At 41.6% G+C, this 56153-nt stretch carries 65 protein-coding genes and 1 pseudogene (2 of these 66 running past the window's edge); 7 read left to right on the forward strand and 59 right to left on the reverse strand.

The features are described 5' to 3' along the window. The 5 genes from PHAL_RS0107425 to pyrC all read right to left on the reverse strand — a co-directional run. A protein-coding gene (locus tag PHAL_RS0107425; RefSeq protein WP_016707786.1) for a MotA/TolQ/ExbB proton channel family protein crosses the window boundary here: on the reverse strand, window positions 1-139 show its 5' portion. Its footprint begins 386 nt before the window's first position; only the first 139 of its 525 coding nucleotides appear in the window; it begins with the start codon at window positions 137-139; its stop codon lies beyond the left edge, outside the window. Further along, window positions 139-1503, reverse strand: a complete 1365-nt coding sequence (locus tag PHAL_RS0107430; RefSeq protein ID WP_016707787.1) for a MotA/TolQ/ExbB proton channel family protein — start codon at window positions 1501-1503, stop codon at window positions 139-141. The genes PHAL_RS0107425 and PHAL_RS0107430 overlap by 1 nt, the downstream gene beginning before the upstream one ends. A gap of 6 nt (window positions 1504-1509) precedes the next feature. Beyond that, the gene (locus tag PHAL_RS0107435) at window positions 1510-2280 is read right to left on the reverse strand and encodes a DUF3450 domain-containing protein (RefSeq protein WP_016707788.1); all 771 of its coding nucleotides are present in this window, start codon (window positions 2278-2280) and stop codon (window positions 1510-1512) included. A 1158-nt stretch (window positions 2281-3438) separates the two neighbouring features. After that, window positions 3439-3648, reverse strand: coding sequence for a cold-shock protein (locus tag PHAL_RS0107440; protein WP_016707789.1), 210 nt, complete (start codon window positions 3646-3648; stop codon window positions 3439-3441). 312 nt (window positions 3649-3960) lie between these two features. After that, a complete protein-coding gene (gene pyrC / locus PHAL_RS0107445) occupies window positions 3961-5013 on the reverse strand; it encodes a dihydroorotase (protein ID WP_016707790.1) in 1053 nt (350 codons plus the stop codon). A 238-nt stretch (window positions 5014-5251) separates the two neighbouring features. Here pyrC and PHAL_RS0107450 point away from each other — a divergent pair, with 238 nt between their 5' ends. Beyond that, entirely contained in the window at window positions 5252-7621 is a 2370-nt protein-coding gene (locus PHAL_RS0107450; RefSeq protein ID WP_016707791.1) for a bifunctional diguanylate cyclase/phosphodiesterase, read from the forward strand. A 50-nt stretch (window positions 7622-7671) separates the two neighbouring features. Here PHAL_RS0107450 and PHAL_RS0107455 read toward each other — a convergent pair whose 3' ends face one another. Beyond that, entirely contained in the window at window positions 7672-9090 is a 1419-nt protein-coding gene (locus PHAL_RS0107455) for a YjiH family protein (RefSeq protein ID WP_016707792.1), read from the reverse strand. A gap of 66 nt (window positions 9091-9156) precedes the next feature. Then, window positions 9157-10218 (reverse strand): outer membrane protein assembly factor BamC, encoded by a 1062-nt coding sequence (bamC, locus tag PHAL_RS0107460; RefSeq protein ID WP_016707793.1) that lies wholly within the window; start codon window positions 10216-10218, stop codon window positions 9157-9159. Window positions 10219-10569: 351 nt separating this feature from the next. Between bamC and PHAL_RS0107465 the strand changes: the two genes are divergently transcribed. The 4 genes from PHAL_RS0107465 to PHAL_RS0107480 all read left to right on the forward strand — a co-directional run bounded on the left by PHAL_RS0107465 (window position 10570) and on the right by PHAL_RS0107480 (window position 14193). Further along, on the forward strand, window positions 10570-11103 hold the full coding sequence (locus tag PHAL_RS0107465) for a glycine cleavage system protein R (protein ID WP_016707794.1): 534 nt from the start codon (window positions 10570-10572) through the stop codon (window positions 11101-11103). A 10-nt stretch (window positions 11104-11113) separates the two neighbouring features. Then, entirely contained in the window at window positions 11114-11593 is a 480-nt protein-coding gene (gene bcp, locus PHAL_RS0107470; RefSeq protein WP_016707795.1) for a thioredoxin-dependent thiol peroxidase, read from the forward strand. 152 nt (window positions 11594-11745) lie between these two features. Beyond that, entirely contained in the window at window positions 11746-12132 is a 387-nt protein-coding gene (locus PHAL_RS23575; protein ID WP_138973936.1) for a hypothetical protein, read from the forward strand. An 87-nt stretch (window positions 12133-12219) separates the two neighbouring features. After that, a complete protein-coding gene (locus PHAL_RS0107480) occupies window positions 12220-14193 on the forward strand; it encodes a TonB-dependent receptor plug domain-containing protein (RefSeq protein WP_036980650.1) in 1974 nt (657 codons plus the stop codon). 181 nt (window positions 14194-14374) lie between these two features. Here PHAL_RS0107480 and PHAL_RS0107485 read toward each other — a convergent pair whose 3' ends face one another. Together PHAL_RS0107485 and queE are read right to left on the reverse strand one after the other, a co-directional pair. Next, a complete protein-coding gene (locus tag PHAL_RS0107485) occupies window positions 14375-15118 on the reverse strand; it encodes a class I SAM-dependent DNA methyltransferase (protein WP_016707798.1) in 744 nt (247 codons plus the stop codon). Window positions 15119-15279: 161 nt separating this feature from the next. After that, the gene (gene queE / locus PHAL_RS0107490) at window positions 15280-15945 is read right to left on the reverse strand and encodes a 7-carboxy-7-deazaguanine synthase QueE (protein WP_016707799.1); all 666 of its coding nucleotides are present in this window, start codon (window positions 15943-15945) and stop codon (window positions 15280-15282) included. A gap of 149 nt (window positions 15946-16094) precedes the next feature. Between queE and queC the strand changes: the two genes are divergently transcribed. Beyond that, the gene (queC, locus tag PHAL_RS0107495; protein WP_258165111.1) at window positions 16095-16775 is read left to right on the forward strand and encodes a 7-cyano-7-deazaguanine synthase QueC; all 681 of its coding nucleotides are present in this window, start codon (window positions 16095-16097) and stop codon (window positions 16773-16775) included. A gap of 59 nt (window positions 16776-16834) precedes the next feature. Here the strand turns inward: queC and PHAL_RS0107500 are convergent, their stop codons facing one another. Further along, complete coding sequence (locus tag PHAL_RS0107500; protein WP_016707801.1) at window positions 16835-17284, reverse strand: methyltransferase family protein; 450 nt, start codon at window positions 17282-17284, stop codon at window positions 16835-16837. Window positions 17285-17484: 200 nt separating this feature from the next. Here PHAL_RS0107500 and PHAL_RS0107505 point away from each other — a divergent pair, with 200 nt between their 5' ends. After that, entirely contained in the window at window positions 17485-17727 is a 243-nt protein-coding gene (locus PHAL_RS0107505; protein ID WP_016707802.1) for a hypothetical protein, read from the forward strand. 1 nt (window position 17728) lies between these two features. Here PHAL_RS0107505 and PHAL_RS0107510 read toward each other — a convergent pair whose 3' ends face one another. The 49 genes and pseudogenes from PHAL_RS0107510 to PHAL_RS0107750 form a co-directional block, all read right to left on the reverse strand. Next, window positions 17729-18424, reverse strand: a complete 696-nt coding sequence (locus tag PHAL_RS0107510; RefSeq protein WP_016707803.1) for a tRNA (adenine(22)-N(1))-methyltransferase — start codon at window positions 18422-18424, stop codon at window positions 17729-17731. 5 nt (window positions 18425-18429) lie between these two features. Beyond that, on the reverse strand, window positions 18430-19359 hold the full coding sequence (locus PHAL_RS0107515) for a class I SAM-dependent methyltransferase (RefSeq protein ID WP_016707804.1): 930 nt from the start codon (window positions 19357-19359) through the stop codon (window positions 18430-18432). Next, window positions 19352-21352, reverse strand: coding sequence for an excinuclease ABC subunit UvrB (uvrB, locus tag PHAL_RS0107520; protein ID WP_016707805.1), 2001 nt, complete (start codon window positions 21350-21352; stop codon window positions 19352-19354). Before uvrB ends, PHAL_RS0107515 begins: the two co-directional genes overlap by 8 nt. Continuing rightward, window positions 21349-22728: an MATE family efflux transporter gene (locus PHAL_RS0107525; protein WP_016707806.1), complete on the reverse strand. Its 1380-nt coding sequence runs from the start codon at window positions 22726-22728 to the stop codon at window positions 21349-21351. Before PHAL_RS0107525 ends, uvrB begins: the two co-directional genes overlap by 4 nt. Before the next feature lie 664 nt (window positions 22729-23392). After that, window positions 23393-23770, reverse strand: a complete 378-nt coding sequence (locus PHAL_RS0107530; RefSeq protein WP_232321839.1) for a hypothetical protein — start codon at window positions 23768-23770, stop codon at window positions 23393-23395. Then, on the reverse strand, window positions 23722-24294 hold the full coding sequence (locus PHAL_RS0107535; protein WP_016707808.1) for a hypothetical protein: 573 nt from the start codon (window positions 24292-24294) through the stop codon (window positions 23722-23724). Before PHAL_RS0107535 ends, PHAL_RS0107530 begins: the two co-directional genes overlap by 49 nt. Then, complete coding sequence (locus tag PHAL_RS24220) at window positions 24294-24470, reverse strand: hypothetical protein (RefSeq protein ID WP_016707809.1); 177 nt, start codon at window positions 24468-24470, stop codon at window positions 24294-24296. Before PHAL_RS24220 ends, PHAL_RS0107535 begins: the two co-directional genes overlap by 1 nt. A gap of 106 nt (window positions 24471-24576) precedes the next feature. Then, window positions 24577-24951: a hypothetical protein gene (locus tag PHAL_RS0107545; RefSeq protein ID WP_016707810.1), complete on the reverse strand. Its 375-nt coding sequence runs from the start codon at window positions 24949-24951 to the stop codon at window positions 24577-24579. Window positions 24952-24977: 26 nt separating this feature from the next. After that, window positions 24978-25202 (reverse strand): hypothetical protein, encoded by a 225-nt coding sequence (locus PHAL_RS0107550; protein WP_016707811.1) that lies wholly within the window; start codon window positions 25200-25202, stop codon window positions 24978-24980. Next, a complete protein-coding gene (locus tag PHAL_RS0107555; RefSeq protein WP_016707812.1) occupies window positions 25195-27030 on the reverse strand; it encodes a hypothetical protein in 1836 nt (611 codons plus the stop codon). The genes PHAL_RS0107550 and PHAL_RS0107555 overlap by 8 nt, the downstream gene beginning before the upstream one ends. Beyond that, window positions 27027-27344, reverse strand: a complete 318-nt coding sequence (locus PHAL_RS0107560) for a hypothetical protein (RefSeq protein ID WP_016707813.1) — start codon at window positions 27342-27344, stop codon at window positions 27027-27029. Before PHAL_RS0107560 ends, PHAL_RS0107555 begins: the two co-directional genes overlap by 4 nt. Then, window positions 27344-28309, reverse strand: a complete 966-nt coding sequence (locus tag PHAL_RS0107565) for a hypothetical protein (protein ID WP_016707814.1) — start codon at window positions 28307-28309, stop codon at window positions 27344-27346. The genes PHAL_RS0107560 and PHAL_RS0107565 overlap by 1 nt, the downstream gene beginning before the upstream one ends. Before the next feature lie 3 nt (window positions 28310-28312). After that, window positions 28313-30403 carry a hypothetical protein gene (locus PHAL_RS0107570; protein ID WP_016707815.1) on the reverse strand — a complete coding sequence of 697 codons (2091 nt, stop codon included), beginning with the start codon at window positions 30401-30403 and terminating at the stop codon, window positions 28313-28315. A gap of 10 nt (window positions 30404-30413) precedes the next feature. Further along, the gene (locus PHAL_RS0107575; protein WP_016707816.1) at window positions 30414-30776 is read right to left on the reverse strand and encodes a hypothetical protein; all 363 of its coding nucleotides are present in this window, start codon (window positions 30774-30776) and stop codon (window positions 30414-30416) included. Next, window positions 30773-34345 (reverse strand): tape measure protein, encoded by a 3573-nt coding sequence (locus tag PHAL_RS0107580; RefSeq protein ID WP_016707817.1) that lies wholly within the window; start codon window positions 34343-34345, stop codon window positions 30773-30775. Before PHAL_RS0107580 ends, PHAL_RS0107575 begins: the two co-directional genes overlap by 4 nt. A gap of 78 nt (window positions 34346-34423) precedes the next feature. Beyond that, window positions 34424-35173 carry a phage tail tube protein gene (locus PHAL_RS0107585; protein WP_016707818.1) on the reverse strand — a complete coding sequence of 250 codons (750 nt, stop codon included), beginning with the start codon at window positions 35171-35173 and terminating at the stop codon, window positions 34424-34426. A gap of 1 nt (window position 35174) precedes the next feature. Continuing rightward, window positions 35175-35594: a phage tail terminator protein gene (locus PHAL_RS0107590; protein ID WP_016707819.1), complete on the reverse strand. Its 420-nt coding sequence runs from the start codon at window positions 35592-35594 to the stop codon at window positions 35175-35177. Next, window positions 35594-36022: a gp436 family protein gene (locus tag PHAL_RS0107595; RefSeq protein WP_016707820.1), complete on the reverse strand. Its 429-nt coding sequence runs from the start codon at window positions 36020-36022 to the stop codon at window positions 35594-35596. Before PHAL_RS0107595 ends, PHAL_RS0107590 begins: the two co-directional genes overlap by 1 nt. Next, window positions 36023-36505 carry an HI1506-related protein gene (locus PHAL_RS0107600; protein WP_016707821.1) on the reverse strand — a complete coding sequence of 161 codons (483 nt, stop codon included), beginning with the start codon at window positions 36503-36505 and terminating at the stop codon, window positions 36023-36025. A gap of 74 nt (window positions 36506-36579) precedes the next feature. Continuing rightward, entirely contained in the window at window positions 36580-37488 is a 909-nt protein-coding gene (locus PHAL_RS0107605) for a Mu-like prophage major head subunit gpT family protein (RefSeq protein WP_016707822.1), read from the reverse strand. Next, complete coding sequence (locus PHAL_RS0107610; protein ID WP_016707823.1) at window positions 37488-38663, reverse strand: phage protease; 1176 nt, start codon at window positions 38661-38663, stop codon at window positions 37488-37490. Before PHAL_RS0107610 ends, PHAL_RS0107605 begins: the two co-directional genes overlap by 1 nt. Before the next feature lie 240 nt (window positions 38664-38903). Beyond that, window positions 38904-39686 carry a hypothetical protein gene (locus PHAL_RS0107615; RefSeq protein ID WP_016707824.1) on the reverse strand — a complete coding sequence of 261 codons (783 nt, stop codon included), beginning with the start codon at window positions 39684-39686 and terminating at the stop codon, window positions 38904-38906. 2 nt (window positions 39687-39688) lie between these two features. After that, window positions 39689-40918: a hypothetical protein gene (locus tag PHAL_RS0107620; RefSeq protein ID WP_016707825.1), complete on the reverse strand. Its 1230-nt coding sequence runs from the start codon at window positions 40916-40918 to the stop codon at window positions 39689-39691. A gap of 73 nt (window positions 40919-40991) precedes the next feature. Beyond that, a pseudogene (locus PHAL_RS24740) lies at window positions 40992-41443 on the reverse strand (phage virion morphogenesis protein). Beyond that, window positions 41443-41637 (reverse strand): hypothetical protein, encoded by a 195-nt coding sequence (locus tag PHAL_RS0107630; RefSeq protein ID WP_016707827.1) that lies wholly within the window; start codon window positions 41635-41637, stop codon window positions 41443-41445. The pseudogene PHAL_RS24740 and the gene PHAL_RS0107630 overlap by 1 nt, the downstream one beginning before the upstream one ends. After that, window positions 41634-43115 (reverse strand): phage minor head protein, encoded by a 1482-nt coding sequence (locus tag PHAL_RS0107635; protein WP_016707828.1) that lies wholly within the window; start codon window positions 43113-43115, stop codon window positions 41634-41636. The genes PHAL_RS0107630 and PHAL_RS0107635 overlap by 4 nt, the downstream gene beginning before the upstream one ends. Further along, window positions 43116-44681, reverse strand: a complete 1566-nt coding sequence (locus PHAL_RS0107640; RefSeq protein WP_016707829.1) for a DUF935 domain-containing protein — start codon at window positions 44679-44681, stop codon at window positions 43116-43118. After that, window positions 44678-44839 (reverse strand): hypothetical protein, encoded by a 162-nt coding sequence (locus tag PHAL_RS24365; protein WP_016707830.1) that lies wholly within the window; start codon window positions 44837-44839, stop codon window positions 44678-44680. The genes PHAL_RS0107640 and PHAL_RS24365 overlap by 4 nt, the downstream gene beginning before the upstream one ends. Continuing rightward, window positions 44839-46443, reverse strand: a complete 1605-nt coding sequence (locus tag PHAL_RS0107650) for a terminase large subunit domain-containing protein (protein ID WP_016707831.1) — start codon at window positions 46441-46443, stop codon at window positions 44839-44841. The genes PHAL_RS24365 and PHAL_RS0107650 overlap by 1 nt, the downstream gene beginning before the upstream one ends. Continuing rightward, window positions 46436-47032: a DUF3486 family protein gene (locus PHAL_RS0107655; protein WP_016707832.1), complete on the reverse strand. Its 597-nt coding sequence runs from the start codon at window positions 47030-47032 to the stop codon at window positions 46436-46438. The genes PHAL_RS0107650 and PHAL_RS0107655 overlap by 8 nt, the downstream gene beginning before the upstream one ends. A gap of 2 nt (window positions 47033-47034) precedes the next feature. Continuing rightward, window positions 47035-47334 carry a VpaChn25_0724 family phage protein gene (locus PHAL_RS0107660; RefSeq protein WP_016707833.1) on the reverse strand — a complete coding sequence of 100 codons (300 nt, stop codon included), beginning with the start codon at window positions 47332-47334 and terminating at the stop codon, window positions 47035-47037. Window positions 47335-47366: 32 nt separating this feature from the next. Beyond that, on the reverse strand, window positions 47367-47693 hold the full coding sequence (locus tag PHAL_RS0107665; RefSeq protein WP_016707834.1) for a DUF2730 family protein: 327 nt from the start codon (window positions 47691-47693) through the stop codon (window positions 47367-47369). 1 nt (window position 47694) lies between these two features. After that, window positions 47695-47916: a TraR/DksA family transcriptional regulator gene (locus PHAL_RS0107670; RefSeq protein WP_016707835.1), complete on the reverse strand. Its 222-nt coding sequence runs from the start codon at window positions 47914-47916 to the stop codon at window positions 47695-47697. Then, window positions 47913-48359, reverse strand: a complete 447-nt coding sequence (locus PHAL_RS0107675; RefSeq protein WP_016707836.1) for a 3TM-type holin — start codon at window positions 48357-48359, stop codon at window positions 47913-47915. Before PHAL_RS0107675 ends, PHAL_RS0107670 begins: the two co-directional genes overlap by 4 nt. Next, window positions 48349-48612, reverse strand: coding sequence for a hypothetical protein (locus PHAL_RS0107680; protein ID WP_016707837.1), 264 nt, complete (start codon window positions 48610-48612; stop codon window positions 48349-48351). Before PHAL_RS0107680 ends, PHAL_RS0107675 begins: the two co-directional genes overlap by 11 nt. Continuing rightward, window positions 48612-49199 (reverse strand): glycoside hydrolase family 108 protein, encoded by a 588-nt coding sequence (locus tag PHAL_RS0107685; protein ID WP_016707838.1) that lies wholly within the window; start codon window positions 49197-49199, stop codon window positions 48612-48614. Before PHAL_RS0107685 ends, PHAL_RS0107680 begins: the two co-directional genes overlap by 1 nt. 76 nt (window positions 49200-49275) lie before the next feature. Beyond that, a complete protein-coding gene (locus PHAL_RS0107690) occupies window positions 49276-49863 on the reverse strand; it encodes a hypothetical protein (RefSeq protein ID WP_138973937.1) in 588 nt (195 codons plus the stop codon). Window positions 49864-49918: 55 nt separating this feature from the next. Then, on the reverse strand, window positions 49919-50224 hold the full coding sequence (locus PHAL_RS0107695; RefSeq protein WP_016707840.1) for a hypothetical protein: 306 nt from the start codon (window positions 50222-50224) through the stop codon (window positions 49919-49921). Further along, the gene (locus PHAL_RS0107700; RefSeq protein WP_016707841.1) at window positions 50217-51587 is read right to left on the reverse strand and encodes a hypothetical protein; all 1371 of its coding nucleotides are present in this window, start codon (window positions 51585-51587) and stop codon (window positions 50217-50219) included. Before PHAL_RS0107700 ends, PHAL_RS0107695 begins: the two co-directional genes overlap by 8 nt. Window positions 51588-51668: 81 nt before the next feature. Further along, a complete protein-coding gene (locus PHAL_RS0107705) occupies window positions 51669-52094 on the reverse strand; it encodes a Mor transcription activator family protein (protein WP_016707842.1) in 426 nt (141 codons plus the stop codon). Beyond that, on the reverse strand, window positions 52087-52554 hold the full coding sequence (locus PHAL_RS0107710; protein ID WP_016707843.1) for a gp16 family protein: 468 nt from the start codon (window positions 52552-52554) through the stop codon (window positions 52087-52089). The genes PHAL_RS0107705 and PHAL_RS0107710 overlap by 8 nt, the downstream gene beginning before the upstream one ends. Further along, the gene (locus PHAL_RS0107715; protein WP_016707844.1) at window positions 52547-52738 is read right to left on the reverse strand and encodes a hypothetical protein; all 192 of its coding nucleotides are present in this window, start codon (window positions 52736-52738) and stop codon (window positions 52547-52549) included. Before PHAL_RS0107715 ends, PHAL_RS0107710 begins: the two co-directional genes overlap by 8 nt. An 88-nt stretch (window positions 52739-52826) precedes the next feature. Beyond that, the gene (locus PHAL_RS0107720; protein WP_016707845.1) at window positions 52827-53012 is read right to left on the reverse strand and encodes a hypothetical protein; all 186 of its coding nucleotides are present in this window, start codon (window positions 53010-53012) and stop codon (window positions 52827-52829) included. A gap of 12 nt (window positions 53013-53024) precedes the next feature. Continuing rightward, window positions 53025-53627, reverse strand: coding sequence for a DUF3164 family protein (locus PHAL_RS0107725; RefSeq protein ID WP_016707846.1), 603 nt, complete (start codon window positions 53625-53627; stop codon window positions 53025-53027). A gap of 6 nt (window positions 53628-53633) precedes the next feature. Beyond that, window positions 53634-53840, reverse strand: coding sequence for a hypothetical protein (locus PHAL_RS0107730; RefSeq protein WP_016707847.1), 207 nt, complete (start codon window positions 53838-53840; stop codon window positions 53634-53636). 2 nt (window positions 53841-53842) lie between these two features. Further along, on the reverse strand, window positions 53843-54172 hold the full coding sequence (locus PHAL_RS0107735) for a helix-turn-helix domain-containing protein (RefSeq protein WP_016707848.1): 330 nt from the start codon (window positions 54170-54172) through the stop codon (window positions 53843-53845). Next, window positions 54159-54761, reverse strand: coding sequence for a hypothetical protein (locus tag PHAL_RS0107740; RefSeq protein ID WP_016707849.1), 603 nt, complete (start codon window positions 54759-54761; stop codon window positions 54159-54161). The genes PHAL_RS0107735 and PHAL_RS0107740 overlap by 14 nt, the downstream gene beginning before the upstream one ends. Window positions 54762-54771: 10 nt before the next feature. After that, a complete protein-coding gene (locus tag PHAL_RS0107745) occupies window positions 54772-55479 on the reverse strand; it encodes an AAA family ATPase (RefSeq protein WP_016707850.1) in 708 nt (235 codons plus the stop codon). Between the two features lie 11 nt (window positions 55480-55490). Further along, window positions 55491-56153: the final stretch of a Mu transposase C-terminal domain-containing protein gene (locus tag PHAL_RS0107750; protein WP_016707851.1), read on the reverse strand. The gene runs 1548 nt beyond the window's last position; only the last 663 of its 2211 coding nucleotides appear in the window; the start codon falls outside the window, past its right edge — the gene reads right to left on this strand; its stop codon occupies window positions 55491-55493.

Consider the following 56153-nt stretch of genomic DNA (forward strand, 5'->3'; position numbering starts at 1 on the left):
ACTCAGCAAGTAAGAACCAATAGCGCTCAATCATTAAAACCCACATAAGAAAGAGTGCTATCGCGACCACGTATAAAACCTGGCCGCCTGTGCCAACAAAATCCCTGATAGATTCCCAGATCTCCATCAGGACTAGCATTAGGCTTTCTCCTTCTCCGCGTGAGTCGCAACGATACCCGCGCTTTGCTCATCAAGGATGTGTAATACCGACTTACTACGACCCGCAACAACAGCGTGAAGAAGAATAAGTGGTAATGCAGCAATTAGACCTAGCGCAGTAGTTACAAGTGCTAGAGAGATGTTACCTGCCATGATTTTCGGATCACCTGTACCGAACAATGTGATTGTTTGGAACGTTAAGATCATACCGATTACCGTACCTAATAGACCAAGTAACGGCGCGATTGCAGCAAGAATTTTAATGATATTGATACCAGCTTCAATGCGTGGCGTTTCACGAAGAATCGCTTCATCTAATTTAAGCTCAAGGTTTTCAACGTCTTGGTTCTTGTTATCATGGTACACTTTAAGAATACGACCCAGTGGGTTGTTTGTATTCGGTGTAGCAACATTTTTAAGTTGGCTCTTAATCTTACTTGTAGTAAGTGTAAGGTCAACAAAACGAACTGCTGTGATTAAGATACCTAAACCTAATAACGCAGTGATGATGTAACCAACTACGCCACCTTGGTGGAAGTATTCTTCAAGCGTCGCTTTTTGTGTATTGATACGTAAGATAGCACCACGTGTTGGATCCACGTATACACCTGCATAGTTATCAGCAGAAGTATTTGCTAACTCATCGATACCAGCAAGGATATAGCTATCAGGTTGCTTACCTAGCGGCTGAATTGATTTAGTTTCTGGTGAATAGATTAAGTAGCCGTCGTCTGTAACTAAGTTAAAGTTACCGATACGTGTTACTTTTTTCACTGATGGGTTACCGTCAAGACCAGCAACTTCAGTTTCAAATGTAGAAACTTTAGCAGACTCAGTCATTTCAGTTTGTAGTGAAATCCAAAGCTCTTCTAATTCACGTACTGTTGGAAGTTCTTTAGCAGCAGCTAATGAACGTAAGATTTCAGCACGGCCTGGCTTTTCAGCAGAAACAAGTGATGCTTCGATTGAACCGATTGCATCTTGTGCTGCACGACGTACAACACCAAACATCTCACCTAAAGTACCTTGTGCACTTTGAAGAGCTGCTTCTTTTTCAGCTAAGGTGTTTTCGTTTTGTGCATATTGCTTTGTTAAGCTATCACCACGTGCTTTTTCAGCAGCTAATTGGCTTTTCGCTTTGTTAAGTAACGCTTGCTTATCAGCACGATCTGCTAAAAACTCTTGCTCACGTTGCTTATTGATTTTGCCTTCAGAGATACGCTCTTGCTTTACTTGCTCAAGGATTTTATCTAAAGCATCTGTATTTGCATGTGCATTAAGCGCGGTACCTGCAGAAACAGATAGTACTGCTGCAACAGCAAAACCTTTAAATAGTTTCTTCATTATTGATTACTCCGCGCCAAAGATTGGTAGTTTAACAAGTTCTAATGTCGCTTGCTTACGCGCCATACGAATAACTTCTTTAACAGGTTTTAGGTATTCATCACCTAATTCTTTCCACTGCTTAGTGTTGTTATCCCATACCCATGCGTGCTTTAAGTCAAACGATTGAGCAACGTAAGTGATACGACCTAGTTGGCCGAAATCAACGTTGATGCTCTTACCATCAATCTCTAAAGTACCTTGTGATGCAGCAACTAAAGAGCTGTATGCTGCTTCAATTGTGTATGCTTCTAATACTTGACGGAACTTCTCTGAAGTCGTTACAGAAGAAGAAACCATTGTTTCACGTAATCTTTCAACACGCGCCAAACGATTGTCACTGTTAAACGGAACGTCCGCTTTGATGAATTGCTCAAGCGTATCGATCATGCGATACATCAAAGGCACAACGTTTTGTTTTGTGTTGTCGATCGTCGCGATTTGACGGTCAAACGATTCAATTTGTGCATTTTGGTCAGCGACCAAACGTGCAACGTGATCGTTGTATACTTTCAAAAGCTCAGATTCATCAACTACGCTACGGTACTCAGCTAATAGCTCTTGAGTTTGACCATATACGTTGTCAATTTTAGTTTGAGACTTAACCGCAGCCGTTTGAATTTGTAGACCTGCTTTTTGCACGTCATTCAAAGGATCTGCAATCACATTGCTGCTTGCAAATGCAAACGCGCCAACCAACGCAGTTGCTACAAGACTCTTTCTGATTTTAACAGACATAGTTCCCAACCAATTAAGTAATGTTACTTTTATAATTTAATTACCTCCCGAAGGAGACAACCCTGATATCTTTTAATAGATATCAACCCTCCAATAATGCTAAATGCAATGCACGCTGTCAACTTGATGTTTGGAATTAGCTGGAAATAAATTAATTCAATCACTGCAAACTAAAACACGAAAAACAAAGGATTAACATTATTGTAACAGCAGTAATTTCCCATATAGTGTAAAAGCCGCTAACTAAGGAGTGTTTTATCTACTTTAGTTAATTGCAAAACATTAATGTAACATTCTGTCTGTAATTTTTAGGCGCTAAAAAAAGTTAATAATATTTTTAAATAAGCGTAATCATTCAGTAAAAAAGCCTTTTTATGCAGAAGTTCATTCACACCTGTGTTTAAAAAAACTTCAAATCAGAACATCAACTAAAAAAGTGTACTGACATTTTTACATCCAAATCTGCGTGTATGCTTTTTTATGCTGATAATAATCGTAACGGGTGATATTTCTATGCTGCCACGATTTAGTTTTATGTAAAAAACCTCTCAATGAATAACCTTAACTATCCCCAATAAGCAAACAGGGTTAATACCAATCGACTTAAATATTTAACCATTCTAGCGGGCTAAATAAAGCGCTAACTGCGTTATAAATTTTTCATGTACGACTGCATGGATGCAGGAGGTAGAGCAATGCAGGAGCAATTGCCGAGAACAACTACATGTCAAAATTTATGCCTTGTTATCACGCCATTTATCTGTCGCTATAAATGGTCAGTAACTTAACACGATTGGTATAACTCGTTTATGAGGATGAACTTTTCCCACCTGATACATTTTCTGACTATATAAATACAAAAGGTCCATAACAACCAGATTGCTGCTTGCTTCATACTCAATACAGTGCTTAATTACGGGGATTTAAATGAAATAGCGGTTACGTAGAATAAGTATTTTAATGTAGAAGAAAGCAAAGGTAATAAGTAATAGTAGTCAGGGAGTTTTACGAGTAAAAGATTTTTATCTAACGAGATACAGAGCAATTTTGCATTGGTATCTATAAAAGTGAAGAGAGGAAATAGTATTAATAAAGGGGGAATTATGGTGAAACAGAGTCCTGTTTCACCAAGTTGAACCTAGGTTCACATAATTGAAATTATGCTACTTCTACATTCTCAGCTTCAGGGCCTTTTTGACCTTGCTTGATGCCGAAAGACACTTGTTGGCCTTCGCTTAGAGTGCGAAAACCTGAGCCTGTAATAGCGCTGAAATGTACGAATACGTCAGGACCATTTTCTTGTTCAATAAAACCAAAGCCTTTAGCTTCGTTGAAGAACTTAACTTTACCAGTAACCGTGTTTGACATACCAAATTTTCCTGTAAGTCAATAATTAAAATTCAGCCAGATTGGCTATATCCTCCCTGAGTGAGTGCCCAATAAATAGCTGGGATAAAGTACAGGAAGAAGTAATAACCATTAACCGGAAACCTTACACGCCGCACATAAACCAAAAATTCAATACGCAAATACTCAAAGCAAGTTAAGGTTAACACAATATAATTGTTTTAGCTCTATTAATTAAAAAATATTTTAATTGCCCTATTTCTATAGATAAAACAGGACTAAACGATTAATTATAAGGCTAAAATACCTGATACCGTGTTAATGATAAGCGGCTTATTTTACTTGCCAATCAATTACTGACTCAGCTTTAATTGGAACAACATGATCATTACCCAGCGGGTAGCTTGCAGGTACAGTCCATGGTTGCTTAACTAAAGTTACAGTATCTGTGTTTCTCGCAATACCATAAAAATCAGGACCAAAGTGACTTGCAAACCCTTCAAGTTTATCTAGCGCTCCTGCATCTTCAAATGCTTCAGCGTATAACTCAAGGGCAGCATGTGCCGTGTATGCACCTGCACAACCGCACGCAGCTTCTTTTTTATCTTTATAGTGTGGCGCCGAATCCGTGCCCAAGAAAAACTTGGCACTGCCACTGGTGGCCGCTTCTATTAGCGCTTGTTGATGCGTATTACGCTTTAAAATTGGTAAGCAATAATAATGTGGGCGAATGCCTCCCGCTAACATATGGTTACGGTTATACAGTAAATGGTGGGCTGTGATAGTTGCGGCCACATTAGCGGGTGCATTATTTACAAAATCAACGGCATCTTTAGTGGTGATATGCTCAAGTACAATCTTTAAGCTAGGGAAGTCTTTTACTACATCAACCAAGATCGTTTCTAAAAATACTTTTTCGCGGTCAAATATATCAATCGACGAATCGGTCACTTCCCCATGGATCAACAGTAACATCCCAACTTCTTGCATAGCGTTTAGTACTGGGTAAATATTCTTCATTGAAGTAACCCCAGAATCTGAGTTAGTTGTCGCACCTGCAGGGTAAACCTTTGCGGCAACAATTTTTCCGGTAGCATGCGCTTTTTTGATCTCTTCAGGAGAAGTATTGTCGGTTAAATAAAGTACCATCAAAGGCTCAAAATTACCTTGTGGTCCAGCTGCCATGATGCGTTCACGGTACGCAAGAGCCGTATCCGTACAGACTGCCGGAGGCACTAAATTAGGCATTATAATTGCTCGTCCCATGTAGCGACTAATATCACGTACTGTGTCTTTTAACTGATCACCATCACGTAAATGTACGTGCCAATCATCCGGACGAGTTAGGGTTAATGTAGCTGTATTTTGAATTTCTTGATTTGACATTACTTTGTTCCACGGCTGAATTTAGTCGATCATAGGCATATGCCCTAGCCGAGTAAAGATTTTATTCTGGTTTTTAATGATGCTCATTAACTATACATCACTCCATCAATAACTTGGCCTGCGCTTGTGTTTACAGCTAAGCACCTAAAATTTTTAATTTTTCTTTGTTTGTAAGTTAACAATCCGTTAATGTGGGACTATATTGATGACAAGTAAACGGTATATTCACGCGTGCCACATGCAAAGTAAAATAGACTTATCTTCAGCGCTTGAGGTTAAAACAGAGCAACTGAGTATTATTAATCAGTTTTCATCAAGCTTACTGCAACTAGATAAACTCGATGAACTGTTCGACTATGTCACTACAGAAGTCGTCAAACGTTTAGGCTTTGTCGATTGCGTTATTTATCTCGCCGATAAAAGTGGTACCGCCTTGCATGAAGTCGCATCTATGGGTGTATCACACGCTAACAGTGACTACACTATTGAACAAAAGACCATTGCTTTTAATCAAGGCATCACAGGTCATGTGGCTTCAACAGGTCGCGCTGTTATCATTGGTGATGTCAGTACCGACAGCCGATATATTGCAGACATGCGCCCTGCTATGTCTGAGCTGTGTGTTCCTTTGGTATATAAACAACAGGTTTTAGGGGTTATTGACTGCGAACATCCTGCGCGTAACTACTTTACCGACGCCCACCTAGAAATTTTAACTACCGTAGCGCATTTGCTCAGCGCAAAAATAAATCAGGTCAACACTGTAGAAAATTTACAGCAAACAGTTAGCCAACTAAATAGCGCGCAAAAGCTCGAAGGCACATTACTACAAATCGCTAATTTAACCTACCAAGCCAATGATTTAGATGCTTTTTTAGCATCCTTGCACACTATTATGACCAACTTACTGCGCGCCGATAACTTTTTGGTAGGCTTATATAATAAAAATCTCGATATCCTGGATATTGTTTACATTGTAGAAGAAGGTGTGCGCTCAAATGCCCATAAAAAGATTTCTAAAGAACAGCTAAAACATACAGCATCCTACTACCTATTAAACTCCGAACAATCACTACTATTGAATAAACAAGAATATCAGCAATATATCGCAGCTGGTCATTTTAAAATGGTCGGCAGACAATCCGAGTCTTGGCTTGGTGTGCCCTTTAAGGTAAGTGATTATATGAGTGGTGTTATTGTGGTCCAAAGTTATGATAAAACCCACCACTATAATGAGCATGACCGAGCTTTACTCACTTATGTAAGTCGTCAGATCAGTATGGCTATTGATCGACAATTGTCTCGCCAGGCACTTGAGCACCGTGCTTTACATGACGAGTTAACGGGTCTTGCAAACCGTTCTTTACTTATTGACCGTATTAAACATGGGATCTTACGACTTACCCGCACACCTAAAGGGACCTATCATGCTCTGTTGTATTTAGATTTTGACAGATTTAAAAGCATCAATGACTCGTTAGGTCATGAAGTGGGGGATCATTTTTTGATTGCTATTTGTAAATCAATTCAAGGGACTATTCGTAATACCGACACATTTGCGCGGCTCGGCGGTGATGAATTTGCCATTTTTATGGAAAACATCACTCATAAAAACCAAGTGAATGATGCCCTAAAGCGGATCAAAAAAGCACTGGCTGCCCCACTTAATATTGATGGTCACTTATTGCAAGCCTCTACCAGCATTGGCGTTGCATTTTGCGAAAGCGAAAACGATAAAGCCTACCAACTACTTCAGCACGCCGATGCCGCAATGTACGAAGCTAAATCAACAGGTCGTGGACAGGTAAAGTTTTTTAATAATACCATGCGTAAAAAGCTAAAAAGCCATGCAGACATAGAAAATGACTTGCAGCATGGTATTGAGCACAATGAATTTGAACTTTATTTTCAACCTATTTTTAGCATTCAACACTGTAAAGTGATAGGTTTTGAAGCTTTAGTACGTTGGCATCACCCAAGTAAAGGCTTTGTAGCCCCCAATGATTTTATTCCCATAGCTGAAAGTACTGGGCAAATCATAAATCTAGACCTTCATTTACTAGAGCTGGCAGCAAAGCAAATTGCAGCTTGGCAACAACAAGGTAAACGGTTTTTGCGGATCACGGTAAATGTCTCATCCAGGCACTTTGCAAGCGTTGACTTTATCTCGCAGATCCACGCTATTTATAATAAATACGCACTCGAGTTAGGATCTTTATGCTTGGAGATCACAGAGTCAGGGTTAATTGAAAATTTAGAGTTAGCTACCAAGATAATTGAAGGTTTAGCACCATTAAAAGTGAAATTATGCTTAGATGATTTTGGCACTGGCTATTCGTCACTCGGGTATTTGCACCAACTCCCCATTCATGTATTAAAAATCGATAAAAGTTTTATCGATCACCTAACCGATACAGCCACCCCACTCGTTGACGCTATTTTATCACTTGCAGCGTCACTAAAATTAGATGTTGTTGCCGAGGGAATTGAAACCCAAGAGCAGCTAAGCATCTTACAAAAAACTCAGTGTGATTTTGGTCAAGGTTTCTTAAAGGCCAAACCAATGCCCGCAGCACAAGCAATCTTACTAATTGATAAGCCACTGTAACGTTTGCATAAAAAAGCCCTGCATTGCAGGGCTTTCTCAGTAATATTACTTTACCCGACTAACCAATGCGCCATAAGTGCAATCACAGGAAGGGTGATCAAAGTTCTAAGAATGAATATTATAAACAACTCAAAAATATTCACCGGAATTTTACTTCCCAATAAGAGCGCACCAACTTCAGACATATAAATCAATTGGGTAACACTCATTGCAGCAATGATAAACCGAGTAACATCACTTTCAATGGTGCCTGCTGCTAAAATTGATGGAATAAACATATCGGCAAAACCTACCATAATAGTTTGCGCAGCGGCTTCAGCTTCAGGGATCTGTAATAACTCTAAAAATGGAATGAAAGGTTTACCTAGGTAAGCAAAAATTGGCGTATATTCAGCAATAACTAACGCAAACGTGCCCACCGCCATTACGATTGGTAACACCGCAAAAATCATGTCTAATGCGTTGTGAATACCTTCTTTCAATGTACCGGTAAAACCTGGTGAATGCTTTGCTTTATTAAGCGCGACATGTAAAGCATGGGTAAGAATATTTTTGTCATGAGGCACGCGCTCTTTATGCGGATCTGGCTGGCTGCCATCAATAAACACATCTTTTTTAAAGCTCAACGGCGGAATGCGCGGCACAATCAATGCAGCAGCAACGCCAGCCAAACACACAGTTAAATAAAACGGTGCAAATAGCTTCTCAAGCCCTACTTGCCCTAACACCACTAAACAGAAGGTAATCGAAACAGCAGAAAAAGTAGTTCCAATGATAGCCGCTTCACGCTGGGTGTAATGCTTTTCTTCATATTGGCGGGCAGTCATTAAAATACCCACACTGCCATCCCCCAACCATGATGTTGCGCAATCAACCGCACTTCGCCCAGGTACACCAAATAGTGGCCGCATTACTTTAGTCAACAATGTTCCCACTAATTCAAGTAAACCAAAATTCAGCAGTAAAGGCAGTAACAGACCCGCTAAAATAAACACTGAAAATAACACTGGCAGTAAATCTTTTAATACTAAGCCACCGGTACTTTCTGAAGTAATACCGGTAAAAATAGGCTGTAGCGGCGCAGGGAGTGCCGAGGTTATATCCGGGTTATTAAAACTTAAAACGGTCAGAATAATAAACGCCATACCAAATAGACGGATCACTAACCATAACCAGTGCACATCAAAAAGGTGTTTTAAAAGTGAGGATTTCATTAATGCCGCTGGTTTAAATAGTTTCATCACTAATGATAAACCCCCCGTGATACAAATAATCACAGTGAGTAATAAATCAATATAAGATGCAACAGCCGCCTTTACAGCTTTAGCCAGAACGGCAATGGGAATAGTCATCGCTCCATCCATTGGCACTGGAGTCATGAACAAGAATACACCGATCAGTGACGGAATGATAAAAGTTAACCATACCTTTAAGTCAAACTGCTCGGTAGAAGGAGTTAGATTAGACATTGTTTTCAACCTGTAGAAACCACAAAAAGAGCAAAAGCTCTTTTTGTGGTTTAATTTTATTTATTATTAAATTTTAATACCGCGTTGACGCAAAGCATTTTCTAATGCTTGTTGTAAATCATTCATCGTACCCGGCTCTAAGGTTGTTCCTTCATCATCCATCCACGTCAAGCTCGTCCCACCATCTTTGGTACGGCTCACCAAGATTTGATATTGGCCTTCTTCAATCGGTAGTTCTGCAAGTTCTTCGCCCCAAATTGAATCCCATACACTTGATTCTGGTTTGTTGTAATCAGCAGTGATCAAACCACGTTCTTGATCTATTTCAACGATTGTAAAAGATAGTCGCTCTAAAAATCCTGAGAAACGATCAAAAACAGCAAAGTAGTCTTGCTCAGTCACTAATGCCGCATTACCTTTATTGTCAAAGCCCATTTCTAGTGAAATGATGCCTTGTTGCTTACGCATTTCAACTTCAAGTTGACGATATCTATAATCGAATTCAGCCACAACTTGGTTTAGTGCACGCACTTCTAATTGCTGCTGTAAAATAGGCGTTAATGGCACATCTTTACTGTCATATTCAGCTAATTTAGCACTCAATGCGGCAGTACGTTGGTGCGACTTTTCCTCAATACTGAAGATAAAACGCTGCTGAGAAACTTCTGTTTCACTATCCCATAGCCAACCTTCTTCTGGCTGAATTATTGCGTACCAATCTGTTTCTATTGAGCCTAGTAATTTATCTTCTTTTATTGCTTTAGTTTGATGTTCTGTTAATACCGCCTGAACTGAATCCCAAATAAATTCATCTAAATCAGCAATACCATCATTTTTATCAAAATAAACACGTGCTTGTTTATCTCCTTCTTCAACCCAACTGCCTTTTGCAACAGTTAATACTTGCGCTGGAGGGCGATAGTTTGTTGAATCAGGATTATTATCATATTCTGCCACTTCCATTTTATAAATGGGATCTTGAGCTGGCTGCGCCAATTGTCCTGGCACTTTTACCGGCTCACCGGCACGGTAATTACGCTTATGATGTGCTTCGTCAGTGAACACACCACATCCTGACAAGCTAACCAATACGCTTACAGCAAGCGCTTTTGGGATCCAATACTGCACAGATAATTCTCCTTAGCATACCCTTAATTGTTTTAACAAATATATGAGTGGGTTATGCCGATTTGGTTCAGTGTAAAGTCAATATTAACTTTACGTATCTTGTTTTATGCAAAACCCGTTACTTTGGGATCCGGCTAAATAGCTATGTTAGCCAGCCAATATGCAAAATTTTAACTATGGTACTTTCCCATGCCGTTAAAAACAAGAAACACCGTGCTTTAATGACAGCTTAATTAACTCACTCTGTAGTTTAGTGGTTGTTTTGTGTTAAACTTCGCCGCCGTGTGGTAGTAATTGCCGGCTTAGTTCACTCTGACTGTTATTAAAAATATAACCTAGGTACTTGAATTCATGACTACTTTTTCAAATCATCAGATCGTTTTAACTGCCATTGGTGATGATCGCCCCGGCATTGTCAGTGAATTAACCCAATTAGTCAGTGACTGTCACTGCAATATTATTGATAGCCGTATTGCCATCTTAGGTAATGAGTTTACCTTTATCATGTTGTTATCGGGCGATATGTCAGCAATTAGCCGTATTGAGCACACCCTGCCTCTCAAAGGTATGGAACTCGGTTTACTGACTATGATGAAACGTACTGCCAGTCATACTCAAAGTGAATTTTGTGCAGGCTATACTCTTGAATATACAGGAATAGATACACCAGGCACGTTAAGTAAAGTCACCCGCTTTTTTGCCGACAAACATATCAGTATCTGTTCTTTAAAATCAGATACCTATGATGAAGATGCGCAAACAAAAATGCGCTGTGAACTAGAGTTTAATATTCCTGTTGAGGTTGACATAGACAGCTTTAAAGTCCAATTTGAAGACCTTTCACGTACTCTTAATGTCGATTATATTTTTCGACGCATTCGCTAAGGAGCAAAGCATGAACACTATTAATCCATTACAAGCTGGCGATAAAGCCCCCGCATTTAGTTTACAAAACCAAGATGGCGAAACCATTAGCCTTGAAGAGTTATTAAAAGAACAACAGGTATTAGTGTACTTTTATCCAAAAGCTTCTACACCAGGCTGCACAGTGCAAGCTGAAAACCTTCGCGATGAGAAAGACGTATTAGCACAGCTTAATACGCGTGTGGTTGGTATTAGCCCTGATCCTGTAAAAAAATTAAAGAACTTTGAAACTAAAAAAGAACTTAATTTTGATCTACTTTCTGACGAAGACCATGCCATTGCTGAAGCATTCGGTGTGTGGGGCTATAAAAAGTTTATGGGTAAAGAATACGACGGCATTCATCGTTTAAGTTTTCTAATCGGTCAAGACGGTACAATTAAGCACTTTTTCGACAAATTTAAAACCAAAGACCACCACCAAGTAGTGTTGGATTATTTAACGAAAGATTAAGCTGTAAAAAAGTTACAAAAGCGTTGCCAATGGGCAGCGCTTTTTTGTTAGTGCCGTTAAAAAGTATAGGGCTAATTATTAAGCGCTTATTGATGTTCACACTCACGTAAAAATTTAATACAATACAGCAACTTCTTTTTGATGAGATTTATATGCTTAAGCCATATACCAACATGTTGGCTGTGTTTTTGATTTTGTTTGGGTTTGCCGAACAATCAATGGCGTATAGTGTCTCTTCTCATTCTGATTTTTTCACTACTGCACACACACCTGCTGGATTGATGGTCGCCCCCCCACTTATTGACGTGCCACCCATTAAAGCAAGCGAAGCGCAAGAAACTGACGATTGCTGTGATGTAGAGTGTTGTGAAATAAACTGTATTTGCCCCGCAAATACCTGTATGCCCACGCTATATTTACCCACTGCTATTTGCTCAGCACAAGTTATTGTCCAAAATCATCCCTCTTTAAAGCTTAATGCTAAACACCCTATTTCAATCTCTGCATTTGTTTACCGGCCTCCCATTTTTATCTCATAAAGGGCTCCCCTTACGTACGCTATAGATCAAAAAGTAGTTAATTAATTTGCGCTTATGCGCTTCATTTTTAATAACTGTGAGATAAAAATGTTTTATAAATACTCTAAGTTAGCAGCGGCTATGCTGTTATTGCCGCAGTTTTCATTAGCAACTGAGCAACACCATGATCACGATGAACATGAACACAAATCAATTGAAAAAATTCAAGTAACCGCATCACGATTAGGCCGTATTGTAAGCGAATCGGCCACCCGTACAGAGATAATAAACGGCGAAGAAATACACGAAAAAGCGCTGATGCGCCCAGGTAATATCTCTATGCTAGTCGCTGAAACCGGGGGGGTACGAGTGCAAAACACCTCTCCAGCTTTAGGTAGCGCAAATATACGTTTGCAAAGCCTTTATGGCCGTTATACACAATTGTTAAGTGACGGCTTGCCTTTATATGGCGGCCAAACTGCATCGATAGGTTTACTGCAAATTCCCCCCACAGACCTTGCCAATGTTGAGATCATCAAAGGTTCAGCCTCTTCATTATATGGAGGCTCGGCGTTAGGTGGGGTGATCAATTTAATTTCTCGCACTCCAAGTGATGAGTTTGAAGGAGAGGTATTGCTAAATGCAACCTCAAAAGATGGCCAAGATATTACCGCTTATCTTGCCGCACCACTGTCAGACTCTTTCAGTGCTTCAGTAACCGCAGGGTTACATCATCAGTCAGAGCAAGATCTCGATGATGACGGCTGGCTGGATATGGCAAGTTATAATCGTGCAAGTGTAAGGCCTCGTTTATATTGGCAAGGTGAGCATGGTGCTAATTTATATATCACCGTTGGCGCGATGACAGAGCAACGCGATGGCGGTACCACTGATGGTGCTATCATGCCCGATGGCAACCCATTTGCACAAACTCAAGACTCGCTCAGACTTGATTCTGGTTTCATCTTTGATAAACCAATAAATGAGATAATGAACTTAAATATCCGCGGTTCAGCTATGTCGCAAGAGCACGACCATCAATTTGGCGATAGCAAAGAAGACGACAGCCATGAAAGCTACTTAATTGAATCGAGCATATCTGGCTATACAGATAAAACGGCATGGCTGGTTGGGATGGCGTATCAATCAGAAAAATTCAGCTCTGTGGATTTCTCTGAATTTGACTACAGCTATGAAGTTCCAGGGCTGTTTTCACAACTAGACTACGAAGCAAAAGACGATATCAAACTATCTCTCAGTGCCCGTGCCGACTGGCATAATGAATACGGTACTCAATTTAGCCCGCGTATTTCTTTACTATACCACCCAGAAAATTGGACTGTGAGAGGCTCATACGGACAAGGCTTCTTTGCACCAACTCCTTTTATTGAAGATATCGAAGACGCAGGTTTATCTCATTTAGAGCCATTGGAAAACCTAAACGAAGAGCGCGCTACGACTGCTTCCCTTGATATTAGCTATGTATTCGACAGCTTAGAAACCAGCGTCACCTTATTCAGTTCTGATGTTGAGAATGTCACTGAGCTAGAAGTAATTAATCAACAACTTACGCCATCCGATAAACAGGTTCGAATTATTAACGCACCAGGGCAAAGTGAAATTCGCGGCAGCGAATTGCTACTACGTTATCGTTGGCACGACATAAAATTTACGGGTAGTTACTTATATACCGACGCCACCAAAGCAAGTGATATCAGTACTGCTCGCTTACCACTAGCGCTCACCCCACAGCATTCAGCGGGTGCGGTGATCATGTGGGAAGAACACGGCAGTCACCTAGTTGGTTTTGAAGCCTACTACACTGGCACTCAGCAGCTAGAAAACAACCCCTACCGAGACAAAAGTGAAGCCTACTGGCACTTAGGTTTACTAGGACAAATCACCATTGGCCGCGTAAGTTACTTTATTAATGCTGAAAATTTACTAAATGTAAGGCAAACCAGAGAAGACTCATTAGTGCTACCGCAACAGGCGCCGAGTGGACGCTGGACTACTGATATTTGGTCGCGCAATGATGGCTTTACTGTTAACGCCGGCGTGCGTATTAAATTTAATGATTAAGAAAAGATAATTAATGCTGGTTTATAACTCATATAAACCAGCATTTTTACAGCCTAAATAAAACCGTAGCTACAATTAATTCCCCCCACAACAAGCCGATGCCTACTAAACAACGCTAAGGCCCTAATACATTTGATGGTTTTAGAGAAATATAATCTTAACCTAACAAGTAAGGCTTATTTTAAATTTTTACACAAGTAAAAATGGCATTGCCCGATTTTTCAGCCCACGGGGTAATTGTTTCGTAATCATGTTCAAACACATATATTTCGAAGTAAGGTTGTAAAGCCTTTTTTAGCTGAGTGAAATTAAACGCAACCATCGGATGTTCGTCATGCCATATGAGTGTTTCATCTGCTGATGCTTTTTCAATACTAAGCTTTAACGATTGCTTCTCGCCAGTGCCACTATAATTCCAGCCAGAGCGAAAGGTAAATACACTATCTTCACTTACAGCGCTATGTTCCACAAAGGAGGCATTATCAATGTGGTTTTTATCAACAACGTTAAAACAAAATACACCACCGACTTTTAGTGCATTGTGAACACTTACAATACACTCTTTTAACTTATTAATGCCATCACAGTAATGAATTGAATATAAAAAACAGGTAATTAAATCCAATGGCTCTGTAACAACAAAGTCACTCATATTTTGTAATGAAAATTGTGCTTCAGGGCAGCGGATCCCAGCTCTATCTAACATAGGCTGATTAATATCCAATCCACCACTTTGATAACCAAAGTTAATAAAATGACGTACATGCGGCCCAGTTCCACAGGCTAAATCAAGGTGCATATTTCCGTTATTACCAAAAATCTGCTGGAGCCTGTGAATACCATGACTTTGCGCTTGATAGTCTATATCGGCGCACATTAAATCATAGTAATCAGAAAGGTCTGTGTATAACGCGTTCGCGGACATATAAGGCCTAATAATTTGTAGGAGGGTACGTTAAGGCGCGCATAATAAACTAATTATCACCATTAACGAAGCTGATTGAACGAAAAGAGATTTGTTGGGTTTCGTTTCACTCAACCCAACGTTTATTGTAACCATTAACTTAAAGCTTACCGCTCGCGGCTTTAGTTTATCCCTAAATACTTATGGACTTGCACAGACAAGCGCCAGTTTTTTTCAATACACGTTTCAATTGCAAGTTTAGTCGCGGAAACTTTTTGGCTAATGGGCTGAAGATAAACAAGTTTAGGGCTTACGCCTGTTTTGTTAAACAACGCTTCAAGCTCTTCAACGTGTTTTTGCATGGCAATTGGGTGCTTGATCTCATTAGCACGTTGCATTGCAGAGGTTAGTACCTCGTAGCCACCGCGCATATTGATCTTAGGCGATACTGTGACCCAAGTTTGCTCTGGCGCTAAAATCTCAAAGGTCCCACTTGTTTCTATTTGCGTACTATAGCCATTAGCATGGAGTAGCTTACACACAGGATTTAAATCGTACATACATGGCTCGCCGCCAGTGATCACCACATGCTTTGCACGATAAGCGCGCTCTACAAATAGGTTAAGTATTTGCTCTGCGGATGCATCCGCCCAATGATCTGAATCAGCTTTTTTCTCTACCGTGTCATCCAGTGATACTTTATACACATCATCCACTTCCCACGTTTGCTTTGTGTCACACCAAGCACAGCCAACAGGACAGCCTTGTAAACGTAAAAAGATTGAAGGCGTACCCGTAAAGCTCGCTTCGCCTTGAATGGTTTCAAATATTTCATTTATTTTGTACAAAAGTATCTCACTTACTACTTGGCATTAATTATGAGCGTCATTAATTATTGAGCATAAAGAAAGACGATTTGAAAAAATCAAAAATCACGGTCAAAAATTGTTATTTATGCTCCAGCCGTGTAGTATATCGCGCCCTGATATAAACCTCTATTAAAACTAAGAGCAAAACAGTTATGACGCAAAAAGTAGTTGTGATTTATTCCGGCGGTATGGATTCATTTACCGTATTAAATAAAGCCCTGCAACAAGGCCATGAAGTGTATGCCCTGTCATTTGACTATGGTCAGCGTCATGTAAAAGAGCTCAAAGTTGCTGCAAATGTCTGTGAAAAGCTCGGTGTATCACATAAGATAGTTGATATTTCTGCGATCAATCAATTGATCGGTGGCTCATCATTAACGGATGATATTGATGTGCCTGAAGGCCACTACGAGGCCGAAAATATGAAAAGTACCATAGTACCTAATCGCAACATGATTTTATTATCGTTGGCGGTAGGCTATGCGGTATCACTCAAAGCTAGTCAAGTTTATTACGGCGCACATTCTGGAGATCATGCTATTTACCCTGACTGCCGTCCTGAGTTCGTTCAAAAAATGGATGATGTTTGTCGTATAGCAAATTACGATGCAGTAGAAATTTTCAGCCCATATTTAAACGATACGAAAATCGATATCTTAACTGATGGTATCAAAATGGGCTTAGATTATAGCCAAACTTGGACCTGCTATAACGGTCGTGAAAAAGCCTGCGGTAAGTGTGGTGCGTGCCAAGAACGCTTAGAAGCATTTAGTCTGAATAATATAACTGATCCTATCGAATACGAATAGGCACTAAAAAGGCTATCATCTCGATAGCCTTTTTCTTACTGCTAAGCCTTACTCACAGTTTATAACCAACGTTTTACTTGTAACTTATAATCGCTATAGTCTTTGCCAAATATCTTTTGTAACTTTCGCTCTTCAGGGATAATTTGAAACCAAGTTAAATAGCCTATAAACGCAATTACGCACAACAGTGCCCACAACGATGTTAACCACACCCCCCACGCTGTCAGTATAAAGGCAAAACCGACATACATTGGGTTACGAGAGATCCTATATATACCTGTAGTCACCAATCTCGATGCCAGCTCAGGTTTTCTCGGATCGACGGTTGTATTCGCTAAGCGAAAACTAACCACGCCAGCGATACAAAAAACACACCCTATCACCAGTAGAATAATTGCGCTGTAAAAAATAAAAGCCGTAAAATCAATGACGCTATAGTGAGCTATTACGGCCATCACTAGAGCAAAAAAGCACACCATTATTACCGGAGGAATTTTATTGTCTAACATACTAACTCGCTGTTTTAAAATAGTTTAGTGTTTTATAAACACATATTCAGATAAGCCAATTAAACACTCAATACACTGTATCACTCATGAATAATTTGCCAACCCCATTATTTCGACAAATAAAGTTACAATTGTCAGCTTCATCAATCTGGTATTTTGGTTATACTTTAATCATTAACTAACAAGGATAAGGTAATAAAATGTCAGGAACAACAATGGTAGTGATGATCGTATTTATCTCAGTTGGATTTGGGGTGATGTACGATATGTATAAAAAACATTTAGAGTTCAAGCATCGTACACTTACTGATAATAAAGAATCGAATAATCAAATTGCCGCAATAACAGCTGAAATGTTAGCACTTAAAGAACGAGTGCAAACGCTTGAAGCCATCGTTACTGATCAAAGTTATAACGTAAAACAAGAAATCAATAAGTTATAATTCATGCTGGCGGCGCTAGTACCTGAGCATAGCGGTTAATCACGTGCTGGTAATAAATTGGATTTTGATTAAGCATACGTTGATAGTGTGTAAGTAATTTTTGCTGATAGCAATGATGCTGCGGTTGTCCACTATGCCACATACTAGAGCCTGTCAGTGTTAAACGGTGCTTTGCCTGTTTACTTATGTGGATAACCTCATAAAAGCGGTTATTCTCACAAACAATGGCTTCATTTATCAACCTCATCCCTTGCTCTAACAAGCCTTCACGTACTTTATAAGTATGGTGCACAGGGCAAATAATAAACTCCAGCTCGGCTAATATTTCACCTTTATTTATATTCGCAAACTGTTGCTGTGCGGCTAAGATATGATTAATAAAACGCAATAATAATTCACCACCGACTCCTGCGATGATCACTAAGTTTCGCTGCTGGAAGTTAATCGCTATGTCAGCAACATCTATACAATGAACTTGCCAGTGCGCCGCACCTTGAGTTGGGCTGTAACGAGTAAGCTTAGCTGTCAGCTCGTCCATTAATGCAGGCACAATATCAACAAAGTGGATTGTATCGGCAGCTTCTCGTTCAACTAACTGCATTCCCAATAAACCATGATCGCAACAACAATCCCAAATTGCTTGAAAACCAGGTTTAATAAAACTGTCTATTGTTGCTAACCGTTTACTTAAACGCATCGTTATTACTGCGCAGCTGTTTGGTAAATCAAGGCCTTTAAACTACGGTCGCTATCAACATCAACAAAACCAAGAGTCGGCGCTAAACGCTCTACAAATTCAATCGCACCTTGGGTATGCTCAGCAATCAGCGCTTTAAATGCGGCTTCACTGAGCTCGGGGCTATTAGCGCAAAGCAACAGCTTAGTATTATCATTGAGGAGCTCAGGTAAGCGGCGCAACACTTTTTGGTAATCTTTAGTTAAAATAAAACTGCCTTTTTGAAAGCTTGGCGGATCAACAATAATTAAGTCAAATGGCGCCGCTTTTTTGAGCTTACCAAACGACTTTAAAATATCGTGCGGTAAGAAGCTCACACCACGGTCAAAACCATTTAGTTGGTGATTTTGTTTACCTGCGCGTAGTACCCCTTTATTCATATCCATGTTGATCACACTATCGGCACCACCATGCATTGCAGCAACCGAAAAACCACAGGTGTAAGAAAATAAATTCAACACTTTTGCATGTTTACTATGTGCCTGTACAAATTCACGGCCACGGCGCATATCAGGGAAAATACCCGTGTTTTGACGGCTCATTAAATCAACTAAAAACTGGCACTGCCCTTCTTTTACTACATGAGGACTAGGCAATTGACCATATAACAAAGTGTTTTCTGTTTGTTGCCCTGCACGCTGTTGAAAAACCAGCGAGGTAACAGCATCAGCGGCATGTGTTTGTGACCACTCCCATAGTAGCTGACTAAGCTGCTGTAGCTCACTCGCAGGAATTTCCTCATAAGAGACAACAAATAAACACGGTGGATAAAAGTCGATATTTAAATGGCTTAACTGCTCAACACTGTGACCACGGCCATGAAAAACACGGCACAGTTCGTGCTCAGTGAATGGGGCACTTTCAAGTGCGTTAATAAGGGGCGTAAAATTAGGCATTTTTAATTAACTGTTGTTGTAATTCATGGATTTCATCGCGTACAGATGCGGCTTTTTCAAACTCTAAATCACTGGCATAAGCATGCATTTTGGTTTCGAGTTGCTTAATTTGCACTGCTATTTCTTTCGCGCTGAGTACGTGTTTAGATTCTTTGCGGATCAGCTGTAAATTATCTTGTGGACCTGCACGTTCACCCACATCCATAACATCAGTAATCTTTTTAAGCAATGCTTGAGGTTCAATACCATGCTTAATATTATAAGCATGTTGAATATCACGACGACGCTGTGTTTCATCAATCGCTTTAGCCATGGATTTAGTGACATGGTCACCATATAAAATAGCACGGCCATTTAAGTGACGAGCAGCACGACCAATGGTTTGAATTAACGCTCGAGCTGAGCGTAAGAAGCCTTCTTTATCCGCATCAAGTATGGCAACTAAGGACACTTCTGGCATATCCAAGCCTTCTCTTAGTAAGTTAATACCTACTAACACATCAAACACACCAGCACGGAAATCACGTATAATTTCAACTCGCTCCACGGTATCAATGTCTGAGTGTAAATAGCGAACTTTCACATCATGCTCAGATAAATAGTCCGTTAAATCTTCCGCCATACGTTTGGTTAACGTAGTGACTAGCACACGTTCATCTATTTCTACCCGCTTATAAATTTCCGACAATAAGTCATCGACCTGCGTCGCTACAGGGCGAACTTCAATTTGTGGATCGAGTAGCCCTGTGGGGCGAATTACTTGCTCCGCAATTTCATCACCACAACGCTCTAATTCAAAGTCACCCGGTGTAGCTGATACATAGATTGTTTGCGGTGCAATCGCTTCAAACTCTTCAAAGCGCAGCGGACGATTATCCATCGCTGAGGGCATCCGAAAACCATATTCCACGAGGTTTTCTTTACGACTGCGATCACCTTTGTACATAGCACCAATTTGCGACACCGTAACGTGGGATTCATCAATAATCATTAATGCATCGTCAGGTAAGTAATCAAGCAAAGTTGGCGGCGGATCACCCGGCGTACGCCCAGATAAATAACGACTGTAGTTTTCTATACCAGAGCAATAACCAAGCTCGGTCATCATTTCAATGTCGTATTGAGTTCGCTGTGCCACACGTTGCTCTTCAACTAATTTATTAGCACTAAGTAACTGTGCTCGGCGTTCTTTTAGTTCTGCTTTGATGTGCTCAACTGCGTCAAGAATTTTCTCTCTCGGCGTCACATAGTGGGTCTTCGGGTAGATAGTTGCACGCACAATGTGTTTTTCAACAGCACCGGTGAGTGGGTCAAAAATACTCAGACGTTCAATTTCATCGTCAAACATTTCTACACGCACTGCAAAGGTATCTGATTCGGCGGGGAAGATATCCACCACTTCACCGCGCACCCGATAAGTGCCACGGCTAAAATCAATATCATTACGAGTGTATTGAATTTCGGCTAAACGACGCAGCATATCTCGTTGATCAACTTTTTCGCCCACTTTCAGCAATAGCATCATCTTCATGTATGATTTTGGATCACCCAAACCATAAATAGCTGAAACCGACGCCACAATAATAGTGTCTCTACGTTCTAATAATGCTTTGGTTGCGCTTAAGCGCATTTGCTCAATGTGTTCATTGATTGAGGCATCTTTTTCAATAAAGGTATCGCTTGCAACCACATAAGCTTCCGGCTGATAATAATCGTAATAGGAAACAAAATATTCCACCGCGTTATGCGGGAAAAACTCTTTCATTTCACCGTAAAGTTGTGCTGCAAGGGTTTTATTATGTGCCATGATGATCGTTGGACGATTCAAATCACTGATAATATTGGCCATGGTAAAGGTTTTACCCGTACCCGTTGCTCCCAATAACGTTTGATGAGCCAGTCCAGCTTCTAACCCCTCGCATAACTGCGCAATCGCGGTGGGTTGATCCCCTGCGGGCTTAAATTTAGAAACCAGTTGAAAATGGTCACTCATGCTTGGCACTCCTGTACAGCCTGATTACTGATCATATCCAGTTCTTTAATAAACCATTTATACGCTACTATGGCAGTAAATAAATTACCTACCGCTGCGCCTATTAGTAAACCCGGTAAACCGGCATATACATTACCAATATAAGCAAATGGAACATAAAAAATAAATAATCGGATAACACTTAAAATTAGCGCATTCATCGGCTTATGTAAGGCATTAAACGATGAGTTTGTTAAAATAATCACGCCTTGTAAACCGTAGCTCAATGGCAAGGTGAAAATAAATAAGGTGATCACATCGATAACCAATTGCTCTTTACCAAATAATTGGCTGATCACGCCTGAAAATGCAATTAGCAATAAATAAATAATAAATTGCCAAATCATCACAAACTTTAAGGTTGTAGTATACGCGTCTTTAACACGGCACAATTTACCAGCTCCAAAGTTTTGACTAATAAACGGTGGTAATGTCATCGATAATGCTAACACCACAAGACTGGCAATTGACTCAATTCGGCTACCAACACCAAATGCTGCAACAGCCTCAGGGCCATGATACGCCACCATCGCGGTCATTATCGCCATAGCTACCGGTGTTAACATGTTTGCCCCTGCTGCGGGTAAACCAATTTTTAATATTTTACGAATCGAACTTAATGGCGTTTGGCTATTTGCTTTTAAGCTTAATAAGCCTTTTTTAACTGCTAATAAATATAAAATAATAATTACCGCAACCGCCCACGCAATAACGCTGGCAATTGCTGCGCCTTGAATACCCAGCGCAGGGATAGGCCCAAAACCAAAAATTAACATCGGATCGAGTACCGCATTAATAAGCCCTGCCCCGCCCATCACAATACTTGGGGTTTTAGTGTCTCCGCTGGCACGCAATACTGAATTTCCTACCATGGGCGTTATTAAAAATACACTGCCTAAAAACCACACACTCATATAATCGTGGATCAATGGCAGTACAACATCCCCTGCTCCTAATAGTTTAAAAATGGGGGCGATAAGGAGGTAGCCAAATAACGACAAGCACACCACCATAACAACCGCTATTAGCAACGCCATACTGGCATCAAAGCGTGCTTCTTCAATATTATTGCTACCAAGCGCTTTAGCTATCACCGCAGAGGTGCCAATGCCTAAACCAATTGCAAGGCTAATCACTGTAAAGGTAACGGGAAAGGTAAAGCTAACTGCAGCCAAGGGTTCAGTACCGAGTAAACTGATAAAAAATGTATCTACAATATTAAACATCATTAAAGTGATCATCCCAAAAATCATCGGGATCGTCATTTTCTTCAATGTTGGCACGATGGGAGCATTTAATAAATCGGGAGCTGTGTTAGTCTGCAAAGTTGCGCGCATGGGAATAAATAAACCTCTTTTATTAAGCGTGGTATTTTAAAGCATCGAGGCTTGGCAAGCCATGCATTTATCAAGTGATTATGAATTGCTGATAAAAATGCCTAAAAAATAATAGAAAAGTGTGCTTTTTACGTGCTTTAACGCAATTTCAGTTCGAACCATAGCTAAAAACAATAAAAATACATTTTTGTAACCTTTATCACAAAAACATCGCGACTGGCGGTGCATTTTTACACAAAAATTGCGCTAATCGAATCGTCACGAATAAATTTACTCATCAACCAGACTACTTTCCGCTTATTTTTACAAGTCATTGTTTTAAAATAAGATAAAAAAACTGATTTAAATGCTTGATATCCTCACAGCACCCTAAAAACATGGCTCTGACAACGTTCTTAAAGTTTCATAAACAGAGTTATCCACAGAAACCGTGGATAACTCTTGCAAAGCCACGCTAATAAAGGCCTACAAAGGGGCGACTTAAATCGCCTCGTAACAATGTTGGCAAATACTAACTTTAGACAATTTGCCACAAACAGCTGTAGCCGACGACCTAATTTGATAAATGGCACGGGTTTAAATGATAATTCTTTTTTTATCACTTATGCCGCGCGGCCTAAGGTGATAAGCGGTGGTTAATAAAAAAGCAGCTTTCGCTGCTTTTTTATTCGGTGGTGGTCTTTGCCAACTTGAGAAGTGCTGAGATAGGTTGTGATAAGTCTTCACCTGTCTCATATTGCCTGTCTATAAGCTCCTCAGCGCCTCGAATCAGCTCGATGAACACACCGTTAGGATTATTGGTAAAGTGCTTTAAATGAGACGTACGGCTCGCTAGCTTGCGATTACGCACTAAATCTACAATTTCCTTTGGCACACCTTCTTGCCTTAATAAACCGCATAACTCTGATAGCGATTCATCAGTTATCTTTTGCAAATGCCTTTCTGGTATTTTTACCATAGCTTCAAGCATATAGAAACGATATGAGAAAACACCTAGAGCGACAATGCCGCAAAGCAACAACAATACAATAAGAACATCCATACTAACTTACCTTTCAACTCGCCTCGGGACAGCAACGCTAGTGCTAGAAACAATAGATTTGCGTTAACCCCTATGCTGTAAACATCCCAAAGTAACCAACTATCGTCACTATACTCGTTTGGCCTACCGCTAAAATTCAATCCCGTAATGTTGCGATCAATAAACATTAAAGTGTTTAAAAATGCGTTTATGGCCATAGTAATAAACACCAGTTTAACCAGTTCGTTAAACATTACACCAAACAACCAATGAAAACCTATTACCGCAAAAGCCTGAAAAAGCGAGAATACTGCCCATACTAAGTACCAATAGTAAATTTGGTCATCAATAACTAACAGACTTAATACATTGCTGTGCAAGTAATCACCTAATGCCAATCCAGCAGACATAACTCCCGCTGAAATAGCAATAGAATAACTTTTTGGTTTTCGATAGAACGCCAATATAGACGCAACTATAAAAGCGATTAACTCAAGTTTATTGAATGAATAACTTAAAATCACACCAATAGTTGGCAGCTCCATTATTGAGGTTTTTTATCTTTGACTGGGTGCCCACCGCCGCCATTCATTAGTTTCATTTCTGATTCTAACGTTGCCGCAAAATCAACTTTCTGATCCGTTGTTGGCTTTAACTGCTGTTTGTTTTTCTGGTTTAGTTCGTTTGTATTAGATAGGTTGATAGAATTATCTATTTTCATATTTAAACTCCTTTATTATTAAATATGGCCGCAAAATCTACATTATCGTTTCTGTTTTTACAACAAGTTAAACTCATCTGGCTGCCAAATAATAAAAAGGTATTAATCACTTCAACTTGCAAGCATTCATCAGAGCATTTTTAGTACTTTCATTTAAGCGGTCATATTCTTCTTGGTTTTCTATTTTTGGCCCGCCATAACCTCCCCAAACATATAACTCTTTCATTTTTTCCTGATTTGGCTCGTAGATTTCAATGAAAGTCTTTCGAATACGTTTACTCTCACTACCTAATTTAGATTCCAATGCATTTATATCTTTTAATGTAACTATTTTATTTCCAAGAATAAGATGTCTAATGGGCTCAACTGCTTGATTAAACTCTTTTCTTTTTTCCCTGCCTAAAGCTAGTCTGTGACCAATAATCCACCCAAGTAATGTAAACACACAAGCAATAGATACTCTTATCGTCCATTCATTCATATTATTCACTTTTATATTCAATAGATTTAAATCTCAATTTCAGTATATGGCAATGTTGGTGCTGAACCAACAATCCTGCCATTTTCTACATATACCGCGCCAGTTTGAACACTATCACCTAGTACAACACTTTGGCTGCTGTCGCTGTATTCGACTAGTGTTGTGCCGTTTGTATTTACTGTGACGATGGTTGCTATTGTGCGCTGGGTTTTATCGAGAACTGAGCCTAGTCGGTTTAGTGTATTAGACATTGCTTACCACCTGTATTGTTTGGCTAACTGTTATAGCGCCTTGGTCGCTGATACTGGCGTTGATTGTCATGCTGTCGCATGTGGCTTTAAATACTGAATCTGTGTAAGTGATGCCAACTAACATACCTGGGCGGATTGGCGGTAAGTCGTCTAAAAGCTTTGTTCTTATTGTTGTATTTTGTTTGTTGCCGCTGTTAGCCAGCTCGCACGTTCCACGTTGGCGTGCTGCTTGATTGTGGGTGATTAGCGTGTCTACAACATCATTTGCAAACTGATCACCTAGTGAGCCAGCACGTTTGATTTTACACGCTACGCCTTGCTGTTCACCTCGCACAAATACCGCGTTATGTTCCTGGTTTATTGTTTGGCTAGTGCTGTGCTCAAGTATGATTGAATCGTTAAGGATCACATCACAAATTGCATTGGCTGTGTCCCATGGCATTACGGGCCATGCTGGAACTACTGATACCGTTTTAGTTGCGTCGTTAATATCGAGTATTGCGCCGACTGATTTAGCCACGCTTAACAGTGCAGCTGCTGGGGTTAAATTGGTATAAGTAAATGCGCCTGTAGGGATTGGATAATCAATCATTTTATTATCGAGTAACCAGCCCGTATTAACGAGTATGTCAGACATGATCCCCGCTAAAGTTTTAGCTGTTGGGTTTGCGTAGTTTGTAGCCCTTGCGTAAGGGTTAGATAGTAACGCAAAACGACTGCGACAACTTGCGCTATAACTAGCATTTGCAAAGCGGTTGCTAGTGCTTGGCTGCTCACAAATCACATAAAATTCATAGCCATTTAGCGAGATTTTAAGCTCTTGTCCCAGGGCACGTTCAAAGTCGATGCGTGAGCAAAATTTAATATTAGCTGTTGCGCTAAATTGGCCGCGAGATATAGAGTAATTAACGCTGTTGATGAGTATTTTTAAATCGTCTGAAACACGCACACAATTGATTGTTGGCTGCATGATGTATGTATTCCTAATTTGTGGTTCTATGGGGATTTTGCGATCAATAGTTGGTACGTCATCATCACCGCGAACTAAGCCGCCCGGCAAGCCCCAATAGCATACTTTGTCGGGGTTGTTAAAGCGCATGACTAAGCGCCCATTTTGCGTTACTGCTGGCGCTGTGAACTCTAAATTCACATAGCCTTTAAACGGATGGTTGCGCCAGTAGCAAATGTATTCCTTGTCTGTTTCGCCGTAGTGTATTACCAGCTCTCGTGACTCTAAAAGTGGCTTAACATGCCAATGCAGCTCGCGCGCTGTTTTGAGTAATTCAGAGCTGTTCCAAAGCTGTTTAAACTCGATATTTTCAACATCTAACGGGGTTAACCAGTTAAAGTCATACTCGTTGTACTCAATGTTGGTGATGATTTTATAGGGCATTTGAATAACGTTTGATACATAGCCGCTATTACCCCATGTAACGCTGTTCTGTGCTGTAACTAATGCGGTGGTTTGCCAGTCAAAACTAAATGCAACAGGGACTAATTCAGCGTTGCTAAACGCTGTTTCAAACTCGGTTTTAACTGACTGGGTTTGCCATGCTTGCACTTTTACTTGCGTGATTAATTGCGGGTTTAACCAGCTTAAATCCGACTCAATACCGATATTCGCTTGCAAAAACGGTAGCGTTGGATCAATTGGCCCAGTGTCATCACCAAAGCGCATAATCAGCGGTGATGTATTTATTGCATGCGGTTTAGTAAATCGCATCACCAACGCGGCATCATTACCCATGACATCCATGTCATTTTGATAGCTTAATTGAAGAGGCGATTTATTAACTTTGTATGTGTTAATAAAACGTAATTCAATCATGCTACTGTCGGCTCGTATGGTAATGGGTTAGTTTTATCAAAACTGAATAGGTCGATTAACATTGCCTGTACATTATCTTGAATTGCGGCGTTATACTGCCCATCATCGTCAAACATAACGACAGCTAAAATAGGATTTACCGAATAAAATAAGGGAAGTATTCTGACATTGTTACCATTTTTTATACTGAAATGAGCAACCTTTTCACCATTCAACTTATTTATAACAAGTAGCCTTTCCGCATCTTCCGTATTTACAACTAAAGCCGAGAATAACAAGGGAGATTTGTTTATTTTCACTGAGGGTAAAATCATCACCAATCTCCCAAAGATATCCATGCATTAGTGCCACCACTGTTTGCTCTAGGTACACTAAAAAAATCGATACCATTGATATTTTTTATAAATGGCATATTTGCACTTCTATAGCCATTTTCTTGAGAAACAAAAAGACCAGGCACTTCACCTCTTGCAAATGGAAGTGTTTCGCTATTTCCATGAGTGCCTGCTCCAGCTAACTGATAATCTCCAGTGCACAAAAGTATTGGGCAAAGCGCTCGAATCTCAGGTGTTGAACTTTGAATGCTTGATTGATTAACACTATGATTACCAAAATAACTGGATAAAAATGAATTAGCTTTAGAGAGTGATGAATCTAACGAATACACATAACCTACTTGGCCAGAAAAAGAATCCCCTATAATATAATTTAAGCTACCATTCCATACTACACTCCCATAATTAACTCTGCCAAAGAGTGTGACGAATCTTGCAGGGTCATCTCCATAAAATGACTTTATATCTCCCGCAAAAAACAAAATATGGCTGTAAGTACCAAAATAATTACGAGTTAAAGCGTCCTCAGGAAGAGCTATGAAATAAAAGGCAGTAGCTGACGCGATCACGATCCATTTATTTGCAGTATTAGTTCCGGAACTGCCAGCTCCTATTACAAAATATCCCCCCAGTCTTTGCTGCTCATCTTTAGATATATAATCCAATGCACACTGACAACGTATAGCCGTCATTGCATTGTTGTTAGATGCTGAGAACATCATTACTCCACCGGAACCACCATCTAATACATTGTTTTTAATAGCTAGTCTTGGTGTTTCCTCCGGTAATGATTCATCTTCAACCGTCCATCCAAGCGGTTGCTTTGAACCATAACCTGTAGTTAAACATTTTTTTATTACATCTAAATATTCAGCAGGCTTGCCGACTGTGATTTGAGGTGCGCCGGGGTCATCCCAGCGATAAACTGTTACTGCTTGAGCCATAACTTAATCCTTATTTCCACGAAAACTTAAAGTTGAATTATCACGCACTATTTCAGAGTGGCCGGGGGATACTGAGCGTGTAACCATTGTTGGTTTACTTGCCGCTAGAGTCTCGAATAAAAACGCTTCACCGGGGTTTAAACCTGCGCCAAACGCCTCTTTGCGTAATATGAAATACGGTGCGCCTGCAAAGCTGTTTATCGGCGCACAGTCATTTAGCGTATCGCCGCTGTAAATGTTACCGACTGATTCACCGATCACGTTATACGCAGTGGTTGACGTAAACACGATTGCCCAACGCTGGGCTATTGCGCCAATGTTTGTAAGCTCTATTGGGTATTGCGTGGTATTGATTGCACTTGATGCAGCCGCGCCAGTATCACCAAAATTGTTTTGCCAAGCTGCAAGGGTGCGTTCGTCTTTAGTTTGAGCTTGAAAGTCACCTAGCACTTGCACACTGCTAACCGTTGCGCCAGCTGGATAAGCACGGCTAAGTGGTGTTAATAGGCTTAATGTGTTGCTGTTGATTGCGTCAATCAATGCAAGCTCTGACTGAATTGCAGTGATAATAAACGGCGGTGAAAATGCGCTTATACCTGCGTTGATAGTTATATCACCCGTTACAGCATCGTAGCTGTAATTGTCATCAGTCACAGACCATAAACTTGCACCTAAGCTGTCAACAATATCGATAAAATCAGCATCGGCTAAAACAGTAATCGTTTGGCCGCTTGTAAGAGTTGCAGCGACTGTGCGTTCCCGATTCTGAACACTAACAGGATTAAACTCATGGAATATACTCACAGTGCCGTTGTTTGGTAGTGTTGAGGTATCAAAACCGCCCGGTGGTGCTGGTACTGTGGTTACTTCAATCTCGTTATAATCGTAGCTTATTGACGCGGGTTTTACTGGCTCGCTAAATGTTAAATCAACATAGCCGGTTCCGCTTACTGTACCAGTGCAATTAGTGCCGGTGATATTGCCGCTTAGATCGCTAGATGCTGAGAACGTAGCGCCTGCTACAGTTTCAAACGTAATATAAACTGAGTCACGCGAAAAAGATGAAGACGGTAACTGCCAGTTCTTTTTAGTTATTGACGGGGTGCTTAAACCAATTGTAACACCTAAGTTTTCTTCGACTGTGCCATTATAATCGACACCATCAACATCAGTGATTACACCTGTGTCATAATCAATGGTCGCAAAGATATAGCCGTTTGCTATAAACCGCCCCTGTAAATCATCTTTGTATACACTGTTTTCACCCACTTTTTTAAGTCGTGAATAGCCCGGTAATACACGTTCACCAGCAGATAAGTTAACAGTGTTGCCATCCGTAAACGAGTGAAAACGATAGTCTTCATTTGATAAGTAAAACAGTGTGAAATATTGACCTTCTGAAACCCAAACCCGCTGCTGGTTACTAATAACTCCATTCTCAATTATTAACTGGTGCTGCTCTAGTTTAAATGTGTAAACCCCATAACGCCCGGTTAAATCCGTTGTGTAACGTTGGTACTCAGCATAAAAAACCGGGTTTGAAAGTAGTAAATCTGGCAGCTCTATGTTTACGTCATTTATCAGTCCGTAGCTTAAAATCCGATGTTCTCTAAGCGCTGAGCTATTGCTTGGTTTTAAACCTATTTTTGAGTTTACGGTAGTAATGCTTGGCGTTAACGTACGTGTGATTGACTCTACTGTTAGCTCTTTGCCTTGTGCGGCAACTGCACCAGTTATTAAGCTAGTGCCGTGAAATTTAGTGCTAGCAAGCCCCAAGTACGGCAGCATTTCTGCAACTGTGTCGGTGTCTTTTAGGTCTTTAGCTTCAACTAGCAGCACGTTTACAAGCGTGTCATCTGGCTGATCACTTAGAAATATATGCGCATCTTGCAAGCGGCTTGAATCGTCTGTGCTAAGCGCTGGGTATAATTTGACGAGATCAAATGATGAACGGGCATGGTCAATGTCACTGATTGAGCTAAACACATCGTTAAGTTGACCGCTGACAATTGCATTGCTGGTGCGGTGACCGCCTGCATGCAACTCATTGCCAATGCGTTGCGGTTTGAATATTTTTAAATCGGTTCTTTTCATTATCGGACCTTTAAACAGTTTTTAAACGTAAATTTATATTTTGAAAGTGTGTAGGTGCTGAGTCTGAAAAGTGCGTATGCGGCACGGCTTCAACAGCTTTTTGACTGTGGTCCCACACAACATTAAATACCGTGCCGCGTATGGTTATTTCAAACGCGGTAAGGGTTGTTTGTGCATGCTCATGCAATGGTGTAAATACGCTGGCGTCTTCAAAATCACTGTATAAATAGATTGGGCGGCCTGCGGGTATCGGTGTTTTTTCAATATGCTGCGCGCCGTTTAACGCACGTTCGGTTTGCTCGGCTACTGGCAAGTAATCAAACTCATTAAGCCAAATAAAGTTATCCAGGCTTTGTGCATTTATTACGATCATTGGGTGTTACTCAACTGTTCAAGTTTTTGTAAAAATTGCTCTTCAAACTGAGCTAATAAACTGGCCGATTGGCCGCCTGGCAAAGCAAGCTCTAACCTGACTGTTTTGCCATTGCTCGGCTGTTGGTTTTTAAGTACGGTTATCAATTCACGTACAGCAGTTGTAAGGCTGTTTAAATCGCCGTTAGATGCTTTATTACTGGGCGTATAATTGTTTGTAGGCGGCGTATAGCTTGGCGTTGGTGCAGGCGTATAAGACTGCACTTGCTCAACGGCTTTTTGAGTGGTGCTTTGCGCTTTTATCGCTTGCTGTTGTGCGCTAATGGCTGCGTTTAATGTGCTCTTTTGCTCACGCGTTAGGTATGTAAGCTGCTTATTGATTTTATTGTATAACTCAGTCAGCGCCTTGCTACTGCTGGCATTATCAATTTGGCCGCTAAATTTACTAAATTGCGCATTTTTAGTATCTGCATAAGCGCGGCGTTCGCGCTCTTCGTTGATTTCTTTTGAGTCTAAATCGTATGCACTACGTCCGTGCTTTTCTTGATAATCGACTACATCACTTACGCTTGCACGTTGCGATTGATTGTAACTATTTACACTGCTCGCAGCGCGATTTGCTGAGGCAGCAACACGTTCTAATTCTTCTTTTTGCTCACGTAATGATTTAGAGGCTGATTCATTCGCTTTAACTTGATCATTAGTGGCTTGCGTGCCTGCTCGGGTTGATGCCGTTGCGGCATCTTGTGCGCCTTTAAAGTCACCAAGTAGGTTATTTACTACGCTTAATACATCGCCTAAGCGCTGTTTTTCATAGTTGTATTGCTGTGCTGTTAAATTGCCTGCTTGATAGCGATCATTTAAGCGCTCAAGTTCATCTGTTAAGCGGCTATGTTCGCGCTGTAATTCACCTAAGCTTGCCAGCTCTATCTGCTGTACGCGTGTTAAGTCGTTAGTTTGGTCTGATAAGCGCTGCTGTTGAATGGTCAACGCGGCTTGCGCTTGGGCTTTTTGCTCAGCGGTGGCCGTGCTGCTCGCCATTACTTGCTGATTGGTTTTTATTGCGTCGCGGGTTTGCTCTAACTCGCGAGCAAAGCGGTTCACTGCATCGCTGTTTGTGTCAGTTACAGGCTTTAAGGCATTTGCTTTTTCAATGAGTTTATCGAGCTCTTTCGTTAATCCAAGCGCAGCAGCGGCGGCTTGTATGCTTGAGGGCACGGTTTGATCTGTTGCGTCAGCGGCAGCAATGGCAGCTTCGGCCCACTTTAAATATGCCTGGCGTTGTACGGCTAATGGCTGCTCGGATTCTTGCATTAGTTCATACGCTGCGCGTAATTTATTAGCGGTATCATCTAAGGCTTTAACCGACGTTAAGCCTAATTCTGCATAAGCTTTTTCTACATCACCCGCGAATATTTTTTGACGCTCGAGTAATGCGCCGTGTTCTTCAAACTTTACTTTTAGCGCATCTAAAATGGCTAACTGGCCCTGGTACTGCTCACCAGCGCCAGCAATTGCAACACGGGCTGATTCTATGCTTTGAATAAAGCCATCAACGCCGACTTTTACACCATCTAAGCTTGTGGCCTGCTGCTCTAATGATTGAATGGTTTTAAGGGCTTCGGGGAGTGATAGCGTAAGCAGTTCTTGGCGCTGGCGCTCTGCCTCTATTGCAGCGGCAGTGGATTCGGCTAATTTACGTTGTTGGTATTCTAGGTTTACATAGCGCTGTGTTGCTTCGTCCCAAACAAGTTTACCGTTTTCAATCAATGCGTCTAATTCGGCTGAATTACGGATGATCAAACCCGTTGAGTTAGACAGCATTTGCAATTCATCGGCTAGAGCTTTGGCTTGTATTGCACTGGCTTGTTGCGACTTTCTGAGTGACTCCTCAGCAACCAGTAAATCTTTATACAGTAGACCAACGTCGATTAACTCGGTAATTAACCAGGTGTATAAGCCCGCTTTACCTACGGCTTTGAGCGCAGTACTCCATTTAGCTGCTGCAATACCTGCGGCGTTAGTTGCCACGGTGGTAGAGCCAATAGCTGCGGTGTAGGTTCTTAGTGATGCAATGGCCGTGGTTGCACCGCTGATCACACTGCTAAAATAGTTCCCTACCTTAAGCGCCAGCCATACTTTAGCGACAGTGGCGATTTCTTCGCGGTATTCATAAAGCGTGGCAGCTGCACCTTTAATTGCATTACCTGTGCTTACGATTGTGTCGCTAATTTTTTGCGCCCATTCTTGCAAGCGGCCATCCTTCGCCATTGCTGCAAATTCAGTATTAAGCGCGGTAATATTGGCTTTTAACCAATCCATAGCGCCGCTTTGCGCTATAAGGTTATAAAACTGCTCCATGTTGTCTTTAGCGTTTGACACTTGCCCGCTAAAGAGCGCCATTTGTGCAGCAGCAGAGCCTGCACTTGCACGGCCCATTTCATCTATTAAGCCTTTAATTACATCACGGCCCAACTTACCTGCGCTTGATAGCTTTTGCAGCTCAACGGTGTTTTTACCTGTGACTTTTTCAAGTAGATCCCAAACAGGTATACCGCGCTCCACCATTTGTAGGATTTCTTCGCCTTGGAGCTTTTGTTTTGCCCACGCTTGCCCGAGTGCAAGGCTGATACCTTCAACCTCTTGAAACCCGCCGCCGAGTGTTAATGCTTGGTCGGTAATGGCCTGCATGGTGCCATCCATCGGATCAAGGCCGAACGCTTTTAGTTTTACAAACGCCTGGCTTACTTCGCCCATTTGTAGCGGGGTGTTTTTAGTAAATTCTTTTACCCATGCAGTGGCTTTTTCACCGCCCGCAATGCCGCCCATAAGCGCTTGCATTTGCACGCCGAGCTTTTCAAATTTATCACCGGTGGTAAATACTTGGCTTACGGCTTGGGCTACCCGATCAAACCCAACATAAGCGGCGGCCAGTGCAGTTACTTTACCAATTACACCGTCTAAGCTTTGTGCTTGAGCGCGTTGGGCTGTGGTGCCAGTGCGCAGCTCATTACTGAACTTATCGACAGAGCGGCCAGATTTATCAAACTGGGCTGCTAAGTCACGTTTGGCCGCACGTAGGTTATTAGTATCAACATCAGAGCGTTTAAGGGCTGTTTGTAATGCTGCATGCTTACTTGTTTGCTGTGTAAGCTCGGTGCGCATTTGGGTTAAATCTTTTTCTGCGGCTTCTAATGAGCGCGCGAGTTGCACAAATGGCTTATCAGTGTTTTTAGCTTCGGTTTGTAATTGTTCAAGTGCGTGAGCGGCAGCCGCTGTGGCTATTTCTTGTTGTTCTAATTTTTGTTTTGACTGCTCAAATGCACGTATTAGATCAGCTTGATTAGCTAATCCGTCTAATTCGTTGGCAAGCTTGCCAGCGGTTTGGCTGGTTTTCTTGGCGCTGTTATCGGTTTGGTCTAGTGATTCACTGAGTTTATCAGCAGCAGGATTAGCAGCATCGGCGCTTTGCTCAATGTTGCGCAGCTCTTGAACCAGTTGCTCAATATTTTGCTTGCCAGTTGCCTCTGCAACAACGCGTAGGGCTAGTTCGAGGGTTTTATTTGCCATGGGTTAACTCAGTTTTAAACAGTGTTTAAATGGGGAATAAAAAGGCTCGGGCTGAGCCTTTTGGTACGAGGTAATTAATTAAGCGTCTAGCTCGTCAATGTAGAATGGTTCGTCTTTGCCATTTACAAGCTTTGCTGTGCCTTCAAGTGCTGCACTGACAAACTCACTGCCGGCTAAATCAAGCTCCTTCGTAGGCATCATAGAAGTGTCGTAAATTTCAAAGTTAACTTGCTTACCATTTGCTAAGTTAGTCCCTTCGCCAAAAATACGTAAACGTGTTTGTGACTTAGTACCGCCTTTTATACGTTTGCCGGTGCGGGCGTTATAACTGCCCGTAATGGTAATGCTGCCACCAGCGGCAAGCGAGCCACCCTTGATTGAACGGATCATGCCAAGGGCATAATTAAACTCGTAATCAACGCCCGCGACTTTATTTTCAGTGGCTTGCTTAACAACTACGTCATCAGTAAAGTTTTGACCAGGTACAACAACCCACGATTGATTATCAGGCAATATCACTGTTTCATCCGTTAACGTGCCCGCTGCATCGTTGATAGCCGCAACTTCACCCATCAATGCTAAAGCAACCATTTCCGCTGGTTGATCATCAAACTCCCATGTAATGGCCGCTGGCTTAGCGATTTTTACATCATCCAGGGCTTGGCCCTTACTGGCCTTTTTATTTGATGTACGGACTACTGAATCCGCCTCAGTTTTAATACCGAGCTTAGTGGTGTTAATTGGGCCAAATATTTGGCCTGTGCTTACGCCTTGTTCGTTTAAGCGATCAACAAAAATATTGCCCGCTAATAAAATACCGTCGCTCATATTAAAGCGCTCCTTTAAGTCTCATTTGACAAGTAAAAGCCAGCGGGTAATACGCATGGCCTTTGGTGAATTGGGGTTTAGCTGGGGTGTTTACTCTAAGCCACGGCCCAGTGCCGTTAAGCACTTTGCCCGCCATAGCACGAATAATGTTTGTTAGGTGCTCACCTGCGTTTGTGTCTTGCTTACGCACTACCAGTACAACAATCCATGTTTGAGTTAACTGCATTAAATAACCGGCGTTTTTACTCTCCGGTAAGTTATCGCCGTAGTACATAAGGTGAATGCTGGGGGTTGTTTGTCGGTCTTCTTTTACGTCAGCTAACTCGTCGCTTAAGTAAACACGCTTAATACCTGGAACTTGTTCAAGTGCCTGTTTAAGTGGGGTTTGAGCGGCAAAATAGTCGGTGGTAATTTCAAACATTAAATAAACCCCTTTGACTTTTCACGTGAAAACACGGTTCCTGCGCTTTGTATGGTGGCGGTGTCTTGCACTTTGGCGTCTTGCCCCAGAGCATCAACACCTATACTTAGCTCGCCTTTGGCTACTGACATTAAAAATTTAATTGCATCCTTGTAACGGGTTTCTACATGCTCAGGTACATCATTTGTGCCGAGCTTATAGCGAGCAATATCACAACAAAACTGCTCAAGTAGATTAGGAACGGTGACAAGCGGTAGCTCATAACGCCCAGCTAAATAGCCGTTAATCACGTCGCTTGCATCGTTTATAGCCTGCTCAATAACTGCGGTATTAATCACATCATCGGGGGCGTCGTCGCGCTCACTTAAATAAATAAGATCACGCTCACCAAAACGTTGTTGCATTGCGGTTATTGTTGCGTAAGCCATTTACGCGCCCTCGCCTGCTTTAGCTGCTTCTTGTAGCCATTGCCACGCTAAATCACGAGTAAGCGCAGGTACTTTAACTTTAATTACTTCGCCTTCGGTTTCGCCTGGCGTTTCATAAGCGACCTGAGCACAACTAGGTTGCTCTGCAAATTGTGCATCAATCATTAGCGCAATAACTGGCTGTAGCTCAATTGGGGCTTGAGTGTAATCAACGTTTGTATAGAGCAAAGGGTTGTCTAAATCTGCACCCAGGTTATTTGCGTCCAGCTGTGATTGCGGCGTAGTACTCGCATCGAGCGGTATAGCTTGCACCGATAAGCGTGGATCATTTTCAATTGCATCAAGCTGCTCTTGGTCAAGACCATCTGCGGGGATTTCATTTTTACCTTGGTTGAAACTGAGTCCAGCTCGGCGGTAGCCTGTTGGCTGCATGCAACTGACAATAACAGCAGAGATAAGGCTGAGTTTAAGCGTTTTAGCCATTTCATTATTACTCCTGGTTTCAAAGTATGGGGCTATAACGCCCCGTACTTATTAGGGTTTAACTATTGATGGGATTAAAGGTAATCAGCAACTAATAACTCTAAACGGCCTTTAAGTTCGTTTGAGCTGTTTGAGTCAAGCTCACGCTCTAACATACGTGTAGCTAGCTTTTCCATGCTGGCAGGGACAACTAACATGGTTGACTTAATACCGAGCTTACGGCCACCGTCAGCTGTAAAACTGCGCATTTTTTCAATGCTGTCCCATAAATTATCTGCCGTTAGCGCACGCTTATTAGCAAAGGCAAGCTGCCAAAAACCAAACCCTGCGGCATCACGGCAATCAACGCCGTAACGGTACTGTTTAGAAGTAAATACCGCCTCGTCATCAACTTTGGTCATAGCTAGTAATTGTGGTTTTTTACGTTCTTGAAAAATAATCGGCTTAAGGGCTTTTGAGGTGTCTAGCACAAACCACGGCTCCCCCTCGTAAGCAACATCTTCGGCCATATTCGCTGTTGATACTGCTGCGCCAGTGCCGTCGGCATTTGGTGCTACTGGGTGGTCAGTATCAAAAAAGTTTTGCCCGTCGTAGCACAAAGTTGTAAAACCCGCTGCGAGTAATTCAAAACACATTTCATCCGGGTGAATTGCCGCAGCGCTGCCCATTTCTTTAAAAATTGGGGAATACACGCCTAGGTTATCGTCTTCAATATCGTTGCGGTCTACGCCTACTGTTGACTCGTAATCGTCATTGGTAATGGTATAAGCGTGCGCTTTCATGCTTTGAATATTACGATCACCCACCCATTTAGCCAGGCTTGGGAACTTGCCTAACCAGCCGTAGGTATTACTGGCCGAGGTTGATTTAATTACACTGGCAATTTTTGTAAATTGCGGTGTAGCTTCTGATTTACCTGCTTCAAACTCGGTTTTAAAACCAGTAAATAAAGCGGTTAATAATGCGGGGGTCACTAAAGCCATTAGTTTTGCTCCTGTTTAGCTTTGGCAAAGGCAGCATGGCTAAGACCAAGTTGGTCTGCGGCATACTTATCTTCTGCGGTGAGTGCTGCTAAGCCGTCTTTGTCGTTTTCTGGCTTAGGTGTATTGGTGGTTTGCTTAGCGGTAAGACTTGCGATCGGTGAACGGGCATCTAACACCGCTTTTAACGCTGCAACGCCCTGCTGATTACCTAAGCTAGTTAAATATTCAACTTCTGACGCAATAATGCGGCCGTCTTGCTTGGCTTTATTTACTTCTTGTTCAACCGATTGCGTAGCACTGCTGCTTTTAAGCGCGACCATTTCAGTGTGCAATGCGTTGTAGGTTTCTACAGGCACGTACTTAGCTAAATTAACCTCATTAGGGCTATTCGCTTTAAGTGCAGCAACAGCGTCATTGGCGTTACTTAATTGGGTGGTGAGCGTGTCGGCTTCGTCGGCCTTAGCCTTTAAAGCGGCGAGTGCTGTTGTTGCTTTGGTGTAATCTGCATCGGTGACGTTATCACCATCCACAGTTACACCTAGCAAGCTCAGCAATTTTTGAGCTGCGTTCATGGGTGTATCTCCATTGTTAACATGGGTTTTAGAAGTCTTTAAAACCGCCACTTTGTCCATACCATCAACCGCAGGGTCATTAGTCAGGGCAAAGTGGCGTAATTTGGTTGGGCGGCCTGTTTGTTTGTCATAATGAAAAACAGGGCTAATAAAGCGGTATTCGTCGTTTTTTAGGTGTGCGCGTGCGTTGGGTGTCCAGCGAACATTAAGGGCATAAAGCCCCTCGCCTGGTACATACTCTAAATCGCTTGGGTTAAACCAACCGCTAGCTGGGGCTGGCTTGCCGTTTTCTTCGGCGTGTAGGGTTTGGTGCTCGTAGTCAAAATGGTAATCGTTGGTACGAGTGCTAGCTGTGCTTTTTAGTAACTCAAATGCGGCTTGGTCAAGTAACCAGGCATTGGCTGGTACATCGAATGGGCGGCCGTCATGTGATTTAAAATAACCATCAGGCATTACCATTACGCGCTCACTGATACCTTGCTCGTTTATTTCGCTTGCAAAGCGGCACGCAGCAAAACCTAAATCGGCAGGTTTGTTTGCTGATAAAACAGCTAATCCTATAGTGGTTTCAAGTAAGTGAAATGTGTTTAATGGTTTTGACATGACTGAGCACAGTTTGAATAATCTGTGCCCAGTATGGATTTAGATTTAGATTTGTTGGCCGTGCGGTGTTTCGGGAAAGTTTACTAAATTAGAATTTTTAAGGCGTTGAAAGTTAACTTGGAGTAATTAAGCATAGGGTTAATCTTTTGGCACTGTTTAAAACGTGTTTAAAACTCACCTTAATAGTTTTTAATTACTTATGCGAGCAAACTATATCGTACCAATTTTATATTGCTTAAATTAGTTATCAGCTTCCTCTGAAATGTTTCTTAAAGATTCTATATATTTTTTGATTTCTCTTCTTGCATAACCTTTTTTAGCTACTTTCATTAGTGCATAAAAATCATCAGCTAACCAATTAGCTCTTTCTTTAGTACAGAAAAAGCTCTTAAGTTCAAATAAGTAATAAAATTGATCTAGTAAGGCTTCTATTAAGAAGTCTTTAAATTGGCCGTTGTTTAACTCAGCAAATATAGTAATCAACTTAACCTTATTTATATACGCTGTTTCAATTTGATAAACCTTAGCTTTTAAATTCATGCTTGCAATATCATCATCCTTTAAATAAATCAAAAATAACTCTTTATCCATATCCTCAACTTTGGTAGCGTCATAAGCATAAGCCTTTAAACACTGTTCAATGGTTTGGTTTTCATTTTCTATTAACTTTAATACTTGATTACTTCTCTCTTCTTCCAAAATTTGCTTGGAATTTTGCTGCTGCTCTTCTTGCGCAGTCCTAGATTTACTATGCTCTAACCGAGTCAATTTTAACTCATGTCTTGTCAAAGTTAATTCTTTTAGCTGTACTCGAATTGAAACAAGTAAAAGTATAATTGTGGCGAACGAAAAAACGGGGTTTAATATGCCTCCAAAGAAATCTCCCGTAGCTCCCCAATCGCCAAGTGTTTTAGCTGGGCCAATACCAAAATAAGTTAAAAAAGAACCTATAGCTACAATAGGAATAAGTAAAAACAACACCACTGTGATTACTTTAGTTGTTGTGGAACATTTATCGAACATAACTAAGATCCTTTTTCGGCTTTATCTTGCTGTTCAGACTTACGACTCAAATCTACTTTTTTAATAAGCTCCATCATTAACTCTTGCGTATTCAATGGGAAACTATCTTGCGGGTTTAAGTTTGTTTGTCTTGAAGCAAAGATTCGTTCGGCAATTGAAATTTTAATACGGTTTTGGTCTGCTTCTGGGAGTGACGCGATGTAAGGTGTTATTGCTTTTAAATCTAACGCAGTATGGTGGTAGTTATATTGTTGCTCACGGTGCTTTGTTGATTCTCTGGAAAGGTATGCGGCTGGTATTGATAGAATAAACACTAGCACAGTTCTGAAAATTGAGTTTTCCCAATCAAAGCCAGAATGAGTTGAATCATAAAATGAAGAGCAAACGATTAGTACGATTATAGCCATACAACCCAGCGAACCATATCGTAACCAGTCCGCTGATTTTTTCTCGGATACCGCACTGGTATCATAATCGTTAGCCATAACCCTATTTGCAGTATGACCTAGAACTTCATCCATTTGATCACTTTTTTCTTTTAATTCGATTTTAGTCGCATCGTAAGCTTCTATAATTTCATTTAATTTATTATCTAACTCTTTAAAATCGCTTTCGGCAGCGACTCTCGTTTTACTCATATAATTTTCAAATTCATTGAACATTTGTTTCGTAGCAGACTTATGCTCTGAATATTTAGAATCCAACTCCTTTACTATCATTTTCAAGCATGATTTAACTAACTTATCTTCAATACTACTTAAATCATCCGGTAGTTTTTTCTCTAAAACAGGTAACGTCTGCAATCTTATAATATTGAACTCTCTAACTATATTTGAAATTCCTTCTCGAATAATATCTAATAACAGTCTTTGGTTGGATGTAATTAATAAAATTTTAAATGCTAAATCATAATATTCATCAAAGTTTACTTCAAGGTTATGTACAACTTCTGATATTGACATTAATATAGATTCAAAGTTTGTAGGTACTCCAGTAACACGTAAACTAGAAATAGCGTAACTATCTAAGGCGCTTTCACTCAGATTTTCATTTAGAGAGCTTGCTTTCGATTCTAGATTATTTAAATCAGTTAAAACACGTTTCTCAACAGACGAAAAACTTGCTTGTTCGTGACGTGAAACGTTCTGAGCAAATTCATTATTAGCACTCCTATGCTTTTCAAAATTATTAGAAATAGAACTAATTGTACGAACGAACTCTCTTAAAACCATATTTAATTTATTCCTTTCTTATTTTAATGATTTAAGAGTACATGTTTATATAGGTTTAACACAACTAACCAATTCAAGTTAAAAAATCACTCAATATTTCAATCACTTCTTTCTCATCATCCTGCGACAACCCTAAAAACGGCCTTGCTGGTATGGCGGCTAAACGCGGGATCATATCGCTGTTGCCGCCAAATTGATGAATAGCACCGTATTCCATGTTTGTACCAAACTCTAACGATTCGTCCCCTACGTTATAAGCGAATGTGTCGCGTAGTATGTCGTTTAGCCTGAGTATTTTATCTTTGTTCTTTTTTTGCTTTTGGCGTAGTCGGGGCTAAGTGCTTGCCACGGCTCACCGTCTGGGCTGCGCTGCTCGTCAAAGTGATCGCGATGGGTGAGCATTAAATGTTCGCCTACATTGCCAAGTGCTGGGGCTAAGTTATCTAGGTTCTTTACCAGCTGGGTGAGCACATCACTTACGGCCGTTGCGCCTTCGGTGCTTATGTCAATACGCGCACCAGCCATTACACTAGCCCTTCGTCAAATGCTTGCATGTGGGTTTGTTGGTCAAGTCCTGCAATAAGCGCCGGTAATAGATCAGCAATTTGGTTAGCCTCTTGCCCTTTAGCTTGTTGCTCAAGCTTTGCAAATTCGCGGCATGTTTGTAGTGTGTACGGGGTTTGCTGTAGCAGCTGCTGTGCTTGGGTTAATAATTTCATCGTCTTTTATCCTGTGATTTAGCGGCATCTTTTACTAGTCGGTCTATCCAGCTTACAAGCTCTGGTTGCCATTTTTTAAGATCTTTACGAGCAAGCGCCCAGGCGGTGAATGCCTCTGCAAATTGCTCGTATTTATTCACCGCACCGTAATAGGTAACGGGTAAGGCATTTTTTAATAGCTCTGGCGCACCTGCGTAATAGTGTACTTGGTGGCCGAGTTCGTGCAGCCAGGTTGAGACTAAACTATGTGCTTGGTGTTTATCTAGTGAATCTGCACCACTTGAAATAGTATGATCACGATTGATTGTCTCACCGTGCCAATTATACGAGTACTTACCTTTGTTATTTGCTGAACGTTGTACGGTAAGTGCAGCACTGTCTTTTAGCGCTTGCATATCAACTTTAGCTAAATTTTGGGCGTTTTTCACTTTTACGACTACGTGCTCATACCCTACAGAAGTAAAACCCCCGCAGTTTTTAGCGCCGCGAATGCTGTATTGCATGCGCGCGTAAAATTCATCTACGCCTAAGTACTTGCCCACTTCTGAGCGAATTGCTGCATTTGCTTTAGAACCTGCGCTCATTTGGGTTTGATTGACAAATACGGTTTTGGTTTTTTTGGCTGTTAAAAAGTCGTTTAAGCCGTTAAGTACTTCACTGTCTAATTGTGCCAGTAATGGATCAAGCTTTAGTGCTGTGACGTTTTTAGCACTGCTATAAGCCGATGGTACAATACGGGTTGCTTGGTAATCTTCTATGCGTTTTGCGAGCGGTGGCTTATCGGCCACTTGTTTTTTAACCTGGCTTGTTAGCTGGGTGGTATTCTTGGGGGTGTAGTCAAAGCCCGGATCAATACCCAGTGGTAGCTCAAACTCTTCACCCGTTTTTTTGTTGGTCCACGTATAACTGCCGTTATCGGGCGCGGTGCCTACGGTTAAGCCTCGGCGTTTAAGCTCTCGCTCGCTTAAGCTAAACTTTTTACATTTACAGCCCCAGCCATTTTGCGGGCTGTGGGTGTCCCACCATGGATCATCAACCGGTAGCACCAAGTTGTTCCATTTTAAGTGCAGTACACGCGGGGTTTCGCTATCGCCGTGCTTGTATAACGCATAAGGGCGGCTTGCTTTGAGCGCTTGTATTTGCCCCTCACGGCCTGCGTTGTAGGCTTGGCGTATATTGGTTTCGTAAATTAACTGGCTACGCCAAGCTGGCTGGCCGTTATGCTCCCATCCGTAACGGGCTTTGATATTATCAAACTCTTTTTGAAACCAGCCCAGGCTTTTACCTTCGCTGATCGCTTTATCGACTGAGGTGTAAAAGTCGTTAAGCATATCGGCTTTGGTCACGCCTGCAACCATAAACGCGCGGTTGTGAGCGCCTTGCCATACATCATCCCAGCTGTTGCTAGGTGTGTTTAGCTTTTGCCGAAAAAAGCTTATGCCATCGTCAAACGGTAATGAACCATATCTAACAGCCATTTAACGGCCCTCATACACTTCTAGTGCGCCTAGTAACTCACTGGCTGCCATTGCCTTTGCCATTAGCTCAGTAAGGCCCTCTGTGCTTATTTGTGGCTCTAATTCAAGTATGCCGTCGCGTATTTCTTCTAAGCTGCTGGCGTTTTTAACCAGCTCGGTTACTGCATCGCTCATGCTGTTTAAGTGCGTTTGTGCTTGTGCGGCTAGCTGCTCGGCTACTAAGTCGGCGTTGTCTTTTTGCGGTACTGATTTGAGTGCGGCAAAGCCTTTTAAAGCGGTTTGTGCCTCTGTTGGTGCTGTTATTGGAGTTAAGCTTAAAATAGCCTCGCCCTTTTCTGGGAGTGGGATTTGGGTCTTTTCGCTCACCCATTTTGCAGGAATTGGGTAATTAACTTCGGTGAGTATTTTGAGGGCTGGGGCTAACTGGGCAATGTCTTCGGCTTCGCTGGTATCAAATTTAAAGCGCGGGATACGGCGCGTGCCTGAGTAACTTTTAGAGTTAAGCGCGTGCATAGGGTAAATAATATCGCGCGTTATGGTATTAGCTACTTGCTTTAAATCGCTTTCGGTTATGTCGTTTAATACATCCATGTGAACATTACCAAGGGCGTTAGTGCTGGTTTTGCCATCCGCTTGACTAGTAAGCGTTGCGCCTAATACCGCTTTGCTTTGGGTGGTTTCACACCACTTGATCATGGCTTCAAATGGGTCGGATTGACCGTTAGCGGCATTTTGAAATTCAATCTCCATGCCCTTCGGAATAATGCCGCCTGCGTTATGGCCGATGCTAAGCACAGCACGTAACAAAGTGGCTTTTTCATCATCACTTGCGCCATTTGGGTATTTGCCCAAGCGCAGCGGTAAGCCGTAAATCTCTAAGAACTCAGCCAAGTCGCGGATTGAATAGTTTTTAAATAAGTACGGCCATGCCACCGTTGACGTTAACCCAGTGCGGTGAATATAACCCGATTTACTGCGGTGAATATGCGCGCACCAGCCAAACGGGTTTAACTCTTGCCCTGTGTAGCTGTTATCACGCAGCATTAACTGGTTACGGTTATCTGGGTGGGTTTGGAATAGGTTTTGGTCGCGAAATTCGTAACCAGTAATAATATGCTCGCCACCATCAAAAGCCCAACTTAGCTCGTTACACGAAAACGATTTTAGTATTGCGTCGCTACAATCAAAAAGTAGATCCTCTAACCAAGTGGCATCTTCTAATATTTCTTGGATTGCTGCGGCGTCTTTTTCTTCTTGCTCTGTTGCGTTACGTGGCGGCTCTACTGACCAATCGTATTTAAGCCAGCCTCGGCGGCGTTTGGTAAGCTCACTAAACAAGTGGCCGTCTTTGTCTTCCATGTCTTTGGCTAAATCAGCCATGGCCGCTAAGTTGCCTGCGTCGGCATCTTTTAGTAATTGCGCTAACTTTGCAGGGGTAAGCGCTTCGCTTGGGTGCTCAGCGAATTGGCGCATAAGCATGCCCACTCGGCTATCTTGCTCGGTTTGGGTTTGCTTAAAGTCGGTTGATTTAATTGGGTTGCCGTGAATATCTACTATTTGGTTCATGGGTTTACTCTAACTTTAATGATGGGCTTAATGCTTAGTACGTATATATCAAGCGTTAATGTGTGTTGGTGGGCCTTGGCTAAACTGGCGGCGGTTATGTCTAATTGCTGTACTTGGGCTGTAAATATTTCTTGATAAAACACCCTAAAGCGAGGCATTACCATGCTGCTTTACGATCACTTGCAAAGTCATCGCTGTGATCTGAGCGTAGGCTATTAGCGTTTTGTTGGGCTTTACTGGGTAGTGGGGTAAATTCAATCGCGCTGCCGTCCATTTCAGCGGCACGTATTAGCATAGCGATTGATACCGCGCTATCGCCGTGGCGCTTATTGCCATCACTACCAGTATTTTTACCTTTATCTACCTGAGCAATACCGTTTTTAAGTTTGATTTGGCCTAAGTCGTCTAGTACGTCCTGATCTTTTGGTAGCGTTATATTGTCTGTTTCAAAATAATCTTTTAGTTTTGGCATCCATTCGCGATACCAGGCTTGTGATAAATGCACGCTATCTACTAGTTCGGTGCCGTATTTAAGGCTTGCGGCTTCTGCTAAGTAGCCACCGTTACCTGTAGCATCAAATGCAAGGCCACGTAATTTTGGTAAACGGTCACAAATATAAAGCATAATCTGCTTTTGCTGCTCGTAGGTTACGTTGCGCAGCTCGACCATAAACGGCACGGTTAGGCTGGTGTCTTGGTTTATTTCACCAATACTGAATACGGTTAAATCGCCTTTACGAGCAAAATCCTCACCAAAGGCATGAGTAAGATCAGAATTTAACCCACTGAGTAAATCGTCTATATTTTGCTTACACCAAGTGGCTACGTCTTTTACGCGTTGCTCTTCGGTCCAGCTTTCAAAGTCGGTGGGCGCTTCATAACGTAGTACTTTGCAGTCACCACTTAAAGCACGTTCACGCAGGCGGCGGCTTAAGTATTGGCCTGCGCCTTGGCTTGGTACGCAGTAAAGCTCTTCGTTAGCGGCATCTTGTGTGGGGTAAAAATCAACTTGATTGGCAAGCCATGCGTCTTCTTTTTCTTGCGTCCACGTTTGCCCACTCACTAAACAAATGCGTTTGTAAAGCCCGTGCTTAAGCGCTTTATCAATAGGAATATGATGCACGGAATACTTTTTAACACCGCGCCGAGCTTGGGTTATTAGAGTATTAAATAGGTTATCTACCCCGTTATGGGTCGAAATTATACGTACTCGCCCGCCCCACATGGTAAGCGCCATCGCAGCTTTAAGTACTTCGTCTAGCTTGTCATGGAATGCGGCTTCATCTATTACTACGTTACCTTGGCGGCCGCGTAAATTACGCGGGTTTGAGCTTAGCGCTACTATTTTTTTACCCGTACTTGGGAATTTAATTTCAAAGGTGTTGATTGATCGCTTTGTGCCGTCTGGGTCTTTTTCTTCAAATATGCCCTCTTCCACTTCGCTCATAACCATGTTGAGCTTTTGCGCCCAAAATGCACAAGCGTCTATAAACTCCTTAGCCATTTCTTTATCTGAGCCAAGGTAATAGGTGTTTTGCGCGTTTGCGGGTGCAGCTGCGCTTAGTACGTCGTCTAGCGCTTCGGCAAAGGTTAACCCAGTACGGCGAGACTTTTCGGCAATTTTTACTATTGCATCGTCTTCCATCCATGCTTTTTGATAGCCAAAAAGTATGTCTGTGCCCATGGCAACCGCTAAAGAACCTGCGACTCTGCTAAGCGGTAGTTCGTTAGTTTGGGTAATACTTTGCGCGGTGCTAGTCATGCTTTAGCCCTAATATGTCGCGTTTGAAAAATGCCAGCATGTCGTCTGCGGTTTGCGGTAAGTTTTCGTTTTTAACCTTTTGGTCTAGGTCTTTAGCGAGCTTTTCGGCATAGGCTTTTTCTATTTCTTGCTGGCGTTTATGGGCGGCCATGGCGGTTTGCTCTAGGCGCTGAGCTGCGAGCATGGCGTCTTTTATGGTGTCGATGTCTACCGCTGCATCTTCGTCGGGGTTCATCATTTGCTGCTGCATAGCGCGGAACAACTGAGAACGGCCCATTTCTAGAATAAGCTTGGTGGTATCGCCTGTGGGCTTATCGCCAAGCTCGGCGGTAAGTGCTTTGGTTGACTCGCGTAAATCGCGTAGCTTTTGGCCTATGGCTTCGGTTTTTTGGGCATGGCGGCTTAAGCCACTGCGGCTAATAGTTGCACCCTCGTCTAAGCCTGACTCAATGATCAAGGTATTTACGGCATCAAGTATTTCGCCCTGGCTAAAGCGCTTATCGCGTAGCATTGAGTCGAGCTGCTTTTTAATGTCCTCGGGCAGTAAATCAACTTTGCTGGGTTGGCCTCTGCGGATTGACTCGCTCATAGTTAACCTCGTGGCCCTGGGCGTTTAATACCTGGAACAACACTTATGCCCTCAGCTACGTCTATGCCTGATTGCGTAATACGGGCAACCCAAGTGTTTTCTGTGAGTTTATCGAGTGTTATATAGCCGTTTTGCTCTAACCAATTGAGTAAGGTTTTAAGCTGATCACGACTGCAACCCAGTGCATAGCGCTGTAGTACATCGGCTAACATGCTGGTGTTAGCGCCAAAATCGGCGGATTCTTTTAGCGTTATTAATATGCTAATTCGTTGGTGTTCGGCTTGAACTTGTAATATTGCCATGGTGGTTTTTCCTGTAGTAAATTATTATTGGCTTAGCTATCGTTGCTACGTGTGCCTCTAAGTTCGTTTTCCATTAGTAGATCAGTGAGGCGTTTGAGGTCAGTTAGCTGAGGGTTTAGGCCGTCAATTTTGCCGCTGACTTCGATCAAACGTTTATCTAGTTCGTGTAAGTCTTCTGAGTTGGGCAAGTCTTCGATGGTTTTCTCTACAGCGCTTAAACGGCTTTCTAACGCTTTTGAAATATCTTCATGTGCTTTTTTAGTTACAAAGGTGCTGCGCAGCCAAGCCAATGCAGCGGCCCCAACTATGGCAATACCTACCGTTAAAATGGCTTTGTACCACTCTAAAATAAAGTCCATGCTAAGCCCTGTAATGCTGTTGTTGTATTTCGATGAGTGATTGGCACTCAACACAGGTGCTACAGTTTTTAACTGCTTTACGCCGTGCGGCTGGAATCTCAATACCACACTCTTGGCAATGCTCAAATGCTGCACCTGGTTTGTTTGTTTTTTCACGGTGTAGTGATAGCGCGGCATCTAACAGGTGTTGTTCTATTTTTTGCGCATCGTCAAATTTGCTCAATTTGGTTTCCTTACTTTTTCAATGACGTTTTTAATGCTTTGCTTAACGCCTGGTGCGGCTTTCTCAACTGTGCGGCCAATGACATAACCTCCTATGCCTAGTTGCAATAAATCCCATGCTTGCTCTGATAGTCGAAAAGCTAATAAACCGAATGAGTCAAAGCACACCAACACTAAAAACGTCAACATGGTGATAGGCCGCCAGTTACGTTGTAGCCGGCTTTCACCTTCAGCCTCTGAGGTAATGATTCGCGATTGCGCCTCTAGCACTTTGCCTTGTAGCTCTACAATTTTGCCCTCAAGCTCTAGTACTTGGCTTTGAGCTGTGTTCTCAATGCGCTTGAGTTCGTTGGTAATGGTTTGGCGCTCTTCGTCGCTGGTAAACAGATCATCAATTAAATTGGTGACAGGCTCGACCACGTTAAACCAATTTTTAATTGCCATTGGATTCTCCAAAACGTTGCTTAAGCGCTGCGCGGGCATTGTTGTAACTTTGCTGACCGTCTACGCGTAGCTGTATATCGATGGCTCTAACTGATTGCCAGCCTTTGTTAAAATGACTTTGCATAGTGCCGCATTGGCTGTGCAATGGGATTTTTCGCGGGTCGAATGGCATGTTGTGCATACGGGCATCAACTTCTAGCTTCATACGTTTCTCGCGGCCTTTTTGATATGACCAATGCCAATTCTTACCCATTAGGCCACCTCATTTTGCTGAGTTACTGCAAACTCGGTTGCATGAGCTAAGCGGTTATACCAGCCCTCTAGGTTTGGCTTTTGCCTTGGATCATTCGCGCAAATACGGGCGTACTTACGGCCACGGTTTACGCTGAGCAATACGGTTAGGCTAAGTGCTGGGCGCTCTACGATAGCGGCTAGAGTTTTTGGCCCCATGCGGCCATCGGGTTTTGAGTTAACCAGGCGCTGAGTTAATTGGGTCATTGTGGGTGTGCCGTGCTGCACTGCACCATCCAAAAGCATAAAATCAACACCTTCGGGAACTTGCTCGCAGTACATCGCACGCCAATAGTCACGGTGATAAAGCCGTACAGCATGAGCTAGGGTTAGATTTTTAATATCAAGGTTTGGGTATGCGCGCTGGCTAATGCCGTACTTTGTAAGGCCGCCCCGGTCTGAGGCTATGTTATTTAACCCGCCGTCACTGTGTAAACCGCCCTCTAAATACAAAATAGGTAATATGCACAGGGCAAATTTAAGGGAGTATGGGGCAAGCGCCGCTTGTATTTCGGGCGATTGTTTAAAGTAGTTGAGAGTTGGGAGCATACCGAAAAACCTTGTTGTTTTTCGGTATTGTGGTTAGTTAGCCTTGATTAATGGCCGTGCGGGGTTTCGGGAAAATCTAATTAAATTGCTCTTTTTTCAACTTTAGGAAAAAAGCAGTTATAAAATTACTGAGTAATAACTTCAACTCATCTTCATTCCTCACCTCAGGTATTAGAGCATCTAAATCATCAATTATAGTTTCAACCTCGTCTTTAAACTCTTCGGATATTACTGTCGCAACTATACATCTGTCCCTCAATGTGTTTGCCATACCAAGATAATAATTTCTGAAAAATTGTTCAGGATCAGAATTATTTTCTCTATACTTTGATGGCCCCGAGTTAACTAACTCTAAAGAGTGGTTAATTACATTTGGAAAAATAACCTCCCTCAACCAAAATAAATCATTAACAGAATCACGCTTGTTTTTTCTTGTTACTCTACGTGTATACCAAAAAGTGAAAAAAAAGCTCAAAATTGTAAAGAAAAAAGATGTATGCGGAATCCAATCCCACCAATTACTATCTTTTTTCTCTCCGGCAATATTTACTATATTTGTATATGACTGCTCAGAGTTTAGCTTTTTTTCTAACTTATTTGGTTGAGGATTATATGTAGCAAGCTCGCTACCAGATAAACAATGTTCTGGTTTGCTAAATTCCATAGAGTAACAATTAAAAGCTATTAAAATAAAAGTAAACAAAAAGCAGTTTTTCATTTTATATCAACCCTTTGCTAGTTGATAAGCCTCTCTTTATGGCACGAATACACTCATTTTTGCTGCTATCGTTTAATGAATCAAGGTCAATATGCTCCAAAGCTTGCGTAGAATTAGGGAATGATTTTATCTCTTCACCTAAAAGACCCAAAAAGTATGAACTGGTAACTAGTTGATCGCTTCTAAGTCTGAATATGTACTTGTCAGCTTTTTTCACATTAAATTTTTCTCTTGCTCTAGTACCATTTTTTCTACCAGTGAGCAGATTAGAACTAAATTGAGTCAAATCTAAAATTAAATCATTCATTATTGCAATCCTTAATTGGTACTGTGCTTCCAGATAAAGGGATTTGGATACTAATTATAGTACCCGGAAACCTCATTTTATTCATTGTTATGACATAATCTGAATCAGGAAGCCCTCTAAGACCTTCATTATTAAAAGGAAAAATAACTCTTTCACCATCACCATTTTTATCAAGTAAAGTTTCTGACTTGTATGTTCCGTCAAATTTTATAACAGTGCTCCCCGAAACCAAAAGCATATTTGAAAGAGAGTTTTTATCTGTTGGGCATCTTAACGCTAGGTAATCTCGATGAATTTCTTCAAAGGTTTCAATCAACTTAATAGTACCGTGCCCTCTTGTGTCTTTATCACTGAAGTTTTTTGAACTAATAGAGCCTTGAAGAGAAGCTACAGTTGTAAGTGCCTCTTTAGAAATTCCTTTTCCATGATGAAGATCACAATACTCTCTCACAATTTCCTTAGAGTAATTTCCATCAGGTAGATCATTAAATGTATCAAAAATACTTTTACCTATATTGACAACTGTAAATTCTAACATTTTATTCTTATGGTTATTATTAACATAGCCCCTAATATACCAATTTGGAGCTGTTAACCCACTGTGTTCTTCAATATTATCAATTATTTCCCCCAAACAACCCTTCATCATATCCGACGCATCATCATTTAGACAAAGCCTATGATCTGCCAATGCTTCAGAAATATGCTCGATAAACCTGTTAGCGACCTTATTTTTATGGTCCGTAGCATCAGCTGTTGCTGATTCAACTAACTTACAACTGTCTTTAAAAACATGAATTTTACTTGTATCACTAGATACACCACCAACAACTTTAGCATCTAACTCTGACGCAATCCCCACTTCTGAAACAATGTCATTAATTAAAACTCTTTTATTTGGCAGCACACCTTTACATTTAAAATCAATTAGTTGACCGCCACAGTCTTTAATTAAGGAAATTTCCTTCGCAAATAAACCAAGTAAAAACTCACTTGTTAGGCACGTTTTTCTAACACTTTTATGATTGACCTCGAACTTAGTGCCAGAACTCGCCAAAAGAGCTAAAGATGTAAATTTATCCAACGTTTCAAAAACCTTCTCTGTATTATCATATAACGAAAAGTTTTTTGGCAATTTAATTATATTAGCATTTGAGAAAGGCAAAATTTTTGATCTGTGAACATTCCCATCGTAAAACTTCCTTAAGAGTTCTGAGTCACTGATGTCAACTTGTCTTAAACGTTTAGCCCTTTTTATATTCCCCACTTTTCTTAGTCTTTTTTTTCTCGACTTACTTTTTTTAATGTGCTTTTTTAATCTTTTGTACCTGTGAACTTCATTGATCGCAGAAAACTTTTTCATCAGGAGTTCCTTGTCTATTTTCAACTCTATTTGGAGGCATCTAGCCAAAAAACAATAGTCAACTTACTATATTAATTGCGGTCAAAACATACTTCTCTGCCTCCTTTGGATTTCAACCCTACGCTGTTGCTGAATAATTTCAGCAACACGCCTTTGCGTTAGCCCAAACTTAATAGCTAAGTTTTCCATGTTATAGCCGCTAAACTCTTGCCATATTTGAATATCACGCAGCGCTGCTTTTAAGCGTTGGTCAGTAGGAATATAAACATCGCGGCCACCAAAGTAATGGCCTATTGCCAAGGTAATTGCCTCACCTACGATGCGCGGATCATTAATTTTAGCTTTAGTTAATTCAGCCTCTATGAGTAAGGCTAATGATTGTAAGTTGCTAGGCCAGCGCTTGCGAACGGCTGCGGCATCATCTGGTGATAGCTTAGTAAGACAGTGTTGCAGCTCTTCAACACTACTACCAAATAGCTCTGTTTGCTGCTCTGTATGATTAGCCATTATTATCACCTTGTTGCTCTTTTAGTAATTCGCGCTTGTGCCATTTTTTAAGCGACTCTAGAACCTGTATAGCTTGCTGCTGAGTTAAAAAATGGGTGTGGTAGCTGACGTTTGCCCCTACTTTTGCGCGATTTAGCATGCGGTTTACGTAGGCATCTAAGGCGGTTTCTGAGCCATCACGTACAAAACCCTGTTTGTGCATGTTGATCCAAATAGCGCGAAGTTTATTTATTTCGCCATGTTGCTTTGATGATGACTTTGGGCTTAAACGTCGTTTAGCCTTGGCTTTAAACCCTGCTTTTTTAAAGTGCTCTAACACTTGGTTTAACTCTGGCGAGCTCATTTGGCTGCACGAACGCTTGCCCGCTGAGCCAAAAAGTGCAGCGCGGTAGGTGTCGTCGTCTAGCCCTAGTTGGCTTTTAGCAATGTGAATTAGCTGTATTAGCTTTGCTTTAGTCATTATTTTTAAACTCTTCTAGCTGCTCGCGTAGGCTTAAATAGCTTTGACAAATGTCTGCGCCTTCTTGCTGTGTAAACACGCTGCTATCTATTGCAAAGGTATGCGATAACTCTAAAAACTTAACCAATGCGGCCAGCTCTTTGAGTTGTAGGCTTGGCGTTACTTGTGTATTTGGGGTAGTCATAAAACCTCCTATGTTTGCTGTTTATCAAAGCTCTTGCTAATTGAAAAGCTTTGATAAAAAGCCGCATCCCTGCGCACTTTTTGGTTACTTAACTGGGTTGTGTTATGCCTTTATGCTTTGGTGGGTTGATGCCGACCAGCTGGCTTTGCACTACAAATGTGATGTTTTGAAATACAAAGTTGATATTTACTGGCTCTTTGCTTTTAGCTACGAGGGTTACAATGCTTTGTAAGTCGCTGTGTTCGTTTACTTGAATTGTTGATTTAACTTCCATGGTTAGTGCTCCTTATAGCTTGGCTATATCAAGTGAGATTGCGCGCTCTTGCTCGCCTACGGTTTCGTAAAAACGAATAAAGCGGGTTGAGTCTATGACTTGAATTGCATCGGCTATGATGTCCATAGCACGCTGCCATTTACCGCTGTCGTCAGTGATTTTAAGGCGACGCAAGCCAAGTACTTTTTGCACGCTGACTTTGCCTTTTTTGTCGGTGGCAAAGGTTTGCTCAATAATCAGTTTTAGGTTTTCGTTCGCGTTTTCGCTCCATTCGTTTAGGCATTCGTCGATTAACTCTTTTGCTATTAGCAGCTCTGGGCCAAGCTCGATGCTCTCTTGTACTTGCAGGGTGATTTTTTGCTTGTGATCAAAACTGCGTAGCGTGACGTTGCCCTTTTTACCGCCCATTTCTACTGCATACTCTTGGGCTAGTAAGCCCATAAATGCGTCAAACTCGCTCATTTGCTGCTTTTTAAACTCAGCAAGGGCTTGGCTTTGCCCTTTAGCTTTGGCAATGGCTGACTGCACAAACTCATGGCGAATAATATCGGCTGGGCGAATGCCTTTAAGTGGCACTTGATGGCCTTTATGATTAACTAAAAAATCTTGTGGCATGGTGGTTTATCCTTCTATAAACATGATAATTTGGCCGTGTAATTTTGCTGGGCGAACTTGGCGTGTTTGCCCGTTTTTGGTTTCGGTTATTACTGGTAAATGTGCTGGGGCTTTGCCTGCCACTTCAATGATGTGGCGGCTAAAGCCTTTATGTGAACTGATAACTCGCAGCCCTCTTTTTTGCAGTTCTATTAATATGTTGCGTAGTTCCATGGTTATTTACTCTCACAAATTTTTGAGTGGGGGCAGCCATTACGACACGCCCTATAAAGTGCAACGCGTACATGATTAGTTGCTGCAAATTTTTTAGCCTGATGCTCTAGGCATACGTTAATTGGGATCACATCAAGGATTGGGCAATCAACAGTGCTTGCCATAAAAACACCTTCGACACGTTGCTGAATGACTTTGGTGTTTGCCTTGTATTTACCGTTTATTACTTGGCTTACAGTTGCTTTACTCACCCCTAGTTTTTGGGCTACGAGACGCATCCCTTGCGCTTTTGTTTCATCAGCAAGTACTTGCAACCAGTTAGTTGTAGTCATGCGCCTCTCCTAAGGTAACGGGAGCTATTTGCACTGTTTGGCGCTTTACTTCTTTGAACTTAACAAGCTTGTTTGTATTGGCATCAAACACTCCTTTAGTTTTGGGAATTGGCCGTTTAGGCCCGGTATTTTTAAGCATGCGGTAAATAGTTGTCTCCCCTGCTCGCTCTATTAAGGAACCTGAGCGCGGGGCATTTTTTACAACAAATATGTACCCTACTTTTTTAAGTATTGAGATATATGAACGAGCTGATGACAGCGAAACATTGGCGGTACTTGCCACTTGTCCTGCATCAAACTCATTTAGGATGCGCATTGATTGCCACATGCGTTGTCTCCCTGAGTTTTTATTGGTTACACCACTGTTTACTGGCTGTTCAAACGGGTTGTAACTGGAATTTAAAATGCTGTAGCTAACGTCCTCGTGATCAACATGTTCAGCAATTGCATTTGCTGCGACCAAGCGCTTTGCAAAGGCTTTTAGACTGTCTAATGTGGTGTGCTGTACTGCATCGCGCACTTGCTGCAATGAGAATCGCTTTAGGATTCTCATTGCTTGCCATGCGTCTTGTAATTTTTGGCGGCTCACTGGTTTTCCCCTACGCTTTTTTAAGGAAAAATTCTTTTGAGCCCCACTGTTGCAGGTCGATACTTGTTAAGCCGTTAGCAAGTGCGAATGCCTCTATTTTTGATAGGCCAGTGATGATGCGGCGTACTTCGCCGTCAGTATCACTAAGTAGCTGTTTGAGTAAATCATCTTGAATAGTTAAAACAGGCTCGATTACTGCATTAACGATGATTTGTAAGTCTTCAAACTGGGTTGGCTTGAACTCTAACCATTCTGAAATACGGTTATAGAATTGACGATGACGCTGTAATTTACGGCGTACTGATTCCATGCCAATTAATACTACTGGGCAATACGTTAGGTCGTGTATATCTCGCACGATTTCTAGGGTGTTTTTGTCGTTTAATAGGTAGTCGGCTTCATCAATAAATAAAGTGCGATTAGAGATAGCCATGTGTTCAATGATGTAATTAAGCATGGCTTCACGGGTATAAATATCAGGACCGCTTAACTCTTTAACTATTTGGCGCAGTAACTGGGTTAAACTCATGCCTGATGTAGCACGGATATAGATACCGTCGCAGCGGTTTACCAACCATGCCGTTGCGGTAGTTTTACCTAGACCTGGATCACCGTAAATTAAGCCGATGCCTGGCACGCCATGCGCGCGCTGGGTTAGTGCTTCAACCATCATTTGAGTGGCTACTACGTTACTTACGATCGCTATTTTAGTTTTCATGGTTTATTCCTTTACTGTTTATGCAATTGAGTTAGTGCAGCTGGTGCTGCGTTCATTTCTGTTAATAGGTCATCTAGTCGTGCTGATAAGCCACGGTTTTGCTGCTCCCACGTATTCAGCCAAAGCGCATCTACATCACTTAATTGGTTATTTAAGCGCTGCTTTTTGTGGTACATGGCCTTGTCTTGTGGGTTATTAAATAACGGGACTGGGTTGATATTTACCGCCGCAGTTTCATCACTTAACTGCTTACGACGTTTTTCAAATTCGCTTAGCTGCTCGTCGCTGTAGGTTGTGACAGGCTTGCTATCAAGTGCTTTAATTGCTGATTGAGTAATTACATTGGTATGTTCAACACTTTGTTTTGGTAACGTTGCAAGGGCTTTGTTTTGCGCGCTGTAATGGCTGATTACTTCGTTTGCTATATCTGATACATTCACTGATTTAGCTGTCTTTTTAAGCTCTTTCATCTTGCGTGATGTTTCTGCTGCTTGGCTACGTTTTGCATGGTGCGCAACGTCTTGACGGGTCATACCTGCTGATTGAATTTCGTGATCTACCGCGACACAAATAAACTCGTTATTCATGCGATTAAATACGTAAATACGGCCCACGTTTTTAGGGTCCCATTTACATAGCACTTCATCACCTACGATTGCGCCAAGTTCTGGCGC

The organism is Pseudoalteromonas haloplanktis ATCC 14393, assembly GCF_000238355.1.
GTDB classification, from domain to species: Bacteria; Pseudomonadota; Gammaproteobacteria; order Enterobacterales; family Alteromonadaceae; genus Pseudoalteromonas; species Pseudoalteromonas haloplanktis.

Excerpts from the sequence above, each read along its gene's own strand:
- PHAL_RS0107430 (WP_016707787.1), bottom strand. The coding sequence starts at position 1,503 with ATGAAGAAACTATTTAAAGGTTTTGCTGTTGCAGCAGTACTATCTGTT.
- PHAL_RS0107435 (WP_016707788.1), bottom strand. The coding sequence starts at position 2,280 with ATGTCTGTTAAAATCAGAAAGAGTCTTGTAGCAACTGCGTTGGTTGGC.
- PHAL_RS0107440 (WP_016707789.1), bottom strand. The coding sequence starts at position 3,648 with ATGTCAAACACGGTTACTGGTAAAGTTAAGTTCTTCAACGAAGCTAAA.
- pyrC (WP_016707790.1), bottom strand. The coding sequence starts at position 5,013 with ATGTCAAATCAAGAAATTCAAAATACAGCTACATTAACCCTAACTCGT.
- PHAL_RS0107450 (WP_016707791.1), top strand. The coding sequence starts at position 5,252 with ATGCAAAGTAAAATAGACTTATCTTCAGCGCTTGAGGTTAAAACAGAG.
- PHAL_RS0107455 (WP_016707792.1), bottom strand. The coding sequence starts at position 9,090 with ATGTCTAATCTAACTCCTTCTACCGAGCAGTTTGACTTAAAGGTATGG.
- PHAL_RS0107465 (WP_016707794.1), top strand. The coding sequence starts at position 10,570 with ATGACTACTTTTTCAAATCATCAGATCGTTTTAACTGCCATTGGTGAT.
- bcp (WP_016707795.1), top strand. The coding sequence starts at position 11,114 with ATGAACACTATTAATCCATTACAAGCTGGCGATAAAGCCCCCGCATTT.
- PHAL_RS23575 (WP_138973936.1), top strand. The coding sequence starts at position 11,746 with ATGCTTAAGCCATATACCAACATGTTGGCTGTGTTTTTGATTTTGTTT.
- PHAL_RS0107480 (WP_036980650.1), top strand. The coding sequence starts at position 12,220 with ATGTTTTATAAATACTCTAAGTTAGCAGCGGCTATGCTGTTATTGCCG.
- PHAL_RS0107485 (WP_016707798.1), bottom strand. The coding sequence starts at position 15,118 with ATGTCCGCGAACGCGTTATACACAGACCTTTCTGATTACTATGATTTA.
- PHAL_RS0107500 (WP_016707801.1), bottom strand. The coding sequence starts at position 17,284 with ATGTTAGACAATAAAATTCCTCCGGTAATAATGGTGTGCTTTTTTGCT.
- PHAL_RS0107505 (WP_016707802.1), top strand. The coding sequence starts at position 17,485 with ATGTCAGGAACAACAATGGTAGTGATGATCGTATTTATCTCAGTTGGA.
- PHAL_RS0107510 (WP_016707803.1), bottom strand. The coding sequence starts at position 18,424 with ATGCGTTTAAGTAAACGGTTAGCAACAATAGACAGTTTTATTAAACCT.
- PHAL_RS0107515 (WP_016707804.1), bottom strand. The coding sequence starts at position 19,359 with ATGCCTAATTTTACGCCCCTTATTAACGCACTTGAAAGTGCCCCATTC.
- uvrB (WP_016707805.1), bottom strand. The coding sequence starts at position 21,352 with ATGAGTGACCATTTTCAACTGGTTTCTAAATTTAAGCCCGCAGGGGAT.
- PHAL_RS0107525 (WP_016707806.1), bottom strand. The coding sequence starts at position 22,728 with ATGCGCGCAACTTTGCAGACTAACACAGCTCCCGATTTATTAAATGCT.
- PHAL_RS0107530 (WP_232321839.1), bottom strand. The coding sequence starts at position 23,770 with ATGGATGTTCTTATTGTATTGTTGTTGCTTTGCGGCATTGTCGCTCTA.
- PHAL_RS0107535 (WP_016707808.1), bottom strand. The coding sequence starts at position 24,294 with ATGGAGCTGCCAACTATTGGTGTGATTTTAAGTTATTCATTCAATAAA.
- PHAL_RS24220 (WP_016707809.1), bottom strand. The coding sequence starts at position 24,470 with ATGAAAATAGATAATTCTATCAACCTATCTAATACAAACGAACTAAAC.
- PHAL_RS0107545 (WP_016707810.1), bottom strand. The coding sequence starts at position 24,951 with ATGAATGAATGGACGATAAGAGTATCTATTGCTTGTGTGTTTACATTA.
- PHAL_RS0107550 (WP_016707811.1), bottom strand. The coding sequence starts at position 25,202 with ATGTCTAATACACTAAACCGACTAGGCTCAGTTCTCGATAAAACCCAG.
- PHAL_RS0107555 (WP_016707812.1), bottom strand. The coding sequence starts at position 27,030 with ATGATTGAATTACGTTTTATTAACACATACAAAGTTAATAAATCGCCT.
- PHAL_RS0107560 (WP_016707813.1), bottom strand. The coding sequence starts at position 27,344 with ATGATTTTACCCTCAGTGAAAATAAACAAATCTCCCTTGTTATTCTCG.
- PHAL_RS0107565 (WP_016707814.1), bottom strand. The coding sequence starts at position 28,309 with ATGGCTCAAGCAGTAACAGTTTATCGCTGGGATGACCCCGGCGCACCT.
- PHAL_RS0107570 (WP_016707815.1), bottom strand. The coding sequence starts at position 30,403 with ATGAAAAGAACCGATTTAAAAATATTCAAACCGCAACGCATTGGCAAT.
- PHAL_RS0107575 (WP_016707816.1), bottom strand. The coding sequence starts at position 30,776 with ATGATCGTAATAAATGCACAAAGCCTGGATAACTTTATTTGGCTTAAT.
- PHAL_RS0107580 (WP_016707817.1), bottom strand. The coding sequence starts at position 34,345 with ATGGCAAATAAAACCCTCGAACTAGCCCTACGCGTTGTTGCAGAGGCA.
- PHAL_RS0107585 (WP_016707818.1), bottom strand. The coding sequence starts at position 35,173 with ATGAGCGACGGTATTTTATTAGCGGGCAATATTTTTGTTGATCGCTTA.
- PHAL_RS0107590 (WP_016707819.1), bottom strand. The coding sequence starts at position 35,594 with ATGTTTGAAATTACCACCGACTATTTTGCCGCTCAAACCCCACTTAAA.
- PHAL_RS0107595 (WP_016707820.1), bottom strand. The coding sequence starts at position 36,022 with ATGGCTTACGCAACAATAACCGCAATGCAACAACGTTTTGGTGAGCGT.
- PHAL_RS0107600 (WP_016707821.1), bottom strand. The coding sequence starts at position 36,505 with ATGGCTAAAACGCTTAAACTCAGCCTTATCTCTGCTGTTATTGTCAGT.
- PHAL_RS0107605 (WP_016707822.1), bottom strand. The coding sequence starts at position 37,488 with ATGGCTTTAGTGACCCCCGCATTATTAACCGCTTTATTTACTGGTTTT.
- PHAL_RS0107610 (WP_016707823.1), bottom strand. The coding sequence starts at position 38,663 with ATGTCAAAACCATTAAACACATTTCACTTACTTGAAACCACTATAGGA.
- PHAL_RS0107615 (WP_016707824.1), bottom strand. The coding sequence starts at position 39,686 with ATGTTCGATAAATGTTCCACAACAACTAAAGTAATCACAGTGGTGTTG.
- PHAL_RS0107620 (WP_016707825.1), bottom strand. The coding sequence starts at position 40,918 with ATGGTTTTAAGAGAGTTCGTTCGTACAATTAGTTCTATTTCTAATAAT.
- PHAL_RS0107630 (WP_016707827.1), bottom strand. The coding sequence starts at position 41,637 with ATGAAATTATTAACCCAAGCACAGCAGCTGCTACAGCAAACCCCGTAC.
- PHAL_RS0107635 (WP_016707828.1), bottom strand. The coding sequence starts at position 43,115 with ATGGCTGTTAGATATGGTTCATTACCGTTTGACGATGGCATAAGCTTT.
- PHAL_RS0107640 (WP_016707829.1), bottom strand. The coding sequence starts at position 44,681 with ATGAACCAAATAGTAGATATTCACGGCAACCCAATTAAATCAACCGAC.
- PHAL_RS24365 (WP_016707830.1), bottom strand. The coding sequence starts at position 44,839 with ATGCCTCGCTTTAGGGTGTTTTATCAAGAAATATTTACAGCCCAAGTA.
- PHAL_RS0107650 (WP_016707831.1), bottom strand. The coding sequence starts at position 46,443 with ATGACTAGCACCGCGCAAAGTATTACCCAAACTAACGAACTACCGCTT.
- PHAL_RS0107655 (WP_016707832.1), bottom strand. The coding sequence starts at position 47,032 with ATGAGCGAGTCAATCCGCAGAGGCCAACCCAGCAAAGTTGATTTACTG.
- PHAL_RS0107660 (WP_016707833.1), bottom strand. The coding sequence starts at position 47,334 with ATGGCAATATTACAAGTTCAAGCCGAACACCAACGAATTAGCATATTA.
- PHAL_RS0107665 (WP_016707834.1), bottom strand. The coding sequence starts at position 47,693 with ATGGACTTTATTTTAGAGTGGTACAAAGCCATTTTAACGGTAGGTATT.
- PHAL_RS0107675 (WP_016707836.1), bottom strand. The coding sequence starts at position 48,359 with ATGGCAATTAAAAATTGGTTTAACGTGGTCGAGCCTGTCACCAATTTA.
- PHAL_RS0107680 (WP_016707837.1), bottom strand. The coding sequence starts at position 48,612 with ATGGGTAAGAATTGGCATTGGTCATATCAAAAAGGCCGCGAGAAACGT.
- PHAL_RS0107685 (WP_016707838.1), bottom strand. The coding sequence starts at position 49,199 with ATGCTCCCAACTCTCAACTACTTTAAACAATCGCCCGAAATACAAGCG.
- PHAL_RS0107690 (WP_138973937.1), bottom strand. The coding sequence starts at position 49,863 with ATGGAATTTAGCAAACCAGAACATTGTTTATCTGGTAGCGAGCTTGCT.
- PHAL_RS0107695 (WP_016707840.1), bottom strand. The coding sequence starts at position 50,224 with ATGAATGATTTAATTTTAGATTTGACTCAATTTAGTTCTAATCTGCTC.
- PHAL_RS0107700 (WP_016707841.1), bottom strand. The coding sequence starts at position 51,587 with ATGAAAAAGTTTTCTGCGATCAATGAAGTTCACAGGTACAAAAGATTA.
- PHAL_RS0107705 (WP_016707842.1), bottom strand. The coding sequence starts at position 52,094 with ATGGCTAATCATACAGAGCAGCAAACAGAGCTATTTGGTAGTAGTGTT.
- PHAL_RS0107710 (WP_016707843.1), bottom strand. The coding sequence starts at position 52,554 with ATGACTAAAGCAAAGCTAATACAGCTAATTCACATTGCTAAAAGCCAA.
- PHAL_RS0107715 (WP_016707844.1), bottom strand. The coding sequence starts at position 52,738 with ATGACTACCCCAAATACACAAGTAACGCCAAGCCTACAACTCAAAGAG.
- PHAL_RS0107720 (WP_016707845.1), bottom strand. The coding sequence starts at position 53,012 with ATGGAAGTTAAATCAACAATTCAAGTAAACGAACACAGCGACTTACAA.
- PHAL_RS0107725 (WP_016707846.1), bottom strand. The coding sequence starts at position 53,627 with ATGCCACAAGATTTTTTAGTTAATCATAAAGGCCATCAAGTGCCACTT.
- PHAL_RS0107730 (WP_016707847.1), bottom strand. The coding sequence starts at position 53,840 with ATGGAACTACGCAACATATTAATAGAACTGCAAAAAAGAGGGCTGCGA.
- PHAL_RS0107735 (WP_016707848.1), bottom strand. The coding sequence starts at position 54,172 with ATGACTACAACTAACTGGTTGCAAGTACTTGCTGATGAAACAAAAGCG.
- PHAL_RS0107745 (WP_016707850.1), bottom strand. The coding sequence starts at position 55,479 with ATGAAAACTAAAATAGCGATCGTAAGTAACGTAGTAGCCACTCAAATG.